Origin of the sequence: Pseudomonas palleroniana (assembly GCF_022836895.1) — a bacterium.
GTDB classification, from domain to species: Bacteria; Pseudomonadota; Gammaproteobacteria; order Pseudomonadales; family Pseudomonadaceae; genus Aquipseudomonas; species Aquipseudomonas palleroniana.
In genome coordinates this window covers 3,575,822-3,631,696 of the sequence record NZ_CP092411.1, presented here as the reverse complement: position 1 = coordinate 3,631,696, position 55,875 = coordinate 3,575,822, and the positions used below count along the sequence as shown (strand labels likewise).

The 55,875-nt window shown below is 59.2% G+C and carries 54 protein-coding genes and 4 pseudogenes (2 of these 58 only partly in view); 34 read left to right on the top strand and 24 right to left on the bottom strand.

Annotated elements, in window-relative coordinates; genetic code table 11:
• Together qatC and qatD are read left to right on the top strand one after the other, a co-directional pair.
• Positions 1-1,015 carry the 3' portion of a Qat anti-phage system QueC-like protein QatC gene (gene qatC / locus MJP36_RS16575; RefSeq protein ID WP_244383482.1) on the top strand. It extends 251 nt beyond the left edge of the window, so only the last 1,015 of its 1,266 coding nucleotides appear in the window; the start codon falls outside the window, past its left edge; it ends in the stop codon at positions 1,013-1,015.
• Entirely contained in the window at positions 1,015-1,755 is a 741-nt protein-coding gene (gene qatD / locus MJP36_RS16570; protein ID WP_244383481.1) for a Qat anti-phage system TatD family nuclease QatD, read from the top strand. Before qatC ends, qatD begins: the two co-directional genes overlap by 1 nt.
• 250 nt (positions 1,756-2,005) lie before the next feature.
• Here the strand turns inward: qatD and MJP36_RS16565 are convergent, their stop codons facing one another.
• Entirely contained in the window at positions 2,006-3,301 is a 1,296-nt protein-coding gene (locus MJP36_RS16565) for an ImmA/IrrE family metallo-endopeptidase (protein ID WP_244383480.1), read from the bottom strand.
• 279 nt (positions 3,302-3,580) lie between these two features.
• On the opposite strand from MJP36_RS16565, the gene MJP36_RS16560 reads away from it, so the two are divergent.
• Both MJP36_RS16560 and MJP36_RS16555 read left to right on the top strand, forming a co-directional pair.
• On the top strand, positions 3,581-5,185 hold the full coding sequence (locus tag MJP36_RS16560; RefSeq protein ID WP_244383479.1) for an ATP-dependent nuclease: 1,605 nt from the start codon (positions 3,581-3,583) through the stop codon (positions 5,183-5,185).
• Positions 5,178-6,245 carry a UvrD-helicase domain-containing protein gene (locus MJP36_RS16555; protein WP_244383478.1) on the top strand — a complete coding sequence of 356 codons (1,068 nt, stop codon included), beginning with the start codon at positions 5,178-5,180 and terminating at the stop codon, positions 6,243-6,245. Before MJP36_RS16560 ends, MJP36_RS16555 begins: the two co-directional genes overlap by 8 nt.
• A 328-nt stretch (positions 6,246-6,573) precedes the next feature.
• Here MJP36_RS16555 and MJP36_RS16550 read toward each other — a convergent pair whose 3' ends face one another.
• Complete coding sequence (locus tag MJP36_RS16550; protein ID WP_104993790.1) at positions 6,574-7,551, bottom strand: alpha/beta hydrolase; 978 nt, start codon at positions 7,549-7,551, stop codon at positions 6,574-6,576.
• Between the two features lie 58 nt (positions 7,552-7,609).
• Between MJP36_RS16550 and MJP36_RS16545 the strand changes: the two genes are divergently transcribed.
• A complete protein-coding gene (locus MJP36_RS16545) occupies positions 7,610-8,575 on the top strand; it encodes a LysR family transcriptional regulator (RefSeq protein ID WP_244383477.1) in 966 nt (321 codons plus the stop codon).
• Between the two features lie 60 nt (positions 8,576-8,635).
• Here MJP36_RS16545 and MJP36_RS16540 read toward each other — a convergent pair whose 3' ends face one another.
• Positions 8,636-8,788 (bottom strand): hypothetical protein, encoded by a 153-nt coding sequence (locus MJP36_RS16540; protein WP_178126855.1) that lies wholly within the window; start codon positions 8,786-8,788, stop codon positions 8,636-8,638.
• 37 nt (positions 8,789-8,825) lie between these two features.
• A complete protein-coding gene (locus tag MJP36_RS16535; RefSeq protein WP_244383476.1) occupies positions 8,826-9,965 on the bottom strand; it encodes a glutathione-independent formaldehyde dehydrogenase in 1,140 nt (379 codons plus the stop codon).
• Positions 9,966-10,187: 222 nt separating this feature from the next.
• On the opposite strand from MJP36_RS16535, the gene MJP36_RS16530 reads away from it, so the two are divergent.
• Positions 10,188-10,469: a hypothetical protein gene (locus MJP36_RS16530; protein WP_244383475.1), complete on the top strand. Its 282-nt coding sequence runs from the start codon at positions 10,188-10,190 to the stop codon at positions 10,467-10,469.
• 6 nt (positions 10,470-10,475) lie between these two features.
• On the opposite strand, the gene MJP36_RS16525 is transcribed toward MJP36_RS16530, so the two are convergent.
• On the bottom strand, positions 10,476-11,540 hold the full coding sequence (locus MJP36_RS16525) for a M28 family peptidase (RefSeq protein WP_244383474.1): 1,065 nt from the start codon (positions 11,538-11,540) through the stop codon (positions 10,476-10,478).
• Between the two features lie 189 nt (positions 11,541-11,729).
• Here MJP36_RS16525 and MJP36_RS16520 point away from each other — a divergent pair, with 189 nt between their 5' ends.
• The 4 genes from MJP36_RS16520 to MJP36_RS16505 all read left to right on the top strand — a co-directional run bounded on the left by MJP36_RS16520 (position 11,730) and on the right by MJP36_RS16505 (position 13,472).
• A complete protein-coding gene (locus MJP36_RS16520; RefSeq protein ID WP_244383473.1) occupies positions 11,730-12,497 on the top strand; it encodes an OBAP family protein in 768 nt (255 codons plus the stop codon).
• 100 nt (positions 12,498-12,597) lie between these two features.
• Entirely contained in the window at positions 12,598-12,879 is a 282-nt protein-coding gene (locus MJP36_RS16515) for a hypothetical protein (protein WP_161548052.1), read from the top strand.
• Between the two features lie 100 nt (positions 12,880-12,979).
• A complete protein-coding gene (locus MJP36_RS16510; protein ID WP_104993795.1) occupies positions 12,980-13,228 on the top strand; it encodes a DUF6555 family protein in 249 nt (82 codons plus the stop codon).
• 1 nt (position 13,229) lies between these two features.
• Positions 13,230-13,472, top strand: a complete 243-nt coding sequence (locus MJP36_RS16505) for a hypothetical protein (RefSeq protein ID WP_412046058.1) — start codon at positions 13,230-13,232, stop codon at positions 13,470-13,472.
• 85 nt (positions 13,473-13,557) lie between these two features.
• On the opposite strand, the gene MJP36_RS16500 is transcribed toward MJP36_RS16505, so the two are convergent.
• From MJP36_RS16500 to MJP36_RS16490, 3 genes and pseudogenes are all read right to left on the bottom strand, one after another.
• Entirely contained in the window at positions 13,558-14,415 is an 858-nt protein-coding gene (locus MJP36_RS16500) for an SDR family oxidoreductase (RefSeq protein ID WP_244383472.1), read from the bottom strand.
• A gap of 140 nt (positions 14,416-14,555) precedes the next feature.
• Positions 14,556-15,441: pseudogene (locus MJP36_RS16495) on the bottom strand (manganese catalase family protein).
• Positions 15,442-15,607: 166 nt separating this feature from the next.
• Positions 15,608-15,868, bottom strand: a complete 261-nt coding sequence (locus tag MJP36_RS16490) for a hypothetical protein (protein ID WP_244383471.1) — start codon at positions 15,866-15,868, stop codon at positions 15,608-15,610.
• A gap of 325 nt (positions 15,869-16,193) precedes the next feature.
• Here MJP36_RS16490 and MJP36_RS16485 point away from each other — a divergent pair, with 325 nt between their 5' ends.
• Positions 16,194-16,376 carry a con-10 family general stress protein gene (locus tag MJP36_RS16485; RefSeq protein ID WP_060753033.1) on the top strand — a complete coding sequence of 61 codons (183 nt, stop codon included), beginning with the start codon at positions 16,194-16,196 and terminating at the stop codon, positions 16,374-16,376.
• A gap of 301 nt (positions 16,377-16,677) precedes the next feature.
• Here MJP36_RS16485 and MJP36_RS16480 read toward each other — a convergent pair whose 3' ends face one another.
• The 6 genes and pseudogenes from MJP36_RS16480 to MJP36_RS16455 all read right to left on the bottom strand — a co-directional run bounded on the left by MJP36_RS16480 (position 16,678) and on the right by MJP36_RS16455 (position 21,737).
• Positions 16,678-17,796 carry a carboxylate-amine ligase gene (locus MJP36_RS16480; RefSeq protein ID WP_244383470.1) on the bottom strand — a complete coding sequence of 373 codons (1,119 nt, stop codon included), beginning with the start codon at positions 17,794-17,796 and terminating at the stop codon, positions 16,678-16,680.
• Positions 17,797-17,802: 6 nt separating this feature from the next.
• Complete coding sequence (locus MJP36_RS16475; RefSeq protein ID WP_244383469.1) at positions 17,803-18,783, bottom strand: methyltransferase; 981 nt, start codon at positions 18,781-18,783, stop codon at positions 17,803-17,805.
• Positions 18,784-18,802: 19 nt separating this feature from the next.
• Positions 18,803-20,179, bottom strand: a complete 1,377-nt coding sequence (locus MJP36_RS16470; RefSeq protein WP_244383468.1) for an iron-containing redox enzyme family protein — start codon at positions 20,177-20,179, stop codon at positions 18,803-18,805.
• A gap of 358 nt (positions 20,180-20,537) precedes the next feature.
• Positions 20,538-20,978, bottom strand: a pseudogene (locus tag MJP36_RS16465) (DUF421 domain-containing protein); the annotation flags it as partial.
• 8 nt (positions 20,979-20,986) lie between these two features.
• Entirely contained in the window at positions 20,987-21,502 is a 516-nt protein-coding gene (locus tag MJP36_RS16460) for a hypothetical protein (RefSeq protein ID WP_244383467.1), read from the bottom strand.
• A 13-nt stretch (positions 21,503-21,515) separates the two neighbouring features.
• Positions 21,516-21,737, bottom strand: a complete 222-nt coding sequence (locus tag MJP36_RS16455; protein ID WP_060753029.1) for a PLD nuclease N-terminal domain-containing protein — start codon at positions 21,735-21,737, stop codon at positions 21,516-21,518.
• 302 nt (positions 21,738-22,039) lie between these two features.
• Between MJP36_RS16455 and MJP36_RS16450 the strand changes: the two genes are divergently transcribed.
• The 3 genes from MJP36_RS16450 to MJP36_RS16440 all read left to right on the top strand — a co-directional run bounded on the left by MJP36_RS16450 (position 22,040) and on the right by MJP36_RS16440 (position 23,430).
• Complete coding sequence (locus tag MJP36_RS16450; protein WP_060753028.1) at positions 22,040-22,216, top strand: con-10 family general stress protein; 177 nt, start codon at positions 22,040-22,042, stop codon at positions 22,214-22,216.
• A gap of 297 nt (positions 22,217-22,513) precedes the next feature.
• Positions 22,514-23,065: an ATP-dependent Clp protease proteolytic subunit gene (locus MJP36_RS16445; RefSeq protein ID WP_060753027.1), complete on the top strand. Its 552-nt coding sequence runs from the start codon at positions 22,514-22,516 to the stop codon at positions 23,063-23,065.
• A 95-nt stretch (positions 23,066-23,160) separates the two neighbouring features.
• Entirely contained in the window at positions 23,161-23,430 is a 270-nt protein-coding gene (locus MJP36_RS16440; RefSeq protein ID WP_244383466.1) for a DUF6555 family protein, read from the top strand.
• A gap of 93 nt (positions 23,431-23,523) precedes the next feature.
• Here the strand turns inward: MJP36_RS16440 and MJP36_RS16435 are convergent, their stop codons facing one another.
• Positions 23,524-24,024, bottom strand: coding sequence for a CinA family protein (locus MJP36_RS16435; RefSeq protein ID WP_244383465.1), 501 nt, complete (start codon positions 24,022-24,024; stop codon positions 23,524-23,526).
• Between the two features lie 153 nt (positions 24,025-24,177).
• Between MJP36_RS16435 and ligD the strand changes: the two genes are divergently transcribed.
• A complete protein-coding gene (gene ligD, locus MJP36_RS16430) occupies positions 24,178-26,991 on the top strand; it encodes a DNA ligase D (protein WP_244383464.1) in 2,814 nt (937 codons plus the stop codon).
• Positions 26,992-27,031: 40 nt separating this feature from the next.
• Here ligD and MJP36_RS16425 read toward each other — a convergent pair whose 3' ends face one another.
• Positions 27,032-27,991: a GlxA family transcriptional regulator gene (locus MJP36_RS16425; protein ID WP_244385634.1), complete on the bottom strand. Its 960-nt coding sequence runs from the start codon at positions 27,989-27,991 to the stop codon at positions 27,032-27,034.
• 94 nt (positions 27,992-28,085) lie between these two features.
• On the opposite strand from MJP36_RS16425, the gene MJP36_RS16420 reads away from it, so the two are divergent.
• On the top strand, positions 28,086-28,559 hold the full coding sequence (locus MJP36_RS16420) for a tautomerase family protein (RefSeq protein ID WP_244383463.1): 474 nt from the start codon (positions 28,086-28,088) through the stop codon (positions 28,557-28,559).
• A gap of 57 nt (positions 28,560-28,616) precedes the next feature.
• Here MJP36_RS16420 and MJP36_RS28135 read toward each other — a convergent pair.
• Positions 28,617-29,210 (bottom strand): annotated as a pseudogene (locus MJP36_RS28135) (methyl-accepting chemotaxis protein); the annotation flags it as partial.
• Positions 29,211-29,522: 312 nt separating this feature from the next.
• A pseudogene (locus MJP36_RS28130) lies at positions 29,523-30,170 on the bottom strand (methyl-accepting chemotaxis protein); the annotation flags it as partial.
• Positions 30,171-30,366: 196 nt separating this feature from the next.
• Between MJP36_RS28130 and MJP36_RS16410 the strand changes: the two are divergent.
• Together MJP36_RS16410 and MJP36_RS16405 are read left to right on the top strand one after the other, a co-directional pair.
• Positions 30,367-31,569 carry a multidrug effflux MFS transporter gene (locus MJP36_RS16410; protein WP_205343866.1) on the top strand — a complete coding sequence of 401 codons (1,203 nt, stop codon included), beginning with the start codon at positions 30,367-30,369 and terminating at the stop codon, positions 31,567-31,569.
• A 110-nt stretch (positions 31,570-31,679) separates the two neighbouring features.
• Positions 31,680-31,943, top strand: a complete 264-nt coding sequence (locus MJP36_RS16405) for a DUF2790 domain-containing protein (RefSeq protein WP_090371046.1) — start codon at positions 31,680-31,682, stop codon at positions 31,941-31,943.
• 24 nt (positions 31,944-31,967) lie between these two features.
• Here MJP36_RS16405 and MJP36_RS16400 read toward each other — a convergent pair whose 3' ends face one another.
• Both MJP36_RS16400 and MJP36_RS16395 read right to left on the bottom strand, forming a co-directional pair.
• Positions 31,968-32,882 (bottom strand): site-specific integrase, encoded by a 915-nt coding sequence (locus MJP36_RS16400; protein WP_244383461.1) that lies wholly within the window; start codon positions 32,880-32,882, stop codon positions 31,968-31,970.
• Between the two features lie 108 nt (positions 32,883-32,990).
• On the bottom strand, positions 32,991-33,812 hold the full coding sequence (locus MJP36_RS16395) for a M949_RS01915 family surface polysaccharide biosynthesis protein (protein WP_244383460.1): 822 nt from the start codon (positions 33,810-33,812) through the stop codon (positions 32,991-32,993).
• Between the two features lie 439 nt (positions 33,813-34,251).
• Between MJP36_RS16395 and arnC the strand changes: the two genes are divergently transcribed.
• From arnC to MJP36_RS16335, 12 genes are all read left to right on the top strand, one after another.
• Positions 34,252-35,286: an undecaprenyl-phosphate 4-deoxy-4-formamido-L-arabinose transferase gene (gene arnC, locus MJP36_RS16390; protein WP_198761291.1), complete on the top strand. Its 1,035-nt coding sequence runs from the start codon at positions 34,252-34,254 to the stop codon at positions 35,284-35,286.
• Positions 35,283-37,274, top strand: coding sequence for a bifunctional UDP-4-amino-4-deoxy-L-arabinose formyltransferase/UDP-glucuronic acid oxidase ArnA (arnA, locus tag MJP36_RS16385; RefSeq protein WP_060753018.1), 1,992 nt, complete (start codon positions 35,283-35,285; stop codon positions 37,272-37,274). The genes arnC and arnA overlap by 4 nt, the downstream gene beginning before the upstream one ends.
• The gene (arnD, locus tag MJP36_RS16380) at positions 37,274-38,158 is read left to right on the top strand and encodes a 4-deoxy-4-formamido-L-arabinose-phosphoundecaprenol deformylase (protein ID WP_104993826.1); all 885 of its coding nucleotides are present in this window, start codon (positions 37,274-37,276) and stop codon (positions 38,156-38,158) included. The genes arnA and arnD overlap by 1 nt, the downstream gene beginning before the upstream one ends.
• Entirely contained in the window at positions 38,155-39,810 is a 1,656-nt protein-coding gene (arnT, locus tag MJP36_RS16375; protein WP_244383459.1) for a lipid IV(A) 4-amino-4-deoxy-L-arabinosyltransferase, read from the top strand. Before arnD ends, arnT begins: the two co-directional genes overlap by 4 nt.
• The gene (gene arnE / locus MJP36_RS16370; RefSeq protein ID WP_090371035.1) at positions 39,807-40,154 is read left to right on the top strand and encodes a 4-amino-4-deoxy-L-arabinose-phosphoundecaprenol flippase subunit ArnE; all 348 of its coding nucleotides are present in this window, start codon (positions 39,807-39,809) and stop codon (positions 40,152-40,154) included. The genes arnT and arnE overlap by 4 nt, the downstream gene beginning before the upstream one ends.
• Complete coding sequence (gene arnF, locus MJP36_RS16365) at positions 40,151-40,564, top strand: 4-amino-4-deoxy-L-arabinose-phosphoundecaprenol flippase subunit ArnF (RefSeq protein WP_104993828.1); 414 nt, start codon at positions 40,151-40,153, stop codon at positions 40,562-40,564. Before arnE ends, arnF begins: the two co-directional genes overlap by 4 nt.
• Positions 40,561-41,940 (top strand): UDP-glucose dehydrogenase family protein, encoded by a 1,380-nt coding sequence (locus MJP36_RS16360; RefSeq protein ID WP_161548038.1) that lies wholly within the window; start codon positions 40,561-40,563, stop codon positions 41,938-41,940. Before arnF ends, MJP36_RS16360 begins: the two co-directional genes overlap by 4 nt.
• Before the next feature lie 3 nt (positions 41,941-41,943).
• Positions 41,944-43,566, top strand: a complete 1,623-nt coding sequence (locus MJP36_RS16355) for an ArnT family glycosyltransferase (protein WP_161548037.1) — start codon at positions 41,944-41,946, stop codon at positions 43,564-43,566.
• Between the two features lie 327 nt (positions 43,567-43,893).
• Positions 43,894-44,070 carry a type VI secretion system contractile sheath small subunit gene (locus MJP36_RS16350; protein ID WP_161548036.1) on the top strand — a complete coding sequence of 59 codons (177 nt, stop codon included), beginning with the start codon at positions 43,894-43,896 and terminating at the stop codon, positions 44,068-44,070.
• 165 nt (positions 44,071-44,235) lie between these two features.
• Complete coding sequence (locus MJP36_RS16345; RefSeq protein WP_161548035.1) at positions 44,236-44,946, top strand: HPP family protein; 711 nt, start codon at positions 44,236-44,238, stop codon at positions 44,944-44,946.
• Positions 44,947-45,077: 131 nt separating this feature from the next.
• Positions 45,078-46,181: an enoyl-CoA hydratase/isomerase family protein gene (locus tag MJP36_RS16340; protein ID WP_244383458.1), complete on the top strand. Its 1,104-nt coding sequence runs from the start codon at positions 45,078-45,080 to the stop codon at positions 46,179-46,181.
• Positions 46,182-46,184: 3 nt separating this feature from the next.
• On the top strand, positions 46,185-47,336 hold the full coding sequence (locus MJP36_RS16335) for an acyl-CoA dehydrogenase family protein (RefSeq protein WP_060753009.1): 1,152 nt from the start codon (positions 46,185-46,187) through the stop codon (positions 47,334-47,336).
• Positions 47,337-47,454: 118 nt separating this feature from the next.
• Here MJP36_RS16335 and MJP36_RS16330 read toward each other — a convergent pair whose 3' ends face one another.
• From MJP36_RS16330 to MJP36_RS16315, 4 genes are read right to left on the bottom strand one after another with little or no spacing between them, the layout of a single operon-like run.
• Complete coding sequence (locus tag MJP36_RS16330; protein ID WP_060753008.1) at positions 47,455-48,228, bottom strand: enoyl-CoA hydratase; 774 nt, start codon at positions 48,226-48,228, stop codon at positions 47,455-47,457.
• Between the two features lie 11 nt (positions 48,229-48,239).
• Complete coding sequence (locus MJP36_RS16325) at positions 48,240-49,367, bottom strand: acyl-CoA dehydrogenase (RefSeq protein ID WP_060753007.1); 1,128 nt, start codon at positions 49,365-49,367, stop codon at positions 48,240-48,242.
• Positions 49,368-49,376: 9 nt separating this feature from the next.
• Positions 49,377-50,561 (bottom strand): acetyl-CoA C-acyltransferase, encoded by a 1,185-nt coding sequence (locus MJP36_RS16320; protein ID WP_244383457.1) that lies wholly within the window; start codon positions 50,559-50,561, stop codon positions 49,377-49,379.
• Between the two features lie 11 nt (positions 50,562-50,572).
• Complete coding sequence (locus MJP36_RS16315; RefSeq protein WP_244383456.1) at positions 50,573-51,340, bottom strand: SDR family NAD(P)-dependent oxidoreductase; 768 nt, start codon at positions 51,338-51,340, stop codon at positions 50,573-50,575.
• 203 nt (positions 51,341-51,543) lie between these two features.
• Between MJP36_RS16315 and MJP36_RS16310 the strand changes: the two genes are divergently transcribed.
• The 4 genes from MJP36_RS16310 to MJP36_RS16295 all read left to right on the top strand — a co-directional run.
• Positions 51,544-52,437, top strand: a complete 894-nt coding sequence (locus tag MJP36_RS16310; RefSeq protein ID WP_244383455.1) for a bestrophin family protein — start codon at positions 51,544-51,546, stop codon at positions 52,435-52,437.
• Positions 52,438-52,505: 68 nt separating this feature from the next.
• The gene (locus MJP36_RS16305) at positions 52,506-53,564 is read left to right on the top strand and encodes a tetratricopeptide repeat protein (protein ID WP_090371014.1); all 1,059 of its coding nucleotides are present in this window, start codon (positions 52,506-52,508) and stop codon (positions 53,562-53,564) included.
• Positions 53,565-53,707: 143 nt separating this feature from the next.
• On the top strand, positions 53,708-55,210 hold the full coding sequence (locus MJP36_RS16300; RefSeq protein WP_244383454.1) for an ATPase domain-containing protein: 1,503 nt from the start codon (positions 53,708-53,710) through the stop codon (positions 55,208-55,210).
• A protein-coding gene (locus MJP36_RS16295; protein ID WP_244383453.1) for an ATP-binding protein crosses the window boundary here: on the top strand, positions 55,207-55,875 show its 5' portion. It continues 1,014 nt past the right edge of the window; 669 of the gene's 1,683 nt are visible here — the first part of the coding sequence; it begins with the start codon at positions 55,207-55,209; the stop codon falls past the right edge of the window. The genes MJP36_RS16300 and MJP36_RS16295 overlap by 4 nt, the downstream gene beginning before the upstream one ends.

The following is a 55,875-nucleotide window of genomic DNA, read 5'->3' as shown; positions in this document are numbered from 1 at the left end:
TACAATCGAGCTGAGTGTTGGGCTTCATGAGCCATTGCGATGGGATCCGTGGAAGGTGGAGCTTGAGCAACTGCTGAGGGTGCTGACCGGGGACTATTGGACTCTGATCTTCACGGATGCAGGCCTGCCACCCCCTCAAGGACGCTTCACCGCCAAGAATCAAGATTGCGTTTCCTTGTTATCTGGTGGCCTCGACAGCCTTATCGGCGGCCTGAATCTCGTGGCCCGGGGTCGGCGGCCTCTGTTTGTTTCTCAGCTGGCTCACGAGGACTCTGAACGCCAGCGTCGCTATGCAACCCTGCTAGGTGGTGCTGATGCCCACTATCAGTGGAGTCATGGAATCAGCTTCAAAGGTCCGCGTGAACCGTCGACGCGTGGTCGTTCACTGGCGTTCTATGCCTTCGCCGTGCTGGCCGCGTCCAGGCTCGGTGCCGCGCGCCCGACAATTTACATCCCAGAAAACGGATTCATTTGCGTGAACCCTCCACTGGTTCCTGGGCGAGTATCGAGCCTGAGTACTCGCACGACTCACCCTCTGTTCATCAACAAACTGCAGCAGGTTCTCGACGGCATTGGCGTCTCGGTGCAGCTGGACTTGCCCTACCGGTTCAAGACCAAAGGGCAGATGATGAATGAGTGCCTTGATCAGCCGCGCCTACAAGCGCTAGCGTCCGACACGACCAGCTGCGGGCGATTCCGTACGTACAATCGAACTCACTGCGGTCGCTGCGTGCCTTGTATGATTCGCAGGGCTGCTTTCGGTGCCTGGACATCGGGGGCCGATGCAACCCGCTACGTATTCCCAAGGTTGGTAGGCAGCGATAAATCCAGCGGGCCAGATGATCCAATGGCTGTAGCATTGGCGGTACTTACGGCGCGTGATAGGGGCATCGACAGATTCCTGGGAGCATCACTAGCGTTTGCCCCTATTCCTGAACGACCTCAGTATCGATCTATGCTTACCAATGGCATCCATGAGCTGGAGGCACTTTTGACCGGAGACGGATTGCTTTGATGGATTTTCACTGCCATCTCGACCTCTATCCCAATGCACGGGAGGTCTTCGCGCAAGCGGTGGAGAGGAACATGTTTACCTGGCTGGTCACCACCAGCCCCCGTGCATTTTCCGCCACTAACAAAGTGCTTGGCGGTCATGAAAATGTGCTCATTACGCCGGGGCTGCATCCGGAAATCGTCCATGAGCGTTACGCGGAGCTCGACACTCTGATTGAGCAGATCAAGTACATATCTGCTGTCGGTGAGGTGGGATTGGATGGTTCCAAACGGTTCAAGCACAGCTTCGATGCTCAGCGTGAAGTGTTCACTGCTGTGGTCGCGCAATGCGCCAGCGTCGGTGGGCGCGTGCTTAGCATTCACTCGCGCCAGGCCGTGAGAGACGTGCTGGCGATTCTCGATGACCACCCGGGTTTTGGTACAGCAGTTCTTCATTGGTTTACGGGTACGCCTGCTGAGCTTAAATCCGCCTCAGATATGGGATGCTGGTTCAGCGTCGGGCCGGCAGCCTTCAACTCGGCATCTGGTAAGGCGATTGCCAAGAAGCTGCCTCGTGATCGCGTGGTTCCTGAAAGCGACGGGCCGTTCGCCCAGGTCAATGGTGCCACAGTCATGCCGTGGAGCTCAGGCCAAACGGCTGAGCTGCTGGCTCAGGTATGGGACGTGCCAGTGGGTGAGGTGGCAATGACTCTCGAATTCAATGCTAGACAACTGATCGGTCTGATACACGGGGCCGGTTGACTCTGATCGAGTCCTCACGTTTCTCGTTGATGAGTGAGGCTTCCGACCGATAAACCAGGCCTCGCACTGCACAAATGGCAGCCTCTACGTACCGTTCGAATGATTGCGAAACTGCAATGCGTTTGATCACCTTATCCACTAAGTCTGGTGCTCCCAAGGCTCAACGGTCTTTGGGCGCCACTCAGCTCAGTCGGCGACTAAGCACCTGCCGACAATGCGACATAGACTTCCATGCAGATGCAGATGCAGATCAATCTTGCCGACAAACCTCTACCAGCAATCCCAATACCCGCATGCGCAAACGGATCGCTGTCTTCGAAACGTTAAAATAATTGCTCAGGGAATTGCACACAGCATGAAACTGGATGACGTTGTCCTTCTGACTGTCTAGGTACAGAGGGCCGTGGCCGCGGTTCCGGATGCCAAGATGCTGTAGTAACAAACCGAAAGCGGTCTGGAATTCTTCTGTGGGCATCAAAAGACACGAAGCGAAAGTATTTGCTTGCCACTCCAGCCGCTCGGCTTCCCCCTTAGGAATAGTGATGAGTTGGCTCTGGTCAATGTCCTGCGCTCGGATAGCTTCTCGTGTCATGTAGCGCTTGTGATTTAGAAAGTGATGTCCCAACTCATGGGCGAGTGTGAATCGGGCCAAGTGGGATTTGCTATCTGCCCCGAAGATTTTGATCTCAAGCGGGTTGAACGTGATACTGCCGAGGGCTGAGCTCGAGCCCTCAATGAAGCTCACAGAAAGTCCACTGACATCAGCTTCCCTGGACACTAGCTTAGTAAGATCGACCTCTCCCCTGATGTATGAAATGGATTTCAAAGCCTGCTGCGCCAAGCTATCTATTCTGTTCCGTGAAATGAATGCGACTCTGGGTGTTGCAATAATCATGGGCTGACGAATCAGGCTCAGATCGCTTTCTTCAAAAGCGCTCTCAAGGTCGAGGCCTTTCCAGATGCCTTCCCAACCATCCGTAAAGCCAGCAGGAGTTACGGCATAGGCGCTATAAACGGTAGGTCGAAAATCCGTCTGGGTTAGGGCGTATTCGATCTCTGCGCGCTTACGGGCTCTAGCGCTACGCGCCCCGGTCAGCAGCGCGCGAGGAAGCTCCCATCGAAACTCAGATTGATCGAAGTAACGCAAGACACCAAAGCCTCGGTTTCGAGCTATGTTGAACGTGCCGGACTGAAAAGCACTCGCAGACGCAAAAATACCCTTAGCGTTGAAGCCGGCCACTTGGTTGATCTTTGATCCAAACTCTTCGATGTCCCCCACAGGCACTTTTCCGCTGTAATTCTTGCATTCGATGAGCACAAGCAATGATGGGGTCTCGAAGCTAGGCAGGAACACTTCGACAGAAATGTCAAAAACGATGAAATCCTCCCGGTCGCGAGAGTAGTAACCCTTCTTCCTAAAAATTTTGCAGCACTCAGGTCGGAAGACATAGAAGCGACCTTCATTGATCTCACGAGACAGAAATTCAAAGACCTGCTCCTCGAACCGGTCGCCCTTGGCATAGGTACTGAGCGCTTCAATTTCCATACGTGGGGCGGGCTCCTGGTTGCGGGGTCTGAACGTCAGTCGTAGGCGAATGGACGGTGCTTTAAAGCGGGCGGCGACATTGTTACCTCTCGGAGGGGAACAGTGGCTGATTTGTTCGCGTAGCGCATTATCGGGCGTTCTCGACTGCCCGGTAATCAAGTAGAAGCAGGTGAGCGCACTAGAATGGCTGAGTCGACAACGAACCAGTTCGCTTATAGCATCAAGCAATACGGCCATCAAAGCGCCATCTAGCGGAACCTCTGCCAAGGAACGTCGAACGTGATCACCAAAATCCGCATCCGTGGGTACCGCATCTACAAAGATTTCCTCCTGAAGCCCAACCCGGGCGTGAACATCCTGGTCGGTGACAATGACGCCGGAAAGTCCACGCTGATGGAGGCGATCTCGCTGGCGCTTAACGGACGAATCGGTGGGCGGGGGATCTTGGAGGAGCTGAACCCTCACTGGTTCAACACCGAGATGGTGGCTGAATTTCTTGCTCTCAGGAATGCGGGGAAGAAGCCTAAACTCCCGGAAATCCTGATTGAGCTTTACCTTCAAGACACACTGGAACTCCAGGTGTTGCTCGGCGCCGTTAACGCGGACGTCCCAACGAACGCCTGCCCTGGAATCGTTCTGTCTATTGCCCCCAATGAGGAGTATCAGGATGAGCTGGATGAATGGCTGAAAGCCCCATCCGTACTGCTCCCCGTCGAGTATTACACCTACGAATGGCGCTCCTTCGCTGATAGAGAACTCACACGACGGCCACGGGCGCTCTCGGCGGCCACCATCGATTCTCGCACGGTCAAATCCGCCGCCGGCGTTGATTACCATCTCCGCCAGATCCTTAGCGACCACTTGGAAACATCCGAGAAAGCACAGATCTCGCTGGACTACCGCGGCATCAAAGCATCCATGACTGATGGTGCGCTGGCACCGGTGAACAAGCGACTTTCCGGTCTGGGCGCCGCGCTACAGTCAGAGCCTATGGCGCTGGCAATGGATCAGACATCTCGTACGTCTTGGGAAAGCGTGGTTACTCCACATGTCGACGGGCTCCCGTTCGCGATGGCAGGCCAGGGGCAACAGGCTGCTATCAAGATCTCTCTCGCGATGAAGCGTCATTCCTCGAAGTCGAACATCGTGATGATCGAGGAGCCTGAAAACCATTTATCTCACACCAGCCTAACAACCCTACTCAATCGCATTGAAGATTTGGCGACGGAAGAGCAGCAGCTTTTCATTTCGACTCACAGCACCTACGTGTTGAACCGGCTCGGCCTCGATGCATTGCTGCTTCTTCACCGCAACAGTGCGTCCAAAATCACAGAACTTGATCCGGATACAGTGAGCTACTTTCAGAAGCTGCCTGGCTACGACACCCTCCGCTTAGTGCTAGCGAAAAAAGTCGTCTTGGTCGAGGGGCCATCCGACGAAATCATATTCGAACGCGTCTACAACGATTGCTTCGGCGCACGCCCGATGGCCCACGGGATAGATGTCATCAGCATGCGTGGACTGGCACTGGCGCGATGCCTTGAGCTTTGCGCAGCGATCAACAAACCTGTGGCAGTGATGCGCGACAACGACGGCGTTGACCCAATCGACCTACGTACTCCGGTTCTAAAGTGGCTTGACGTGAATCGCAGAGAGCTGTTCATCGGCACCGTCGCTGACGGCACCACGCTCGAACCCCAGCTCATCACCGCGAACGGCGAGTCTCAGTTGCGCAAGATGCTAGGTATCACCGCAGCAGTGACCCTATTGACCTGGATGGCGCGCGAGAAAACAGAAGGGGCAATTCGACTGGCTGAGTCGACTGAGGTGCTCAGCCCACCGGCCTACATGAAGGCCGCTGCGGAGTTCATCCACAATGCCTAACCTTCTGACCTTGGCTGTCGCTGGTGGTAGAAAAACTCAAGGACTGGTCGATCACTGCAAAGAGTTACCTACCGATCGGCGTGTGCTCATTGTCACGTTCACCCAGACGAATCAGCAGGAACTGATCCATCGCCTCGGCACCCAGGTCGGCGATCGCCACAACCTCGAGGTTCTGGGCTGGTACACATTCTTGCTTCGCCACTTTTTAAAACCGTTCCTGCCATTCAAATTCCCGGGGGAGCGGGTAGGGGGCTTCAACTTCGAAGGTCGCCCTAGCATGTACGCGAAGGACAAGCAGAGATTCATGGATGGTAGCAACCAGATCTACGCATGCGAACTCGGCCGCCTCGCGCGGGAGCTTATGGCGGCCACCCCAGCGTTGATACGTAGACTTGAGTGCCTCTACGACGAAATTCTGATCGACGAGGTACAAGATCTCAGTGGCTACGATTGGGAAATCGTCCATGAATTACTTGAGTCGCGGATCGACGTCCGCATGGTTGGTGACGTGCGCCAAGCGGTGCTCTCAACAAATCCTCGGGGACAGAAAAATAAACAATATGGGTATGCAGGTGCACTTGAATGGTTCCTTGCACGCGAAAAGGGAGGGCTGCTTAGCATTGAGTATGCGACCACGACTTACCGCTGCCGAACTGAGATAGCGACATTCTCTGATTCCATTTTTGATGCGTCATGGGGCTTTCCAGAAACAACGTCAGAGAACCACTTAGCGTCTGAGCATGATGGCGTGTACTTGCTGCACTCCAAGCATGTCAACCAATACGTTGAACGGTACAGGCCTCAATGCCTACGCAGCACTATAGCTTCTGGCAAAGAGTTCCCGTTGGACTTCATGAATTTCAAAGTGTCGAAAGGCGCCACATTCGAGCGTGTGCTAATCATGCCTACGGCTCCAATAAAGTCCTTCATTCAGAAACAGATCTGTTTGGAATCAACTTCAGCGGCTGCCTTTTATGTTGCAGCTACTCGGGCCAAGCAAAGCCTGGCGATCATCATCGATAAACCAGGGAGCTCGAAACTGCCGGTTTGGGCGCCGTAACTGAGAGCAGCACGGCGTCTGCGAGGGGGCAAACTTTAGTTCTAGGCAACAACCTAAAACCTTTATTTTCGGGGTTTTCAGGGAAGCGATGACTCGTTTTGTCCACGATTCGCAACGGTCCCAGGGGATAGTAGCATTGGATAGCTCGAGGGAAGTTCCGTTCGGATACAGTATTTAACATAATATACATTATGCGAACCATCGGAACATCTCACTAGGGACTCTGCTCAATGCTTTTCATCCAATACTACCACCCGCAAAACGGCATTCCGCCAACGCGCCGGATTCCCTTCCGGCACATTACGCTCGCTTCATACCATCCCAGGAATCAATGCGAGTACTCTTGAAACCAATCAACAACGTGACCCACCGTACGATCAACCACATCAGGCTGTTCGTAATATTGGAAATGATGAGTACCGTTCTCCCAGATCAGTTTTTTGTCTGCGGTGGGAATAGATTCAAAATGTCGACGTGCTGCCGCCGGGTTCATGCAGGTGTCCGAATGCACTACAAGTGCCGGCTTCTTGAGTTTGGCTACGCCTGGCACCGTGGTGTAATCGAAATGGTCCAGGTCACTCATGATTGCATAGCGGTTTTCCCAGCCTTTGAGCGTCCATGGGCCATACCAGCTCCACACTAATGGGCCTGGTAGACCTGCGTCGGATCCAAGTACCGGATCGCCCAGTTCCGCACAGACCAGCGGTTGGTAGACGACTTCACCAGTGGTTTCGTAGCGACGCTTGGCATCACGCGCACGCTCCAGTCGTGCGGCGAGCAATGCTTCCAATTGTTCGGTCGTGGGTGCAGTCGCCGGGTCAAACGGATTTTCGCTGACGCCGGCTGCAAGCATGAACAGGTCGGTTTCACGGTCGCGGTAATAACCCGTGATGGATGCAACGGCGCTTATCCGGTCGTCATAAGAGGCGATGTCCAGCATTTCGGGCCCGCCCTGGCAAATACCCAGCAGGAACACGCGTTTGCGGTCGATATCCTGTCGCGTGAGCAAGTGATCCAGCGCCGATACGACGTCTTCGTTTTTCATCTTCGGGTTTTCCAGGCGCCGCGGCATTCCTCCACTTTCACCGACGGTACGGGGGTCGAATGCGAGCGCCGCAAACCCTTCATCTGCAAGTCGAGTTGCGTATTGGGTCGGGGCCTGTTCTTTGGAAAACGAATAAGGCCCCAGGAGTACAACCACCGGATGAGGTCCCTTCCCTTTAGGCCGGTAAAGTACGCCGACGACGCTGTCGCCGTGGGAGTTGAAGGTTAGTTTTTCAGCTGTGTAGTTGCCGTGCGTGGACATATTTACGCCTCCATAGTCGTGAGCAGGTCCAGCTTATGGGATACTCACTGGTGCGAATATGGCCACAATACTTGATAAATACATGAACAACGCTCATCAACTCAAAGGCGTGGATTTCTTCACGCTGACGGTATTTCTCGCAGCGGCAAAACATCTCAACTTCCGTGCGGCGGCGTTGGAACTGGATATAACGCCGTCGGCGGTCAGCCATTCGATGAAGACACTTGAACAGCGGCTGGGTGTGCGTCTGTTCAATCGAACCACACGCAGCGTGTCGTTTACCGAGGCTGGCGAACGCCTGGCTAAAAAGCTCTCTCCGGCGATGTCTACAATCGCCGACGCCATGCAGGAAGCCGATGATAATCGTGGGGTTCCCAGTGGCACCATCAGGATCAATGCGAGTGAAGGCGCTATTCGCATGGTCTTTCGTCCGGTGCTTGCCCGCTTCCTACGCGAGCATCCGTCGATTCACCTCGATGTGGTGACTGATGGCAAACTCAGCGATATCACCGCCGATGGGTTCGATGCGGGCATCCGGCTGGCTGAAGCCGTGCCGCAAGATATGATTGCTATTCGTTTGACTGAAGACATACGTTTCGCCGCAGTAGGATCACCGGGTTACTTTGCCGCACGTGGACGCCCGCAATCGCCGCAGGATCTTCATCAGCATGACTGCATCCGGTTTCGATTCGACAGCGGCGCGATTTATCGCTGGGAATTTGAACGCCGAAGCTGCAAGGAAAGCATCAACGTCAACGGTCCGCTCACGTTGACCGATCAGCCTTTTATGGTCGAAGCGGCCATGGATGGCATAGGCATCGCGTTCGTGCCCGAGCATCTGGTACTGGACGCCCTGGCCGATGGCCGGCTTGAGCGCGTGCTGGATGATTGGTGCCCTTCAATGCCGGGACTGTGCCTCTATTATTCCGGGCACCGTCATGTGTCAGTCGCCCTTCGTGCATTGATTGACGCTCTTCGCAGGGCGGAATCTAATCCTGTGCCCTCTCCCGTCAAGAACAGCTGATTCTATAACTCAACTAAATGACTATTTAGTTGAGTTATAGAATTGCCCGAAGCCTCCCAGCTATTGCTTGCTCTCGTCTGCCTTGCCCTCCTGCATCTGCACAGAAGACTTGGTTCCACTGGAGTTTTTCTTCGTCGCATTATCGGCATTGTCAAAACACCCATGAAGCATGAATACGCTGCACAAGCCCAAACACAGATAGAGCTTTTTCATGATAGTTCTCCCGTAATCAGTGTGCCCTGCCCCCTGCTTAAGCTGCGGGTTTGAGCACAACCTTCGTCCAGCCATCGTCACGCGCGTCGAAATGCTGGTAGGCCTCTGGCCCTTCAGCGAGTGTGAGGCGATGAGAGATGATCTGCGACGGCTTTGCACGTCCGTGATAGATAAGCTCGGCCAAACGGCGATTGTAGGCTTTGACGTTGGCCTGCCCGGTCCGGATCTGCTGGCCCTTGAACCAAAATGCACCGAAATCGAAGGCCATCTTGCCCTCCTTCGCCAGCTCATTTTTTGCACCCGGGTCTTGTGGTACGAACACGCCGACGACGCCGATTCCGCCAGTCGCCTTGGTCGAGGCCACAAGATTATTCATGGTCAGGTGATTGGCTTCATGACCGTGGCGGTCGCAGCATTGATAACCGACGCACTCACAACCACGATCGGTACCTTTGCCCTGGGTCAGGTTCAATATCTGATCCACGGCTTCTTTTTCCAGCGCGTTGATCGGCGTTGCGCCCATCTGGGCCGCCAGCTTCAAGCGATCAGGTTGATTGTCGACCACGAACACCTGGGACGCGCCCTTGATCATGGCTGCGTGCGCGGCCATCAAGCCCACCGGGCCGGCGCCGTAGATGGCAATGCTTTCGCCCGGCAACAGGCCGGCTAATTCAGTGGCGTGCCAGCCTGTCGGGAAGATATCGGAGAGCATGACGTAATCTTCTTCGCGCTCTTGCGCATCTTCGGGTAACACCAGGCAGTTGAAATCGCCATACGGCACCCGCAGCAATTCTGCCTGGCCGCCCTGATAAGGCCCCATGTCGGCGAACCCATAGGCAGCGCCCGCAGTGCCCGGATTAGCCGTCAGGCAGAATCCGGTCAGGCCTTTTTCACAGTTTTCACAGAACCCGCAGCCGATATTGAAAGGCAAGCACACCCGGTCACCGACCTTGACTCGATCTACACCAGAGCCAATTTCAATGACCTCCCCCAGGTTCTCGTGGCCAAACACCCTTCCCGTTTCAAACGAAGTACGGCCTTCATACATGTGAAGATCAGATCCGCAGATATTGGTGGTGGTGACTCGCACCAGAATATCGGTGGGTTTCTCGATTTTGGCATCCGGAACATTTTGCACGCTGACGTCACGAGGGCCGTTATAAACGATGGCTTTCATTGCGTTCTCCCAGAAGCAAGACGAAAAGAAGTTTTCGTCAGCACATGTTTAATCTGTCCGGGAGAGCAATTCGTATGTTCAAGAAAATCGCATCAAGTCTGACGAGCGGTGCTCTGGATGAACGCTCAAAAAATCTGAATTATTCATCACCGAGTCTCTCTGTTCCTGTTTGGGCAGCCTTCCCTGCTTTCACCTCTGGAGCTGATAACACGAGGAACTCCTATGTCGAACGCTATGGACACGACGCAGCAGCCGATCACAATTGAATACCTGCTGGACACGCTGTTCGGGGTCAATGCACTCACTACCGAGTGCCTGGCGCAGAAGATCGACAAGGCGCCCGGCTTCCAGCTACAGCTCGCCCCGCCATGGCCGTCGCAGCTGAAACGCGCCCACAGCATTGCCTTTGAATGGCACGGCAGCGCCTGCCGTGGCGTGGTACAGCACGCCGAGCCACTGCCCGGCGGCGATCTGCTGTTGGATATCGAGCCGCAACCTCGGTAGCGCCGTTCATGGGGTGGTCAGGAACTCCACCAAGGTCGCCGCGCAGGCTTCGATTGCCCCGTCCACGATCAATTCATAGCCGTGGGTATTCTCCGTGGGAATGGCCACACAGCCGGCCTTGGCAGACGTGCCGTTACTCATGACGGCACTGGCGTCCGAGGCAAAGTCCACCAGCAACGCATATTGCGGGCTGTAGCCGCAGCGTTCTGCGGCAGCAGCCAGGCCCGTGACCACGGCCCTGGTGTAATAGCCCTTCTGGTCCCCGGTGTTAATGATCGGATCAACCCCCAAGCGTGTGCCGTATTCCTGCATGACCGGCCCCACCTCCACCGCCAGAGTGGTATCGCCTGGCAGCGTGGCAGCGGCGTACATGGCTCCGGCATTGCATTCCTCTTCGAGCGTGGTGAAGACCAGGTAGATATCGCGACTCACCGCTTGCCGGCGCGTTTGCAGGCGTTGGGCCGCGTGCAGTACGGCGGCGATGGGCGCGCGGTCATCCAGGAAGTGCGCGGCAATCGCATCTCCCACTCGGAAGGGCTCACGCCAATGACGGCTCAACACCACACGGCTACCCGGCCGAATACCCTGCGCGCGCAAGGCCTCGGCCGAACATCGAGTGATCACATGGACGTCGTTCCAGTGCACGTCGCCGGCTAACACATCAGCGCCTTGAGACGTATTGTTGGTGGCGTGCATCGAGCCGTAGGACAGCACGCCCGGCAAGCTATGCGTATCGCCCAGGATGTCCACCGGGCACACCCCGAAGTTGATCGGATTGGCCCCGCCGAGCGCCGTCACCCGCAGGGTGCCATCGGCTTCGACACGCTTGACCACCATGGCGATCTCATCCATGTGCGCCATGACTTTGACTGCCCGGCCGCGCTCACCATCGCCCTGTGCGCCCTTGATCAACCCGATCACATTGCCCGCTGCATCAACCCAGGCCTCGTCACACAGCGGCTGCAGGCTCTCCAGGCAAATGGCACGCACTTCGTCCTCCTGGCCGCCCGGCCCGCGTGCACGCAATAACCGGGTGAGTAACGCCGAGGATGGGTTTTCGCTGTTTTGCATGGGATGGCTCCCTCCTTTGCGGATACATGAGTGCGCCGTCAACGCCACGCTAAAAACGACCTTTCAAATCCCGCAGTGTTCAAGCGAAAGCGTTTTGAACGCACACGCCCACAGGTTTTCCAACGACCACAGCGTCAGATCTGGCTGCACTCCTGCAGCTTGAAATACGACAAGAGGATGGAACCTGCGATGACCCCTACCCAAGCAACCCGCATGGCCAAATCATTTTCCTGGGCCGCAACCTTCACCCTGCTCGGCGCCTGCGCGGGTAATGACTCGCCGTCGAATGTGGTGGCACCCGGCAAACCGACAATGCCCTCTACCCGCACACTGGACACCGGCGCAGCCATGCTCCAGTCGCGGCCGCCCGTGGATGCGTTGAACGCCTACCTGGACGGTTTTCACTTCTACAACGGCCACCCCGACGTACAAATGGAAGCCCACCACTACTGCGCGATCCTCAACGAAGAAGTGATCCAGTGCGTGATCTACGACGGCAATCGCAAGGATGCAAAGCTGATGGGCGTGGAATACATCATCAGTGAGCCGCTGTTCAACACCCTGCCGGCCCCTGAAAAGGCGTTGTGGCACAGCCACGTGCATGAAGTGAAGTCAGGGCAACTGGTCGCGCCGGGGATCCCCGAAGTGGCCGAGCACGCCCTCATGGAAAAACTGGTGCACACCTACGGCAAGACTTGGCACACCTGGCATACCGATCTCGATAAACGCCTGCCACTGGGCGTGCCTCAGTTGATGATGGGGTTTACCGCCGAAGGCCAGGCCGACCCGCGCATGGTTGCCGAACGCGATCAGCGTATGCGAATCGACAGCGCCGAAAAGAAGCAGGCTCGCGCCGACATCATTGCGCCTCCCATCGCCCCCGGTGCAGACGCATGGCGCCAGGGTGACGTTATCCAGATCACCGATCCGACGCTGAAGGCCCATCACCACCGATAGCACCACTCGTGCTTTTGGATGGAACGATCATCGCCGCGCCCTTCTCTACCGCAAAATCCCAACTCGGGGGCAACGGCCCCCTTACATGAGGTAATCCAGCATGTCTTACGACTTCCAAGGTACTGCCAGCGTGATAACTGCCTCGCGCCATCTGGGGACACCTTCGGATGAATGCCTGAATGAATCGGTCGAGATCCAACTGACCAGCAGTGGCAAGCCGACCGTTGCGCGATTGAATTTCGATAGCCCGTTGGAGTGGCCGGGGCACCCCAACTTTGTCACCGTCAACTTGCCCGACGGAACCTCCGTCAGCGGTGTCATCGCCGAGATCGAGCGGCCCGCAGATGCAGGCGGTTGGGTAACTTTCACAGTGGATGATTGAGCATCGAGAGGTGATCGGGTCACCTATCGAATTGTTGGACAATTCTTTTGAATTTTTTTTGACGTCAAATATCTGTACTTCATGAGCATAGGGAGGCCTCATGAAACACAACGATCTATTCACTATTGAATATCAGCTCCACGGCGAACCAAAGTCTTTCATCGTACGGGCGGCGCAAATGAACAATGCCGAGGCTTGGCATTGGGCCAGTTGCGATGCAGGGGTAGCTATCATCCCCAGATTTGGTCGGCAAGCCCTCAAGCGAGTCTCCAAACCCATGGCGGAGAAATACGGCATCAGCGACGTACGCTGGAGTACTGCGCAGCAGATTCAATGGGCGGAGGCTTGACATGATCAACAGCCAGACACTGGGTTACACCAGCACACAAGAGCGTGAGGACGAGGTCGAGCGCAACAACCAGATGTTTTTCGAAGCCGATCGACTGGATGCGCAAGCCTACCAAATCATTGAGTCGTACAGCGGTGATGCACAGACATGGGCGCGCTTCACCGAAGCCAAGCGGCTCGCGGATGCGCAGCGGACCGCGGCCTATCGAGAATGGATGCGTATCCACCGGGCGCGGCGCAAATAACCGTCAGCCCTAGCGATTTCAAGGCCCCTGATTCGGTTTTTAACACCGCCCTGGTCGAGCTCTGCCTCCCCAGGGCGGTGTTCATTCAGAGAATCGGTTTGCCCCCCGTCACGCCGTAGCGTTCGCCGGAAATATAACTGCCCTCGTCCGATGCCAGCAGTACGTAGATGGGCGCCACTTCGACCGGTTGACCGGGGCGTCCCAGCGGTGTGTTGCCGCCGAAGTTTTTCACCTGATCCTCAGTCATGGTCGACACGATCAACGGCGTCCAGATGGGTCCGGGAGCCACGCTGTTAACGCGGATACCGCGCTCGCCGAGCATTTGCGCCAGGCCCGCGGTGAAGTTGGCGATCGCGCCTTTGCTCGCGGCATACGGCAACAGCGTGGGGTTGGGCATGTCGGAATTGACCGAACTGGTGTTGATGATCGAGCTGCCTTTGGCCATGTGCGGCAGCGCGGCCTTGCATATGCGGAACATCGCGGTGACGTTGACGTTGAAGGTTTTCAGCCAGTCCTCGTCGGGAATGTCTTCCAGCGATTGGTAGGTCATCTGGAAGGCTGCATTGTTGACCAGCACATCGATACGCCCGAACTTCTCCACGGTATCGTTGACGATCGCCGTGCACTGCTGCGCGTTGCCCAAGTCGCCGGGCAACAGCAGGCATTGCCGCCCCGCCGCCTCGACCCAGCGTGCGGTCTCCTTGGCGTCTTCATGCTCGTCCAGGTAAGAAACCGCCACATCCGCGCCTTCACGGGCGAACGCGATGGCCACCGCACGGCCAATGCCGCTGTCCGCGCCCGTGACCAAGGCGATTTTGTTGGCAAGCCGGCCTGAGCCTTTGTAGGTCTGTTCACCACAATCGGGCATCGGGTCCATCTTGCGCTGTTCACCGGGCACCGGCTGTTGCTGGGTGTTGAACGGTGGTTTTGGATAGTGATTCATCGTGTTTTCTCCAGTCGTGATTAATGTTGCGAGGGTGCGTCGGGAGGGGAAGTTCAGATGGATGTGCGGTTAATCGGATAACCGTGCCGCACGATAGCAACCCGTGGCGAGGGGCTGGTTCCCTCGCCACGGGGCTTGGGTCAGAACTCGGGCTTGGGCTGCAACCCCATGCCCAGGTCGGCGCCGGTGATCGGATCGCTGAGGGGGGTCTGACACCGTGCGGATTTTCATCGCAGCCAGCACGGCTTCGTCTGCCTCGTCCAGCTGCACACTGGCCGTTCCATCGCCACCGTCGACCGCCGGTTGAGGGGACTCGACGAATTCCCAATCGTCGCCCTGGTTCCATGGGCCGCGCACACTTTCCGCACCTTGCGACATGTTGTAATAGACCTGTGCGAACTCAGGCTTGCCGGGTAACTTGCCTTGGGGAAAGTTCGGCTGGATCGCATGCAAGGCCTTTTCAAAGGAAATCTGGTGGGCGATTTCGCGCGTCATCAAAAAGCCCAGCGCATCCTTGACGCCTGGGTCGTCGGTAACGTTCATCAATCGCTCGTAGACGATCTTGGCGCGGGCTTCCGCGGCGATATTGGAGCGCATGTCGGCAGTGGGCTCGCCGATGGTGTCAACGTAGGCGGCGCTCCATGGCACCCCGGCGCTGTTGATCAGCGGCGCACCGGCACCGTACAAGAGGCTGGTGATGTGGGAATCATTGCCGGCACCGTTCAGCGAGCGGTACAACTCACCCTCCTCCTCCACGCCTTCCGCAAGGCGACCTTTGGCGCCCTTGTTGAGCATGACGATGATCGAGCCGACGATTTCCAGGTGGCTGAGTTCTTCAGTGGCGATGTCCATCAACAAGTCTTTACGCCCTGGGTCGTCTTCCGACAGGGCTTGGGTGAAATAGCGGGAGGCCGCTGCCAACTCGCCTTGGGCGCCGCCAAACTGCTCGAGTAAAAGGTTCGCCAGGCCCGGGTTGGGCTCGGCGACGCGTACGGTGTATTGAAGTCGCTTGTTATGTAGAAACATGAACAAATCTCCTCAGCTCAGGAAGGGGGCGGCGCCCGTTGCGGACACTCGCCCTACCTTCATGTGAAGCAACCGCCGGTTGAATAATTTCAAAATAAACCCCGGTGCTGCGACCAGCGGTCAAGCGCCGAGCTTCAAGCGAAGCGGCGTTCTAGAGCGCTCGCGTTCAATCGGCGCGGTGCTTTTGCGGCGCAGGCACGGTGTCGATCCCAGGCGTGCCATTGGGCGGCAACGCGGCCTCGCGGGCCTTGCCGGAGTTGGGCGGCTGTTGGGCATCTTCAGCGCAGGTGTCGTCGGGATGGTCCCAGTCAGTCGTGGCGTTGGGATCTTCGTTGCGCCCCGCCGTTCCCAGGACGCAACCGTCCTCATTCGGTGCAGGCGATTCTTCAAACGGTTGGTCTTGGCCATTGGATGAGTCGTGGTTCATGGCAAGCGTCTCCTGTGTGCGCGTATGAACTCATTTGGAATCTTGCGAAAGTTTCAAGTGCCACGCGAAGGACGAACGGCCGTAAGTTATCGATAGGCTGCAATGATTAAGTAGCCATTACCGGTAACACCTCTGTTTCGTCCCTGCAAAACTTATACGAAGCGGCAAGCGAAGATCATTTTTGTATAAGTTTTCAGTATTAATCGCCGTTCGTCGCCACATCCCGAAATTTGTAAAACGTTTTTCCATCGCCCGATATCGGAGTAAATGTCCGTTGCGAAACGGGCAACTAACGAAGCGCCAACTTAGTGACTGGAGAATTATCATGACTACAGGTAATAAAAACTCGGGTAACTTTGCCAATGACCGCGAAAAGGCTTCCGAAGCCGGGAAAAAAGGCGGCCAATCGTCAGGTGGCAATTTTGCCAATGATCGCGAAAAAGCCTCTGAAGCCGGGCGCAAGGGCGGCCAACAGAGCCACGGCGGTGGCCGTAAATCGGGTTCTTGAGTGACCGTGCATGGGGGCGGCTTTGCCGCCCCTTCGGTTTCGGTCTGGCATAGTCTTCACCGAGGCCTCACGCTATATTGCGCAAGGCATAAGCGGCTTGGGCACCTTACTGCTATTTAAATGATCGACATGCTGATTTGTTTTTATAATTGGTTTTAGTGCATTCATTTAGTTCGGTGGGCAGCACGCTTGAGTGACTGTGCTCGCGCTTGTGTTTCAACTTTAAATATCGCGACCTAAGACTGGTTATTGCATATTTCCGTGTGCTTTGTGCCGATAAGTAACCTGATCAATTTTCGTCTTATAAGCGCTGGCAACTTTCTTCCAACAACAGATCAACCACCGCTTGCCCGCGTTGCAAGGCAGACGCGCCCGGCGCATCGAAGGCACGTAGCTGACGCTCGGCACTGGTGCCGTCGCGCAGCATTTGCCGTATCTGCTCGAACACGCCCTCCTCGCCCACCGCACGAGCGGTATCGCCCCATTCTTGCTGCGCCAGCACCAGCCATTGTTCAAGCGATACGGGCTCTGTGTCCGGCGCCAGTACAAAGCGCGCATGGCGTCCCCAGCGTCGCGCTTGAATGCGGTTTTCCTTGAGCAACCAATGCTGCTCCAGGCTGTACTGGCTGCCGGGGGCCGGTAGCTGGCAGGCGTGTTTGATCATCACCCGGAACAGCCCGGCCAAGGCCAGCGCATCGCTCAAGCGCGGGCACGCATCGGTCATGCGCAACTCCAGCGTCGGGTAGCTCGACGAGGGTCGGCAACCCCACCACACATTCGCGTCATCGGCCAACACCCCGCTACGCTTCAACATATTCAGGTAGCGCTCGAAGCTCGGCTCATCCGGCAGATATTCAGGAATGCCCATGCGTGGCCATTCATCGCAGACCACCTGCCGATAACTGCAATAGCCGTTGGGCTGGCCCTGCCACAACGGCGACGAAACGCTGAGGGCCAAGAGCATCGGCAACTCAGGAAGCACCTCGTTCAACACGGCGATGCGGTCCACCCCCACCGGGATCTCGGCGTGGACATGCAGCCCACTGAGCACGCTGCGCTGCGCGACGCTCTGGAACTCCTCGAACAAGCGCTGGAAATGCGCCTGGGGCGTAGCGCGTTGCGCCTGCCAATCGGCCAACGGGTGCGCGCCGCTGCATATGAAGCCCAGCCCATGCTCGGCCAGTGCCTGGCTCAACTCGCGGCGCACCCGGCCAAGGTAAGCCGCAGCCTCTGCGGCGTCGGTAAACACCGGCGATGCGACCTCGACCTGGCCCTGGAACATCTCATAGGAAAAGCCCTCGCCAATCGCCTCGCGGCACACCGCGAGCACTTCGGCTGACGGTTCGGCGAGCATGCGCCGGCTGTGCAAATCGGTGATGAAATATTCTTCTTCGATGCCGAAGCGCTGTACGTGATCCATGGGCACTCAGCTCAGCCGAGTCACAGTGAGCGCCACCGCAGCGATGCGGTCGACACGCTCATAGCCTGGTTGCTCCAGCTCTTCGCCGAACACATCGGGGTCAAGCTCCTCGTAGGTCCAGCCAAACTCATCGCCGGTCAGCATGGCGCGAGCGGCTTCAAGAAACACATCACGACTCTCCACCATTGCCACGCCGGTGTAGAGCAGCAAAGTGCCGTCGCGCTCCAGGCGGGGCAAGGCTTCACGCAGGATGCGCAGCGACAGCGCTTCACCCAGCTCACCGCCGCCATGGCGATAGGCGCGCTGCTGGCTGTCCTTCATATAGGGTGGGTTGGCGAGGATCAGATCAAAGCGGCCGTCGACGCTGTCGAGTACATCACTGTGGTACACGCTGACGTTCGGCACCTCGGCCAATTCGGCGTTGACCGCACTCAGGCGCAGCGCCTTCGGGTTGATGTCCACCGCGAACACTTCTGCCTCAGGACGGGCACGCGCCACCAGCAAGGCAGCGGCGCCTGAACCGCAGCCGATGTCCACGGCCCGGCGAATCGGCGCGAAGCGTTGGCGCAGGCAGGCTTCAATCACACGGGCAAAACGGTAAGTGTCGGGGCCGAAAAACACCGAATCGGCCTCCTCGGTCGGAAACGCCGAATGCGCCAGCAACAAAGGCCCCAGGCTCGACCAACGCACCGTACTGTGCCAACGGCTGTGCGCCTTGACGATAATCCCCGCCTGTTGCAGCTCCTGCAGCTCGGCTGCCTCGAACACCTGCGTATCGAATGGCCGTGACCAACCGAAAATCCCGCGCAGGTCGCTGGCCGGTGCGTTGTCCCACCGCGCAATGACGCGCTGGTGAGTCAGAGGCGTGGGCGTGATGAAGTGATAGTCCTCGGCCTGCAAACGGCGGCCCAGGCGCAACAGCGCCCGGTCAGCCTGCGCTTGAGCCGATGACACAGGGGGTGTTGAACACAACAGCGAGTCGACCATGGTCAGGCTTCCTTGTCGATCAGCGCAGGCTCGCGCGCAATTCAATAAAGCGCCGGGTCGCATACAAACCGGCGGGACGATGATGGCGGTGAGGCGCCAGCCACGGTAACAACAGGTCCAACTGCCGCTCGCCGTTGTGCCGCGCCAGGGCCTGGCGCAAGGCGCAGGTTTCCGGGTCATCCGGCGTAGGCTCGTGGGTGCCTGACGACACCGGCCGCACCGGGCGTGGGCGTGCAATCGCGCTGGCGTCGTGCCAATCTCCGGCGATCCAGTCACGCAGCAGTTGTTTTTCATAGCCGCTGAAGACGCCGAACATCGCAGCGCCCGCGCCCTCGATCAACTGCCAGAAACGACTGTCTTCGGGAGCCTGGTTTCGCTTGATCCAACCCTTGTTCTCAAGGGCCTGCAAGAACCCGCGCACTTGGCCGGGCTGGGCCAGCCATTGGTTGACGGTCTTGCCTTCAAAGCGGCAGTAGTCCGAATGCATGTGCTGGGCAAACGGCCGCTTGCGTTCAAGCATTGCCACCAGCTCGTGTTCGAGGTCGAACGCCTGGATCACCGCGGTAGTGCCCAGCCCCAGATCGTTCAACTGATAACCACGGCGTACCCGCTGCCAGTATTCGGTTGCATCCATGCCGTTCGGCATCAACCCCAGCACTGCCTGCACGGCGCGTCGGGCATGACCGCTGCTGGCGTTGTCGATGGTGACATGGAGGCTGAAATAATAGGGGTCGATGCCCAGTTCCTTGAGCTCATAAGCGCAGATCAACAGGTGCAACGGCAGCTGCTCATAACCCAGGTTGTAGCCCAGGATCTCCGGCATGTGCGATGCGGCGCTCTGCCCCAGGGCCAACTGAATGGCGCCTTGGTGAAAGTGCTGATCCTGCCAGCCGAAATCGCCGTCACAGCCTTGCTCGGCCAACAGGCGTTGGTAAATCGACACATGGTTTTGCGTCGGTTCCCCATCGCCGAGCTCTTCCAGGTAGGTGGTCACAAGCCCGTCATAGCGGTAATCCTGCCAGTGGGTGAGTACCCCGTAGAGCCAGGCACCATCGACTTGTTTAGTCGGCGCCACGCACTGCAGGAAGTACAGGGCATGGGCTTTGTTCTGGAAATACCTGCGGCCGCCGCCTTGCTGCCGCTCTTGCAAATACTGCGCATATTGCTCGGCCACAGCGGTGCAATTGAGTTCGACCCAACTCATCAGTTGCTCGGGCGACGCGGGCAATGAAGTGTCTTCAGTGGTGCTGACCTGAGCCAGCTGCGCCTGCAGAAAATCTGCCGCCGATTGCGCGGCCCCCGTGTCCCAATCGGTGAGCAGGCGTTGGTACTCACTGCGCAACGGGCCTTCATGCTGCCACTGAGATGCACTTTGCAGGGTTTGAAAGACAGTCATAAGTGGTCCATCCACAATTTTTTATTCCGGTCTCGGCGGATGCCAATACCTGGTACGCGACGCTTTTTGGCGCTTCTATAAGGAGAGAGCCGCCCCCTGCTCAATAATTCCATCGGTGTGCGCCAAGGTCTGACCAAGGGCGCGGGGGTCAAGGCTTCAAGCGTTTTTCGTCTTCCGGGCCCGGTGTCACCCGTGCGCCGTCACCGTTTGAATCCGCGTTGCCCTCGCCTTCCCTGGACACGCGTTCGTCATCGGTGAGCCCCTGGCCGATGTCTTTTTCCGGCAGTTGTTCAGGAGTGTCGGTCCCGGCTTGAGTGGGAGTGGATTGCGTCTGCATCGGCGTGGCCTCCTCGGCTGGCTCATAGGGAATGATTGAAATTTTTCCATTGCGCTCAAGGATCGCGAATTTGATCTGGCTGATGTCGACAATGCCCTGAGCGGAGCGGGAGGCTTCAAGAATGTCGTCTGCGTCCAGTCGCGCCTGCTTCAGGCGCTTATGCAGCACGCGTCCCTGTTCGACCAACACCGTCGGCCCGCCATCGAGCAGGCGCGAGAACGAGCGGGAACGCTGCTTGAGCAATGAGAAGCCGATATCGATTGCGATCAACGTGACGATCACCAGCACAGCATTGGTCAACGAAAAATCGTCGCCCAACAACGCCTGCTGGGTCGCCTCGCCAATCACCATCAATAACACCAGGTCGAAGGTGGTGAGTTCCGCCAGGGAACGCCGGCCCGCGATCTTGAACAGGACCATCAGCACCAGGTAGATCGCGACAGCACGCAAGACCGAATCCATCGTTGCCCCTAGGGATAAATGAATTGTGAGAGGTGTACCGAGGCCCCCGTTGCACGGGACACCCTGGTTTCAAAACTGCCCACGCCGTCACTGCGCACGGTCAAGTGCAGCGTCGCCTGGCCTTTGTCATCACTGAGCACCCACAGCTTCACGCCCTCGCCGGCAGTGCTGGCCTTGAGCGGTTGCGGCTGCAGCATTTCAATATTGAAACCGCGTAACAGTTCGCCGCTGATTTCAACTTCCAGGGTTTCGCGTGCCTGGCCTTGCAGATGAATCACCAGCCCGTCGGAGGAGCCGTTGCGCAGGAACCGTTGGTACTCCACGTGCAGCTGCCCATCCGCGCTACGCGCCTGGCCGGTACTCAACGGGCCTTTTGAAAACAGCCCGGCCAAGGTCAGCCCCATCAGCAACACCAGCGCATACCAACCCACCCGTTCGAAGCGCCAGACCTTGCGCTGCAAGGTCATGTCTTCCTCCACGGGATAGGTACGGCTCTGCCAGTCGTCAGGTGCAGGGGTTTTCATAGGCAGCCTGCATTCAGCCCTTGCTGTGTTCGGGCGAGGACGGCCCCTTGGTGACGCCGCGCGGGCCGGCAATGGCCCATATTGCCGCGCCTAAAAACGGCAAAAGCACCACTATCGCGGTCCAGCCTGCCTTGCGCCCAGAGGGGTCGTCACTGCGCCAGACGCTGTTGATGATCCACAAATCGAGGAGTATGAGAACAACGGCCAAGCCTATCCAAAAGTAAGTGGTTTGCATGGGACACCTCCGGGTTATGCAGCGTTAGGTCATGCATAAACTGGCAGGGTTCATTATTTTTAAACGCCGTCGTTCACACTAAGCGAAGCGGCAACATGCTACTAGTTTAATATCGCGCGCTTGAAAAAGTTATACGAAGCGGTGTGAGTTAAATCGTTTTGTATAAGTTTTAAGCCGCTCTTTACCGTTTATCGGCATTTCCATAAATTATCAAAACGATTGCCAGCGCAGGCTTATCCGAATAGATGTTCGCTGCATCAAGGTGCAACTAGCGAAACGACAACTCATTGTGGAGATCTATCATGACTACCAGCAATAAGAATCCTGGAAATTTCGCCAACGATCATGCAAAGGCTGCCGAAGCCGGCAAAAAAGGCGGCCAGGCCTCTGGCGGCAACTTTGCCAATGATCGTGAAAAAGCCTCTGAGGCTGGCCGTAAAGGTGGCCAGAACAGCCATGGCGGCGGGCGCAAGTCGTAAGTGACCCAAACGGGGGGCGGCCTGGGCTGCCCCTTCATTTCAAGCTGGAGAACACACCATGCATGCGGCACCCGAACCTCAGCGACACGCCCCTCAACCAGCGACCGCCCGTGAAACGCGAGCGGTAGACGCCGCCAAGACACTGCCGACCCCCCCGAATTGTTATGAGCGGATGGAAACTGTCGAGCATGCGGAAGCCACTGTCCGCTCCTCACAGACACCTCCCATCTGTGAACGAACTCCGTAGCAGTGCTGGTTATTCATCAACGGTAGCCATCCCTGACTCAGAGGTGCCTTATGCCTTTGCATATCATCAACTTCACAGGCCCGGTCAACGCGTCGACCTGCAGCCAACTCATCGAAAAATCGTCATTGGCTGTCCAGCAGAACGCGACCGGCTTGATCGTGAACATCGCGACCATGGGCGGTGAGTGCAGTTATGGCTTCACGATGTACAACTTTTTACTGGCCCTGCCGATTCCGGTGCATACGCACAACCTGGGCACCGTGGAATCCATGGGCAATATCATTTTCCTGGCGGGCGAACGCAGAACGGCGTGCGAGCACAGCAAGTTCCTGTTCCATCCGTTTCACTGGCATGTACAGGGCGCTGTGGATCATTCGCGCATGTCGGAGTACGCCATGAGCCTGGACTACGACTTGCAGTTGTATGCGCGCATTGTTGCGCAGCGAACCGCGCAGGCCATTGAAAAGCTGGACACCGAAAACTACTTGATCGCCGCCCCGCGCATTCTTGATCCACATCAGGCGCTGGCCAGCGGCCTCATCCATGCAATCGAATTGCCCGTCATCCCGGCGGAATGTGTATGCAGCTTCATTCATTCCTAGCCAGGCAACGAGGCCCCTATCAAGAAACGCGAAGGAAAGCCGCTTCGAACTCAGAACACTTTCTGACTTGATGACAACATTCAGAAGGAGCTCACATGAAAAACACGTTATATATTATCGAGTATGAACTTCATCACGCCCCTAAATCTTTCATAATAAGAAGTGAAGCCATGACCAATGAAGAGGCGTGGCACTGGGCATGTTGCGATGCCGGGATAGGTATCATCCCCAAGTCGCGCAACGATAAGATCAAACGCATAAGCAAACCGCTCGCTGAACGTTATGGGCTTGAAAATGTGAGATGGCGTCCCTCAGGGAATATTCCATTTGTCGCACAACCCTATACGCCGCCTCCGCCCGAATAAACATGGCGTTCTAATACTGATATCAAGTCCATAAAAACAGCCCGCACTCAGTGCGGGCCAATCACGCTCGATGTTTACCCAAAGTTGTGCCCTTCACCCCCTCTCCCCGGCCCACGCACGATCGTAGAAATAAGGCAGGCATTTGAGTGCGTACTCCGCAGCGTACATCTGCACCTGCTCGCGCGAGCCGATAAAACGCTCCTTTCGACTGAACAGGCACAAACCCTGCGGGGCCCGATAAGCCCAGGCAAAGCAGATCGTTCCGGCCGGGATGCCATCGACGTCATCCGGGCCCAGGATGCCAGTCGTTGCAACGGCCACGTCAGCGGCGCTATCGCACAACGCACCTTGGGCCATTTCCCTGGCCACCTCGCAACTGGTCAAGTTGAACGTTTCGATGGTGTACGGGCGCACCTTCAACAGCCGCTGTTTTGCTTCGGGCGAATAGACAATGTAGCCGCTGTCTATGAACGATCCGCTCCCTTCAATCTGCGAAAGCAGCGTGATGATCTTGCCGGCGGTGCAGGATTCAGCGGTGGTGATCACTAAACCCTTGGATTCCAGGAACTCGACAGTTGAAGTGGCGATGCTCATTCCGGCCCCTCTGCCTATGGACTGTGTCGTACATAAAAATGACTGGGCCGTCGGGGCAGTTGTTCCAAATTTCTCTGCGGGAGCGATTATGAACTCACGTCACTTCGCGGCACTCGGATTAAAAGCCATGTGAATAAAGGGAGGATGGACGCAATGCGCAACCTCAAGATCGCCACGTTCAACGTCAACGGCATAGGGACGCGACTGCCCAACCTCCTGCAGTGGCTTGAAAAAGAACGCCCCGACATTGTGTGCCTGCAGGAACTGAAGGCCCAGGACAAGGCTTTCCCGGCAAGCGATCTGGAGGCGGCGGGCTATGGCTCATTGCATCATGGTCAAGCTGCGTGGAACGGCGTGGCCATTCTGGCGCGCGACTCCGAGCCCCTGTTGATTCATAAAGGCTTGCCCGGCGCGCAGGACGACTCGCAGTCTCGCTATCTTGAAGCGGCTGTACATAGGGTTGTCGTCGGGTGCCTGTACCTGCCCAACGGAAACCCGCAGCCAGGTCCCAAATTCGATTACAAGCTCAAGTGGTTCGAGCATCTGATTGCGCATGCCGAAACGCTGCAAGCCAGCGAACACCCGGTGGTGCTGGCGGGCGACTACAACGTCGTCCCCACCGACCTGGATATCTACAACCCCCGCTCCTGGCTCAAGGATGCACTCCTTCAACCAGAAAGCCGCGAATGCTTTCAAAGGCTGCTGAGCCAGGGTTGGATCGACTCGCTGAGACACTTGTACCCGCAAGAGCGTGTGTACACGTTCTGGGATTATTTCCGCCAGCATTGGCAGAAGAACTCCGGTTTGCGCATCGACCACCTGCTGCTGAACCCGGTGCTTGCCCCTCACCTCAAGAACGCCGGCGTGGACGCCTGGGTCCGGGGTGAAGAGCACCCCAGCGACCACGCGCCGACCTGGATCGAGATCTCAGCCGGCGTACAGCAGCGCCGCACCGTCGCGCAAAAGAAGCGCGCAGCTAAACCGGCAGCGTCCAAACCCGTCGAGAAATCGTCTACGTCACCGGCCAAACCGGGACAACCAGAGTTGGCCAATGCGCGGCCCAGCGCTCTCCCGGAAAGTCTGAAACCGGAACTGGCCACGCTGGTGGATTCAGCCCCTGAGGGGGATTGGCGCTATGAAGTCAAATTCGACGGTTACCGCATCATGGCGCGGGTGGACAAGGGCAAGGTGCGGTTGTTTACCCGCAACGGCCATGACTGGACGCACAAGCTGCCTCGCCAGGCCGAAGCCATTGCCGGCCTGGCCTTGAAGTCCGCGTGGCTGGATGGCGAAATCGTGGTTGCCAACGCGCAAGGCGTTCCCGATTTCCAGGCCCTGCAAAATGCCTTTGAGCTGGGCCGCGACGGCAATATTGTCTACTACCTCTTCGACATGCCCTTTCTCGACGGCATGGACTTGCGCGAGGTGCCCGTCGAACAGCGCCGGGAAGCCTTGTCCGGGATACTGGCGCGCAATGAAGATGAGGCCCTCAGGTATTCGCAAGACTTCGCCGAAACACCGCAGGCACTGCTGGACAGCGCATGCGAGATGCAAATGGAGGGTGTTATCGGCAAACGTGTTGGCAGTGCCTACGTATCACGCCGCAGCGGCGACTGGATCAAGCTCAAATGCAAACGCCGGCAGGAATTTGTGGTTGTCGGCTACACCGAGCCGAAAGGCTCGCGCAGTAAATTCGGGGCGCTACTGCTGGGGCTGCACGACATCGATAGCGGTGAGCTCAAATACGCAGGAAAGGTTGGCACCGGCTTCAACCAGACCACACTGAATACGATCTACGCACAATTAACCCCCCTAGAAGTCAAGCAGCCGGCAGTCGTCAACCCTCCCAAGGGCTTTGAAGCCAAGGACGTGCACTGGCTGAAGCCTGCGCTGCTGGCCGAGGTCACCTTTGCCGAGATCACCCAGGAAGGTTCCGTACGCCAAGCCGTGTTCCAGGGCCTGCGCAACGATAAACCCGCGCAGTCGATCATCGAAGAGCGCCCGGCCCATGCCGCTGAAGTGGAGAAAAAGCCGACCCGAAAACAGGCAATCGCGGCGAAAGCCAAAGGTAAAGCCGGCGACGATGCATCAACCACCATTCGGCTCACCCATCCGCAACGAGTGATTGACCCCAGCAGCGGCGCAACCAAACGTGACCTGGTGGACTACTGCATCGCCGTCTCTGACTGGCTTCTACCGCAGTTACTCAATCGCCCCGTCGCGCTGGTGCGCGCGCCGGACGGCATCGGCGCAGAGCTGTTTTTCCAGAAAAACCCGCAGCGTCTGGCAATCCCCGGCATCGAAATCATCGGCAAGGCAGAGACCGGCCACCCTGTCATGTTGATCAACAACCTGGAAGCGCTGATCGGCGCCGTGCAGATGAGCACGATTGAACTGCATACCTGGAACGCGGTTTCCAAAGATCTGCATCGCCCTGACCGATTTATTCTCGACCTTGACCCCGATCCGGCGCTGCCATGGAAAAGCATGGTCGAGGCCACCCAGCTGACATTAACGGTACTGGACGAGCTGGGGCTCAAATCGTTCCTGAAAACCAGCGGCGGCAAGGGTATGCACATTGTCGTGCCGTTGACGCCAAAAGCCGACTGGGATGCGGTCAAAAGCTTTAGCCATGCGATTGTCAAACATATCGCCAACCTGCTTCCCGATCGGTTCTCGGCAGTTTCCGGGCCGAAGAACCGGGTGGGACGGATTTTCATCGACTACCTGCGCAATGGCCTGGGTGCGACCACGATAAGCGCCTATTCACCGCGTAGCCGCGAGGGCTTGCCGGTGTCGGTGCCGATTTTCAGAGAGGAACTCAAAGAGATCAAAGGCGCCAACGCGTGGAACATCCACAACCTCCCTCAACGCCTGGAGGCACTCAAGGTTGATCCGTGGGCGGATATGCCGGGAACCCGACAGACCATCACAGCCCTGATGCGTAAACGCATCGGGCTCAAGTAGCCCCTGCCTGATGACCTGGCTAGCCGTTGCCCAAAGCGGCCTACCTCAGTTGCCTCGGAGTGGCATTCAGGTATTTCTTCAAGAGGCGGCGCAAAGCGGTTGGGTCGCTGAACCCCACTTGCCCGGCCACAGACTCCACCGAACAGCGACTACTCTCCAGGAGCGCTCGCGCCCTATTCAACTGGACCGTTCGAATCAAGTGCAACGGCCCCCGTCCTGTCGCCTTGGATACCTGCCTGGAGAGCGTTCGTGTGCTCATTCGCATCGTTTGTGCCAGAGCATCCACACTCATCGGAGTTGGCAGCGACGCCTCGATATGAGCGATCAACTCAGCAACCAGTTCACCTTGGGCCATCAACGCCGGCACCATGAAGGGTGATTGCAGTTGGCGCTGATTTAAAAGCAAAGCCCTGGCCACCGCCGCGACCAGTTCCGGCCCGAAACGTTGGCCGATCAAGTGCATCAATAAATCGGTGTGCCCCAACGCGGCTCCCGCAGTCACCAGCGGGGCGTCCTCAATCACCATCCGGTCCGGGTCGACATTGCAGCGACCTGCAACCCTTTGCCGCAATGTGGCGGCCAGCCACCAGGTGGTCGTCAGAGTCTTGCCGTCTGTCAGCCCCGCTGCGTGCAAAAGAAATACGGCAGAACATGACGCTGCAACCGTCCCGCCAGCGGCCACATGCTGACTCAAGGCGGTCAGTATCGGCGCCATCTCGGGCTGCAATAAGCTCGACTTCAGCGCGACCGGATCATCAACATCCAATCCAGGCAGAATCCAACAGGCTCGCCCATCAGACGGGAGTACCAAACGCTGCGTGAGCAGGCTCAGACCTGCCCCTAATGAAACGCGCCCTCCTGCCGTCGAGCAGACCATCCAGCGTGGCGCCGGCAGACCCAACCGGGGTGCCAACTTTCCGGCAGTGGAAAGTATGTCCAGGGTCAAGGTGACACTGGAGGCAAACGCGCCAGGGGGGACAACAACAATAAAATCGTGCATTGGCCGATTTTGCACGAAAGATGTCTGATCGGCCAATTTCATCTCAAGGTGCATAACGTTTCAATGGCGTCCCTCTCATTCGGAACATCTCTGTATGCCAAATATCACGATTAAGTTGCCCGCCAATGCGTTGAGTGCAAACACCCTTCAACAGCTTCTGGCCGCTGTTGACTGCGCAGCGGTAGAAGCCACCGGGCTCGGCAGTGACCCTCGTCAGCGGCTGCTGTGCTGGGTCATGCTTGATGAGGTGCCTGCTGCACACTGGCTATGCGGTGGCCAGAGCAACTTCGACCAAGTTGTGCCCTGCCACATACAGGTACTGGCTCCTGCCGGAGAATTGGATGCGGGACGCCGGGCTCACTACGCCGCAGCCCTGCATAAGGCAATTGCCGGCTGCCTGGGCGCGCAAGATCCTGTGCTGATGACATCCATCGTGATAAGTGACGTGATGGATGGAACCTGGGCCGCTAACGGCGATATCTGGCATCTGGCGGATTTCATCAGGGTAGCCGGGTATGCACGCCAGGAGGTTGTGGCAGACGCCGCCGGCACGCTGTTACCCAACTGAGCAGGCAAGAAAACGCCCGGCGATGCCGGGCGTTTTCCTTGAAGAACCGGGCCTGCCTTACAGCTGGAACCGGTCCACCGACTGCGACAGCTTGCCCGCAAGGCTCGACAACTCGTCTGTCGTCGAAGCGGTTTCGCCGATGACCCGGCTGTTGTTTTGCGACATACCCGCGATCATCTCCACCTGATGAGCAATTTCATTGCTGGCCAGGCTCTGTTCACTGATGGTGCGGGAAATATCCGTCACCAATTCAGTGGTGTTCAGCGTCGCCTGCAGGATCTCTCGGATCGCCCGTTCCACATCGGCGGTCACGGCCATGCCTTTATCCACCTGGGCAACCCCCTCCTCCATGCTCATCACCGCTTCGCGGGTGCTTTGCTGGATTCGCCCGACCATGCTGGCAATTTCCTGGGTGGACGCGCTGGTGCGCCCGGCGAGGCTGCGCACTTCATCGGCGACCACCGCAAAACCACGCCCTTGCTCTCCCGCACGGGCGGCTTCAATGGCGGCGTTCAGGGCCAGCAGGTTGGTTTGGTCGGCAATACCCTTGATCACTTGGATGATGCTGTAGATCGCTTCGGACTCTTTATCCAGCGTACGGATCACTTGCGCCGACTGCTGTGCGGAGCGTGCAATACCGTCCATGTCAGTCACCACCTGGTGAATCACCTGCCCGCCGTCCTTGGCCAGGCTCTGCGCCTGATTGGCCATGCTCAAGGCACGCTCGGAGTGCCGGGTGATTTCCTCGATGCTGGCGGTCATTTCACTCGCAGCGGCCGCCATGGTGCTGGCGGCGGAGCTTTGTTGCTGGCTGCTGTCGGCCACTTCATGGCAGCCCTGGCTCAGTTGCTCGCTCATACCGTTGACGCCGTGAGCGTTGCTGCGCACCACTTCGATCATGCCGCGCAAGTCGCGCTGCATGATCGCCAGGCTGCGGATCAATGAGCTGGCTTCGTCCTTGCGCTGGGGTTCGACGATCGGTTCGCTCAAGTTGCCTTGAGCAATGCTTGCGGCAATGCGGCTGGCAGCGCGCAAGGGCGCCATGATACTCAACGCGACCCAGCGGCCCTGGGCCAATAACAGCAACAGACTGGCGATCAGCACGACCGCCAGGGTGAGGTTGGCGTTATGGATGGTCTGCTGCGTGCCGACGCTGGTTTGCTGGGTGTTGGTTTCAATCTGCTCGCTCAGCGTCGCCATCTGATCTTCAAGCTGGCTGAAGATGCTATTGAAGGTCGCCAGTTCCCCGCGTGCGGCCTCGGGGTTGTCCAAGGCCAGCGCCACTATGCGCTCTCCTGCGCTGATGTAGGTGTCCAGGCTGGGTTTGATTTTTTCCAGACTTGCCTTCAGCGCATCGTCCAGCGGCAACTTCAGGTTGTCGCCCAACACTTGCCGAAAGTGTTCGGCATGTTCCTTGAGCGAGGCATTGACTTCGGCCGCGGTGCTGGTGCTTTTCCCCAGGCCCACCAGCATGGCCGACAACACGTCGGCGCGCAGGGCGTCGTGCATCATGTCGGCTTCCATGTGGTTACGCAGCACCGTCATGCTCATCTCGTTGTCCTGCACGGCCGCGGCCATCCGGGTATTCCCCAGGTAACTGGTCAGGCTCATGATCAACGCAGTGAGCAGTCCGGTCGCAATCAATAGCACCAAGCGCAATTTGATCGTCATGCAGATATCCCCATACCCAACGGTTTTAACATCGCTAACCACGTTATCGGCAGCCTTTGTCGTCAGTGAAGACCAAGTTTGCGGATCTGCACGAATCCCTTAAGCTGACCGGCCTTTGCTTCGCCTGGAATTGCACATGTCCCGTAGTATTGCCCGCCTCGCCGTGTTGCTGGGGTTGATCACGGCCATCGGCCCGTTCGCTATCGACAGCTACCTGCCGGCGCTGCCGACACTGGGTGCCAGCCTGCATGCCTCGCCAGCGGCGGTGCAGATGAGCCTGACCGTATTCTTCGTCATCATCGGCGTGTGCCAGTTGTTCTACGGGCCGATCAGCGATGTATTCGGGCGCAAGCCGCCGATTTATGCAGGGCTGGCGATTTTTGCCGTGGCCAGTGTCGGCTGTGCGCTGGCCCCCACTATCGAAGTGCTGATTGGCTTTCGTGCGCTGCAAGCCTTCGGCGCGTGCGCCGGGATGGTGATTCCCCGGGCGATTGTGCGTGACCTGTATACCGGCCATGAAGCCGCACGCTTGATGGCGTTGTTGATGCTGGTCATGAGTGTTTCGCCGATCCTGGCGCCACTGGCCGGCAGCCTGGTGATCTCGATCTGGAGCTGGCGCGAGGTATTTGCCGTGCTGGCCGTCGTGTCGGTGTTGTGCCTGGTGATGACGCGGCTGCAACTGCCCGAAACCCATCCGGCCGAACGCCGCCTGGGCAAGACGCTGGGCAATGCCATCGGCAGCTACGGGGCGTTATTGCGCGATCCGGTGTTCATCGGGTTATCGCTAGTCAGTGGCTTTGGCTTGGCCACCTTCTTCGTGTTCATCGGCAGTGCACCGTTCGTGTACATCGAGTATTTCGGCCTGACACCCACCCAATTCAGCCTGTGCTTTGCGCTCAATGCCGCGTCGTTCTTTACCATGAGCCAACTCACCGCGCGCCTGAGTGCCCGTTATGGGCTGGCGCGGCTGATTCGCGGGTCAGTGATCGCCGTCGCCAGTGTGTTGGGTTTGCTCGCGGTAACCACGGCATGGAGCAGTCATCTGGCCGTGATGATGAGCCTGCTGTTTATCGGCTTCGGTTTCCTCGGCCTGTTGTTGCCGGCGGCCGGCGTACTGTCCCTTGAGGATCATGGCGCGGTAGCGGGCTCCGCGTCAGCCTTGCTGGGCGCCATCCAGATGATCACCGGGGCGGTGTGCATGGCCCTGGTCGGTGTGTTTGCCGATCACACGCCTGCGCCGATGTTGGTGGGCATCGCACTGTGCGCACTGGCTGCGCTGCTCGTCACCCTGTGGACCTTGCGCCGTCTGCCGCCGCACCTGGTGACTGCGCGGTCCTGACATCGTTTTCACTGATAACCGCTATTGGCCGGAATCCGTTCAGCCCCTGCGGCCGGGCTTTATAGAATGGCAACCTCGTCAAACCACTCCCGCTGGGGTTGGAGGTTGCCATGCGTTACTTGCTGATTGCCGTGCTGAGCCTGTTCAGCACCCTCGCCGCCGCCCAGGGTGACCCCGGCCCGGGCGTCAATACGCCGGTCAACCAGGCCGACGATTACGCGCAAGACCTAGATATCGCCAAGGCCGTGCGCAGCACCCGCGCAGCGGCCACCGCCTGCGGGCCGGTCAAGGGGCATGTGATCTACGTCGATAGCCAGGGTGTGCGGCATGAACTGGACTACATCCGTGTCGGTGACGCCTGCCCCCACAGCTGAGCTCTTCTACAGATCTGAGCTCATCTACAGATCGAAACGATCCACCGCGCGCCGCCGCTCATTGTCGTCGCGCACGTCATAACTGGCCGTGGTCTGGATATTGGTGTGGTGCGCCAGTTTCTGGGCAATCGACAGGTCATGTTCTTCAATCACACGGGTGATGAATGAACGCCTGAAATCATGGGGCATGATCTTCACGCCCACCTGCTCGCCGCGCTGACGAGCGATGTAATAGATCGCATGCTTGGTAATACGCTCCCGGGTGATATGGCTGCCCCGGCGGATGCGGTTGAATAAAAATGTATCGTCCTCTTCCCCCTCTTTGAGTTGCTCGCGACGAAACGCCAGCCACGCCTGCAACTTGGCGAAGGCCCACTGCGGCGCGTACTTGAGGAGTTCTTTATGACCCTTGCCGGTCACGCGCAAACTGCGTTCCTCGAAGTTGACCTGCGCCAGATCCAGGTTGACCGATTCCGACTTGCGCATGCCTGAGCCATACAGAATGCCGATGACGGCGGCGTCGCGCAGGCCCTGAGGGCGCGGGTCGGCGGCGCAGACCTCCATGAGTTCGCGGATCAACGTGCGGCGCAGGTTGCGCCCCTGCGCCAGGCGTGTGCCGGAGGCGGCCTTGACTGAACGCATCTTGAGCAGATGATCCTGGCTGATCAGGCTCATGCGCCAGGCTTCGTTCATCACGCCACGCACGGCGTTCACATACAGCGAAGAGGTATTCGGCGCATAGCCGTCCTCGCGCAAGGCTGCAATCAGGGCGATCACGTGTTCCGGTTGCAGCAGGTGCCAGTCGATCTCTTCGAGGTTGATGTCTTCGAAACCGAGGCGGTCGGCGGCATCCTGCAGCACGTAACGCATGGTCAATTGGCTGGAGGGCGCCAGGCGGGTGAGGTAGAGGGTCAGCGGGTTGCGGATAGTCTCAGTCAAAACAGTTTAGCCTTTGGATTAAATACACCTATCAACTCGTTGATTAATAGGTGTATTTAGTGAATTGGCGAAGGCCGAGTCTAACGCAGGACCGGCCCTGGCACAAAATCACGGCGATTGATCGTCCTCCACCGGGTCTTGGGCCTGGGACTGTGACTGGCTCCAATCGGCATCCTGCGCCTGCATCAGGGCAAACCAATGCTGGCGCATGAACGCCAGGTAGCTGTCCGGCGCCTTGGCGAAGTCCTTCTCATCGCCATAACAGCCCGGCAGCGGCAGTTCGGTGCCCTGCTCCTGGTACTGACTCACCAGCGCCTGTTGCGCGGCGACGCTGCAATCCTTGGGCAACGGCATGCCACGCAACGCACCGGCTTCCTCGTCCCACCAGCTTGCGCCCACACGATCAACGCCGCGCAGGCGGTATTTCTGCGCTTTCCCCACATGCATGATCAGCTTGAATTCACGCGGGCTGACGTCGCTGGTGCAGGTGCGCGAGTAACCCACCGTGGCCTGGGTGATGCCATCTCCCGCCAGGTCGGTGACTTTGGTGGCGGCCCGGTCAAAACGTAGCGCGGCATCGAACTCGCAATGCTGTACATCGTCATAGAGCATCCAGACACGTTTGGGATGATTGCCATCCAGCAAATACTGGGCAGCGTAGACAAAGGCCGACTGGGTGCCATCGTCGTCCCGCTCGCTGACCTGCTCGGCGAGTACCAGCAGGTTCTTGCCCTGGCGGTCGTCCCAGGTATAGGCCGCGACCTGTTTGCCGCGCACCTCGACGCCTTCCGGCACCTGGTCGATCGTGGTGAGCGTTACACCGTCGTCGGCACACACGGTTGTAGGGCCGGCCACGCTGAGCAATAACCCCATCAACGACCCTATCAAGGCTGGCCGCAACTGGCCGCGAAAAAGCTGCACGCTGTTCATCCGAGTATCCAGGCAAGAGATGGCTTACTTTACCGGCACTTGAGGGCTAATGCAGAGAAGATTGTTGAATGTGGGGTTAAATCGCCAGGCGACTGCGTAGGGAATCTATCCCTTGGCGCGTCAGCTACTTAGCTGAACCCTGGCTGTCTATTTGTGAAAAAAACGAGTTTTTCATATGCCTTTCATATTCGTTGAACATTTTTCCGCTTAACCTTGGGTGTATGACTTCAGAACGAACCGCGTTTTTCCTAACTAACCCGTTGATCTTTCCTATATTTCATCTTTACTCTGCTGGCCCATGGAAGAAACTCGCGCCCGTCCTCAGGAATGTCAAATGAATGCCGCAACCCCACGCTACGTTTAGTCCGCCAGCTGTCCATCAGCCCGGATTACTGCTGTTTTCACGCTTCAATTGCTCTAGCCCCGAGGTCTTGAATCTTTGAAACCCTACCCTATTGGTCTCGTGTCGATCGTTATCCCGGTCTACAACGAAGAAGACAGCCTGCCTGAATTGCTGCGTCGTACGACGGCAGCTTGCAAGCAACTGGCCTACAAATACGAAATCATCCTGGTGGATGACGGTAGCCGTGACAGTTCGGCCCAGTTGCTGGAAGACGCCGCCGCCGAAGACGGCAGCAACGTAGTGGCGGTGATCCTCAACCGTAACTACGGCCAGCATGCCGCGATCATGGCCGGTTTTGAGCAGTGCCGTGGTGACGTAGTGATCACCCTCGACGCCGACCTGCAGAACCCGCCGGAAGAAATCCCGCGTTTGGTGGAGCAGGCCGCCCTCGGCTACGACGTGGTTGCGACCGTGCGCAACAACCGCCAGGACTCGGCCTTCCGCCGCTGGCCTTCGCGCCTGATCAACCTGGCCGTGCAGCGCTCCACCGGCGTGGCCATGACCGACTACGGCTGCATGCTGCGCGCCTATCGCCGCACCATCGTCGACGCGATGCTGGCCTGCCGCGAACGCAGCACCTTCATCCCGATCCTGGCCAACGGCTTTGCCCGCCACACCACGGAAATCCTGGTGCACCACGCCGAACGTGAGCACGGCGAGTCGAAATACAGCGCCATGCGCTTGATCAGCCTGATGTTCGACCTGCTGACCTGCATGACCACCACCCCGCTGCGCCTGCTGTCCATCGTCGGCTTCAGCCTGGCGGCACTGGGCATGCTGTTTGCCTTTGCGTTGATCTTCCTGCGCCTGGTCTTCGGTGCCGAATGGGCCGGTTCAGGCATGTTCGTGCTGTTTGCCGTGCTGTTCGTGTTCACCGGCGGTCAATTCATCGGCATGGGCCTCTTGGGTGAGTACTTGGGTCGCATGTACAGTGACGTGCGTGCCCGTCCACGCTTCTTTATCGAAAAGGTGTTGCGCAACCAGCCCGCAGCACCGGCTCCGGTCGTCGTGGTCGACGGCCTGGCAACTTCTCACACTTCCACTTCTCCTTCCGATCAGGTTTCGTCATGAATTCAAAAGCTGTTGTCTTTGCTTATCACGATATTGGCTGTGCAGGCATTGAAGCCCTGCTGGCCGCCGGCTACGACATTGCTGCCGTGTTCACCCATGCCGATGATCCCAAGGAAAACAACTTCTACGGTTCCGTCGCCCAGCTCTGCGCGCGCAATGGCATCCCGGTACATGCGCCGGAAGACGCCAACCACCCGCTGTGGATCGAGCGCATCGCCAAGCTGAACCCGGATTTCATCTTTTCCTTCTACTACCGCAACCTGCTGAGCGAAGCCCTGCTGGCCACCGCCAAAAAAGGTGCGTTCAACCTGCACGGCTCCCTGCTGCCTAAATATCGTGGCCGCGCCCCGGCGAACTGGGTGCTGGTAAACGGCGAAACCGAAACCGGCGTGACCCTGCACCGCATGGTCAAGCGTGCCGATGCCGGCGCGATCCTGGCCCAGCAGAAAGTCATCATCGACCGCACAGATACTGGCCTGACCCTGCACGCCAAGCTGCGTGACGCCGCTTCCAACCTGCTGCGTGATGCGCTGCCGCAACTGGCTCAAGGCAAGCTGGCTGAAACCGCCCAGGACGAAAGCCAAGCCACCTACTTCGGCCGCCGTACCGCCGCCGATGGCAAGTTGGACTGGAAAAAACCGGCTGAAGAGCTGTTCAACCTGGTTCGCGCCGTCACTCAACCTTACCCGGGGGCTTTCTGCGCCGTGGGCGAGCACAAACTGATCGTTTGGCAAGCCGAAGTGGTCAAGGGCAACGAAGGCCTGGCACCTGGCCGCGTGATCAGCGTCAACCCGCTGCGCATCGCCTGCGGTGAAGACTCCCTGGTGGTCGAGTTCGGTCAGCGTAACGCCGACGGCCTGTTCCTGGCCGGCCCTGCCCTGGCGGATGTACTGGGCTTGGTGGACGGTTCCGTTCTGCGCGGCGCCGAGTCCGGTCGCAAGCCACGCCGTACCCGCGTACTGATCCTGGGTGTGAACGGTTTCATCGGTAACCACCTGTCCGAGCGCCTGCTGCGTGACGACCGTTACGAAATCTACGGCCTGGATATCGGCTCCGACGCCATCGAGCGCCTGCGCAGCCACCCGAACTTCCACTACGTGGAAGGCGATATCAGCATCCACACCGAGTGGATCGAGTACCACATCAAGAAGTGCGACGTGGTCCTGCCGCTGGTGGCCATCGCCACGCCAATCGAATACACCCGCAACCCGCTGCGCGTATTCGAACTGGACTTCGAAGAGAACCTGAAACTGGTTCGCTACTGCGTCAAGTACAACAAGCGCGTGATCTTCCCGTCGACCTCCGAAGTCTATGGCATGTGCCAGGACCAGTACTTCGACGAAGACACCTCCAACCTGGTGGTGGGCCCTGTCAACAAGCAGCGCTGGATCTACTCGGTCTCCAAGCAACTGCTGGACCGCGTGATCTGGGCCTACGGCGACAAAGGCCTGAAATTCACCCTGTTCCGTCCGTTCAACTGGATGGGCCCGCGCCTGGACCGTCTGGATTCGGCCCGTATCGGCAGCTCCCGTGCCATCACCCAGCTGATCCTGAACCTGGTGGAAGGTACTCCAATCCGCCTGTTCGACGGTGGCGAGCAGAAGCGTTGCTTCACTGACATCGCCGACGGTATCGAAGCCCTGGCACGCATCATTGATAACGAAAACGGTGTATGCGACGGCCAGATCGTCAACATCGGCAACCCGGAAAACGAAGCCAGCATCCGTCAGCTGGGCGAAGAGCTGCTGCGTCAGTTCGAAGCTCACCCGCTGCGCAGCAACTTCCCTCCGTTCGCCGGTTTCCGCGACGTGGAGAGCAAGGCGTTCTACGGCACTGGTTACCAGGACGTGGCGCACCGCAAGCCAAGCATCGAAAACGCCAAGCGCCTGCTGAACTGGGAGCCGACCGTAGAGATGAGCGAAACCATCGGCAACACCCTGGACTTCTTCTTGAAAGAAGCCATGCTCGAAATCGCGGACAAGAAGTAATGCAGGCAGGTCTTCGCATTGACGTCGACACCTACCGTGGCACCCGTGAAGGTGTGCCGCGGTTGCTCGAGTCCCTGGATGAAGCCGGGATAAAAGCGACGTTCTTCTTCAGCGTTGGGCCGGACAACATGGGGCGCCACTTGTGGCGCCTCATCCGTCCGCAATTCCTGTGGAAGATGCTGCGTTCCAATGCGGCCGGGCTGTACGGCTGGGATATCTTGCTCGCCGGCACCGCCTGGCCGGGCAAGCCGATCGGGCGTGACCTGGGGCACTTGATGCGCCAGGCCAAGGCCGCCGGCCATGAAGTCGGCCTGCACGCGTGGGATCACCACGGCTGGCAGGCCAACACCGGGCGTTGGAGCGATGCACAGCTGGTCGAACAGATCCGCCGTGGCGTCGATACCCTGAGCGACATCCTGGGCGAGCGCGTCGATTGTTCAGCGGCCGCCGGCTGGCGTGCCGATGAACGCGTGGTGCAGGCCAAACAAGCTTTCAATTTCCGCTACAACAGTGATTGCCGGGGCACCAGCCTGTTTCGACCGACGTTGGCCGATGGCAGCGCGGGCACCCCACAAATTCCGGTAGATCTGCCGACCTTCGACGAAGTCGTCGGGCCGGTAGTGGCTGCCAAAGACTTCAACAACTTCATTCTCGACAGGTTTTCCTCGTCGAAACTGAACGTCTACACGATCCACGCAGAAGTAGAAGGGATTCTGATGGCTGATGATTTCCGCCAGTTGCTCGCCCAAGCCGGGCAGCGCGGCATCGACTTCAAACCCCTGGGCGACCTGTTGCCTGCGGATGTGACCACCCTGCCCCAGCAACAGCTGGTGCGTGGTGCGTTGAGCGGCCGAGAAGGCTGGCTCGGAGTGCAGCAGGCATGATCCGGCGCTGGGCATTGCCCCTGCTCCTGTTGGCGTTTGGCGTGTTTTACCTGCTACCGCTGGCCACTCACGGCCTGTGGATTCCCGATGAAACCCGCTATGCGCAGATCAGCCAGGAAATGTTGCTGACCGGCAAATGGGCCTCGCCGCATTTCATGGGCATTCGCTACTTCGAAAAACCTGCAGCCGGTTACTGGATGATCGCGCTGGGCCAGGCGATTTTCGGGCAGAACCTGTTCGGCGTGCGCTTTGCCTCGGCCTTGAGCACCGGGCTGAGCATCCTGCTGGTGTACCTGGTCTCTCGCCGGCTGTGGAACGACCCGCAAAAGAGCCTGATCAGCAGCGTGCTGTACATGAGCTTTGTCAGCGTGGCGCTGCTCGGCGGTTATGCCAACCTGGACCCGCAGTTCACCTTCTGGGTCAACCTGACAGGCGTTGCCCTCTGGTTCTGCTTCGACAGCACCACACGCCGTGGCCGTTTGTGGTCCTGGGCCCTGCTCGGTTTTGCCTGCGGCATGGGTTTCATGACCAAGGGTTTCCTGGCATGGCTGCTGCCGGTGCTGATCGCCCTGCCCTACGCCATCTGGCAAAAACGCCTGGGTGAACTGGTGGGTTACGGTATCGTCGCCGTGGTCGTGGCGATCGCCGTCAGCGTGCCGTGGGCCCTGGCCGTGCACCTGCAAGAGCCGGACTACTGGAACTTCTTTTTCTGGCACGAACACATCCAGCGGTTTGCCGGTGAAGATGCGCAGCATGCCGAACCTTTCTGGTACTACCTGCCGTTGATGGTGGCGTTCTCGCTGCCGTGGGTCGCGCTGCTGCCCTCTACCGTCAAGCAGGCCTGGGTGGATAAGCGCCTGCCGAAAACCGCGTTCCTGTTGCTGTGGCTGTTGATGCCCCTGGCATTCTTCAGCCTGGCCAAGGGCAAGCTGCCGTCCTACATCATGCCGTGCCTGTTGCCGCTGGCCCTGCTGATGGGCTCGACCCTGAGCGACAAGCTCAGCCAGGGCAAGGCGCGTGCATTGCGCATCAACGGTGGGTTGAACCTGGTGATCGGCGTGCTCGCCTTGCTGGCGATCAGCTGGTTCCAGTTGAAGAAGCCGATCTACGAACCCGGGCAGGAAACCCTCAGCCTGGTGCTGGTGTTTACCTTCCTGTTCGGTTGGATCGTCGCCAACCTGCTGCAAGCTGCACGGCCGTTGACGCTGTGGGCGGCGCCCGTCGTCGGCAGTTGGCTGCTGGTGGCCCTGGTCCCGGCCGCGTTGCCGCATTCAGTGGTGTATAACAAGACGCCGGACCAGTTCATCATCGATCACTTGCAGGAACTGCAACCAACCACCGCGTTGCTGAGCAATGACCTGGGCGCCGCGTCGGCCTTGTCCTGGCGCGTGTCACGCCCGGAAATCACCCTTTACAACACCGTGGGTGAAGTGAAGTACGGCCTTGCCTACCCGGACACGGCCTACCGCAAGATCGACCCCACCCAAGTCCAGCAATGGATGAGCGATGCGCGCAAGCAAGGCGCCGTGGGGGTGGTGATGCGGGTCAAGGGTGAAGACGAAGTCGCTGAAGTCGAGTTGCTGCCCAAAGACGGCAAGCGCTACGAGCAAGGCAACATCGTGATCATGATCTTCCCTCAGGTCACGCAATGATCACGTTGCTGCTATTGCTGAGCGCCTGCCTGCTCACCTGCATGGGCCAGGTCTCGCAAAAGTTTGCCGTCGAAAGCTGGCGCGACCAGCCGCAGGGCTGGGCACCGAAACTGCGTTCAGCATGGTTGTGGTCGGCGCTGTTTTGCCTGGGCCTGGGCCTGCTGGTGTGGCTGTTGGTGCTGCAACGCCTGGAGGTCGGGATTGCCTACCCCATGCTCAGCCTGAACTTCGTACTGGTTACGCTGATGGCGCACTTTGTCTTTCACGAACATATCGATGGCCGCCACTGGCTGGGTGTCGCCTTGGTCATCGCCGGCGTGGTGTTGCTGGGGCGTCAGGTATGAGCCAGGCGCGCGGTTTTGCCCTGGCCCTGGGCAGTGTCGGCCTGGTCAGCGCCGCCCAATTGGGCATGCGCTGGAGCATGACACGCCTGCCGCTGCCCGCCGAATGGCTGACGGCCTTCAACCAGAATGCTATCGATCTTGGCGCCTTGGGCGTGGTGATCCTGGCGATCATTGCCTATGCGCTGTCGATGCTCTGTTGGCTGGGGGCACTCAAAGACCTGCCCCTGGGCCGCGCCTATTCGTTGCTCAGCATCAGCTATGCGCTGGTGTACCTGTTGGCCGCCAGCCTGCCGGTGTTCAACGAACATTTTTCGCTTTCAAAAACCCTGGGGGTGGCGCTGGTCATCCTCGGTGTACTGGTTATTAACTCTCGTCGTGCTAGCAGTATTAGTCCCAGGAATGCCCCATGAAAATCAGTGTATTTGGTAGTGGTTACGTCGGTCTGGTGCAAGCCACCGTGTTGGCCGAAGTCGGTCACGATGTCATCTGCATGGACGTTGACAAGAGCAAGGTCGAATCACTCCAGAAAGGTCACGTGACGATCTTTGAACCGGGCCTGGCGGCCATGGTCAAGGAAAACCTGGAAAGCGGACGCCTGCACTTTACCTATGATGAAAAGCTCGCCGTTGAACACGGTGAAGTGCTGTTTATCGCGGTAGGCACGCCTTCGGACGAAGACGGTTCCGCCGACCTGAAATACGTACTGTCGGTCGGTGATGCGGTGTCCCGCCACCGGGTGGAGCCGGTGATCCTGGTGGAAAAGTCCACCGTTCCCGTCGGCACCGGTGACACGCTGCGCGCCCATATCGAGAAAAACCTGCAGGCTGCCGGCCGCAACCTGGCGTTCGATATCGTCTCCAACCCGGAATTCCTCAAGGAAGGTACCGCTGTTGCCGACTGCCGCCGCCCGGACCGCATCATCATCGGCTGCGAGCGAGAGGAAGTGCGTGAAGTGATGCGCGATCTGTACGCGCCGTTCAACCGCAACCACGACCGCATCATCTTCATGGACCTGCGCAGCGCCGAACTGACCAAGTACGCCGCCAACTGCATGCTGGCCACCAAAATCAGCTTCATCAACCAGATCGCCGAACTGGCCGAACACCTGGGTGCCGACATCGAAGCGGTGCGCCTGGGCATTGGTGCCGACTCGCGCATTGGTTACCACTTCATCTACCCGGGCTGCGGCTACGGCGGCTCGTGCTTCCCCAAAGATATGCGCGCCCTGATCCACAGCGCCAAGGAAGCCAACTGCTCCAGCGACCTGCTCGAAGCCGTGGAAGCCATCAACCAGCGCCAGAAGAGCAAGCTGTTCGAGCGTATCAACGCTTTCTTCAAGGGCGAGCTGAAAGGCAAGACCTTCGCGTTGTGGGGCCTGGCGTTCAAGCCCAACACCGACGACATGCGTGATGCGCCAAGCCGCGTACTGATGGAAGCACTGTGGGCCGCCGGCGCCAATGTCCGTGCGTTCGACCCGGAAGCCATGCAGGAAACCCAGCGTATTTATGGCGACGAGCCACGCCTGGCCCTGCTGGGTACTCCGGAATCGGCCTTGAGCGGCGCCGACGCGCTGATCGTCTGCACCGAGTGGCAGCAGTTCAAGGCGCCGGACTTCGAACTGATCCAGCAGCGCCTGAAAAACCCGGTGATTTTCGACGGTCGCAACCTCTACGACGGTGAGCGCCTGGCGCGCAAAGGCTTCAAATACTTCCCGATGGGCCGGGGCGACTCCTGCGAATTGCCGATCCCCCAGCAAAACTGGGTGCAACTGGCCAAGGAAGGCTGATACGTGAACAAAGCTCAGCCGCCCCTGCAGAATGCAACGATCCGTTATCAGTCGCTGGGGCTTGGGCTCCTGGCCCTGGTGCTGTTCATCGTCGGCAATTGGCACCAGGCGATCATCGGGTTTGACTCGCGCTTTGTGCTGTTTGCCCAGGAGATGCTGCGCCATGGGCCGAGCTTTTTCCCCACGACGTACGGCCAGCCCTATGCCGACTACCTGGCGACCTCGACCCTGCTGACCTGGCTGTTGTCCGTGCCGCTGGGCCAGGTCAACAGCTTCACCGCGTGGTTGCCGACGGCGGTCGCCTCAGCCTTTATCGTCATCCTGGTGTTTCGCCTGACAGCGCCCTACTCCCCGCGCTGGGGTGTGCTGAGCATTGCGATGTTGCTGCTCAGCAGTACGTTTATCAGCGAAACCCGTGCGGTCTCCCTGGACCAGATGCTCGCCGCCGTCGCACTGGCGGTGTTCTACCTGGGCTATGCGCATGATCATTTCGGCGCGGCGAAACGCCTGCACTGGCTGTTTCCATTGCTGATTCTCGGTTTTGCCATCCGCGGGCCGATCGGCCTGGTGATCCCGACCGGCGTGCTGTGCAGCTATTACCTGATCAACCGCCAGTGGCGGCAACTGTTCAGCTTTGGCTTGTTGGCACTGGCACTGCTGGGCGCCTGTGTGGGGCTGCTGTTGCTGCTGGCCAAGCTCAGTGGCGGCGAAGTGTTCATGCAAGATGTCATTCGCATGCAGTTCCTTGGCCGCATGGATGGCACCGAAGGCTCCAGCGGTGTGCTGTATTACTTCACCAGTTCCATGGGCAACTACGCCTTGGCCTACCCGGTGGCGCTCTTGGTGCTGTTGGCCATCGCGGCCGGTGGCCGTCGCACTCCGGATCCGGCGCTGAAACTGGTGCTGTACTGCGCGGCGGCAGGTTTGCTGGTGATGCTGGGGCTGTCGGTGCCTCAAGCCAAAAAAGCACGCTACATCCTGCCGATGTTGCCGATGGCTGCCATTATCGCTGCGTACCCGTTCCAAGTGACTCAAGGGCGACTTTTCGCCTGGTTACGCGGTTTGATGTTGGGCATCTGGACGCTGTTGCCGACACTGTTGATCATTGGCCTGGTGGCTGCGCGCAAGCGTTACCCGGCGGAGCTGGAGAGCCTGGGCGCGATGTTTGCGCTGCTGGGCGTGCTCCAGGTGTTGGCACTACTAGCGTTGGCCAAGGCTCGTCTGCGAGCGTTCGGCCCGGCGCTGGCGGCGGTGCTGGCCATTTGGGCGACCTACATTGTGGTGGTCGAACCCTTGGAACGCTCGCTTTACGACACGCGGACCTTCAGCGTGGCGGTCAAGACCCGGATCTTGCAGCAACCCGCCCCGGTGGTACTGCATGGCCTGGGCAAAGACGCCAAAGCCATCAAGTTCATGGTCAACTTCGATTGCGACAAGGTGCCGTTGTTTACCCAGTCGCCTGCCGAGCTGGCCCTGATCCAGGCCCCAGCCTGGCTGGTGATGAGCCAGGCAGACTTCGAAAGTTTGACGGAGCCACGCCTGCGCTCCATCACGCCGACCCTCACCGGGGCGTTCGACAAGAACCCCTATGTGCTGCTGCACCTGGAGAAAATGTCGTCGCCTTAATGACGTTTCCATAGGCCCCGTAAGAAACAACGCCCACTCCATGACGAGTGGGCGTTTTTCATCATGCCCACCAAGAAAACACCTACGGTGCTTTGCGTAACGGCTGCGGCACCGTCCCTTCCGGCGGCTGGATCCCCTATGTAGACTCGCTTGCCAAGTGCGTTAACTATCTACCACCCCTGCCGTGCAGGCATATGGGTTGGAGCACCCCTGCATAACAACAAGGACGCTGTAGGCCACCCAACAGACGGTTGGCTACTTCATTGAGAGGACAATGCCGTGCGAGAGAATCTACTGCCTATACCGGTGCCGAGGCTGGACCGATTGATGGAGCTGCGCGACGCGTTGGTGGCGTTGAAAGGACCGTTGGCCAATGACCTGGCGCTACGGGAGGGCCTGCAAAAGCGCTTGTTCAACGAAGAGACCTACTGCCGCGTGCTGGGTGACGCCACTACCTCTGTGGCACACACATCGCGCTCGATTCGATACGACGAGGGGCTATAACTGCATTTTTTCTGCATTCAACCCTCATTAATATGCATTGGCATCATTGCATCAAGCTGGGCACACTGCACCGGTTCCTCCCCCAGATGTTGGAACGTTACAAAGGCTTTTCCGGGAAACCCGGCAGGCCTTTTTTTTTCGCCCGCTGTTTACGGACCTTTTTAAATGCTCGCTCGTTGGTTACCTGCTGCAATCCATACCCGTCCCGCTGAATGGAGCCGTGCCGCCATCGGCATGGCCTTGGGCACAATGCTCAGTGTCTGGGTGTGCGCCCAGGTCTTCGGCATGGAAGTCGCCCTGCATCTGCTAGGCCCGCTGGGGGCCTCCGCGGTGCTATTGTTTGCGGTGTCTTCGGGGGCGCTGGCCCAGCCATGGTCAATTATCGGCAGTTACTTGTGCGCCGCGGTCGTGGCGCTGCTGGTGGCTCGCGTGTTGGGACGTACGTTGGGCAGCGCCTGCCTTGCCGCAGGCATGACCGTTATCCTGATCTGCTGGCTGCGCTGCCTGCACCCGCCCGCCGGTGGCCTGGCAATGACCCTGGTTCTGGCCGACCCGGCCTCCATCGCCTTGGGCTGGCAGGCGTTGGCGCCGGTCATGCTCGGCGCGGGCGCACTGTTGACTTCGGCATTGGTCTACAACAACGCCACCCGTACGCGTTATCCCAAGGGGCTGGTCGAATCCCCCATAGTGCCGGTGAGCAGCCCTGCCCCCGTTGTCGATCCGATGATCACCGCGGCGGATTTGAAACTGGCCCTGGCCGAAATGGAGCAGTTTTACGATGTGGAACCGAGCGAGCTTGAACAACTGATCCATGCGGCGCAGAGCCATGCACGCCGGCGCAGTATCGGTGAAGTGCTTGCTCATCGCGCGGAGTGATCGCCCCTGCATAAATGCAAAAACGACCTGCACGATTCCGGGTTGTACTGGGCAAATTTGCACTGGTACGATCGCGAGACAGTTCGCCCGCGAATGTCGTGATAAAGAACAATAAAAGCAGGGAGTTAGAGATGACTGCTCAGGTTTCATCCCAAGCATGCAGCGCCGAGGACCTCCAGGATGAGGTATTGGCCGAAGTTCGCAACCATATCGGTCACCTTACGCTCAATCGCCCCGCAGGCTTGAACGCGATTACCCTCAACATGGTGCGGCGCCTGAAGGCGCAGTTGCAGGCCTGGGCCGATGACCCGCAGGTGTTTGCCGTCGTACTGCGTGGGGCCGGCGAGAAAGCCTTCTGCGCCGGGGGCGATATCCGCTCGCTGTATGACAGCTTCAAGAATGGCGACACCTTGCACCAAGACTTCTTCGTCGAGGAATACGCCCTCGACCTGGCTGTCCACCATTACCGTAAACCCGTACTCGCGCTGATGGATGGCTTTGTTCTGGGCGGCGGCATGGGCCTGGTGCAAGGCGCGGATCTGCGCGTGGTCACCGAGCGCAGCCGTCTGGCGATGCCCGAAGTGGCCATCGGTTACTTCCCTGACGTAGGCGGTAGCTATTTCCTGTCGCGCATTCCCGGTGAACTGGGGATTTACCTCGGCGTCACCGGGGTCCAGATTCGGGCGGCCGACGCCCTGTATTGCGGCTTGGCCGACTGGCACCTCGACAGCGCCCATCTGGCCGAACTCGACCAGAAGCTCGATCATCTGCAATGGCATGACTCCCCGCTCAAAGACCTGCAAGGCGTACTCGCCAGACTCGCGGTGCAACAATTGCCCGACCCGCCCTTGGCGGCCTTGCGCCCCGCCATTGACCATTTCTTCGCGTTGCCGGACGTGCCCAGCATGGTCGAGCAACTGCAGGCCGTGACCGTCGCCAATAGCCGCGAGTGGGCACTGACCACGGCCAACCTGATGCAAACCCGTTCGCCCCTGGCCATGGCCGTCACCCTGCAGATGCTGCGCCGTGGCCGTCACCTGCCGCTGGAACAGTGCTTTGCGCTGGAGCTGCACCTGGACCGGCAGTGGTTCGAGCGAGGCGACCTGATCGAAGGCGTGCGCGCCCTGATCATCGATAAAGACAAGGCGCCTCGCTGGAATCCGCCAACGCTCGACGACCTGGACAGCCGCCAGGTCGAGAGCTTCTTCCACCACTTTGCGCAGGTTGCGAAATAAGCCATGCAAGATCTTGAATACACAGAAGAACAAGTAATGATCCGAGACATGGCGCGTGACTTTGCCCGGGGCGAAATCGCCCCTCACGCCCAGGCATGGGAGAAAGCCGGCTGGATCGACGACGCGCTCGTGGCGAAAATGGGCGAACTGGGCCTGCTGGGCATGGTGGTCCCGGAAGAATGGGGCGGCACCTATGTGGACTACGTCGCCTACGCCTTGGCCGTGGAGGAAATCTCCGCCGGCGATGGCGCCACGGGCGCACTGATGAGTATCCATAATTCAGTGGGTTGCGGGCCAATCCTCAACTTCGGTACACCAGCGCAAAAAGAAACCTGGCTGCCGGCCCTGGCCAGCGGCCAGGCGATTGGCTGCTTCTGCCTGACCGAACCCCAAGCCGGTTCCGAAGCCCATAACCTGCGCACCCGTGCCGAACTGCGGGACGGCCAATGGGTGATCAGCGGCGCCAAGCAGTTCGTCAGCAACGGCAAGCGCGCCCAGTTGGCCATTGTGTTTGCCGTCACCGATCCGGAGCTGGGCAAGAAAGGTATTTCCGCATTCCTGGTGCCCACCGACACCGCCGGCTTTGTAGTCGACCGCACCGAACACAAGATGGGCATTCGCGCCTCGGACACCTGCGCCGTGACGCTCAACCAGTGCAGCGTGCCCGAGGCCAACCTGCTGGGTGAGCGCGGCAAGGGCCTGGCCATTGCCCTGTCCAACCTCGAAGGCGGGCGCATCGGCATTGCCGCTCAAGCCCTGGGCATCGCCCGTGCCGCGTTTGAGGCGGCGCTGGCCTACGCCCGCGATCGGGTGCAATTCAACCAGGCGATCATCGAGCACCAGAGCGTGGCCAACCTGTTGGCGGATATGCAGACCCAACTCAATGCCGCGCGCTTGCTGATCCTGCACGCTGCGCGTCTGCGCAGTGCCGGCAAGCCGTGCCTGTCGGAAGCTTCACAAGCCAAACTGTTCGCCTCGGAAATGGCCGAAAAGGTCTGCTCCTCGGCCATGCAGATACATGGCGGGTATGGCTACCTGGAGGATTACCCGGTGGAACGTTACTACCGGGATGCGCGGATCACGCAGATTTATGAAGGCACCAGTGAGATTCAGCGCATGGTCATTGCGCGTGAACTCAAGCACTACCCGTTCTGAATGACAACAGGGTAACGAAATGTGGGAGGGGCTTGCTCCCGATTGCAATGTCTCAGTCGAAATATCTGTGACTGATGCACTGCAATCGGGAGCAAGCCCCCTCCCACACTTTAGCGTGTTACTGGTCTTTGAACTCTGGAGTGCGTTTGCCGACGAACGCGGCCATGCCTTCCTTCTGATCCTGCGTCGCGAACGCCGCATGGAACACCCGGCGCTCGAAGCGCACGCCTTCGGACAGGCTCACTTCAAACGCACGGTTCACACTTTCCTTGACCATCATGCTGATCGGCACGGATTTGCCGGCAATCAGCGTGGCGACTTTCAGTGCTTCATCCAGCAGTTCATCGGCCGGTACGATACGCGCCACGATCCCGCAACGCTCCGCTTCCACCGCATCGATAAAGCGCCCGGTCAGGCACATTTCCATGGCCTTGGCCTTACCCACGGCCCGCGTCAGGCGCTGGGTGCCGCCCATGCCGGGCAGTACGCCGAGGTTGATTTCCGGCTGGCCGAACTTGGCGCCGTCACCGGCGAGGATAAAGTCGCACATCAACGCCAGCTCACAGCCTCCGCCGAGGGCGAAGCCGTTGACCGCAGCGATGATCGGCTTACGGCGGTTGGCCACGCGGTCACTGTCGCTGAACAGATCGTCCAGGTAGATCTGCGGGTAGGTCAGTTCGGCCATTTCCTTGATGTCGGCGCCGGCGGCAAAGGCTTTTTTCGAGCCGGTCAACACGATGCAACCGATCTGCGGGTCGGCTTCCAGGCGGTCCAGCGCGTGGTTCAGTTCGCTGACCAGTTGCGCATTCAAGGCATTCAGGGCTTGTGGGCGATTGAGGGTAATCAGCCCGACGCGGCCCTGGATTTCGAGCAAGACGGTTTCGTAAGTCATGTATCGGCTCCTTAAAGATTGCGTGAGATGACCATGCGTTGAATATCGCTGGTGCCTTCGTAAATCTGGCAGACCCGCACATCGCGGTAGATCCGCTCCAGGGGGAAGTCGTTCAGGTAACCGTAACCGCCCAAGGTTTGCAAGGCGGCCGAGCAGACTTTTTCGGCCATTTCCGAGGCGAACAGCTTGGCCATGGAGGCTTCCACCAGCGCTGGCTTGCCGCTGTCGCGCAGGGCGGCGGCGTAATGCACCATCTGCCGGGCCACGGCGATTTGCGTGGCCATATCGGCCAGGCGGAACGCCACGGCCTGATGCTCGATCAGCGCTTTGCCAAAGCTTTCACGTTCACGCGCATAGTCGCGGGCCGCCTCAAACGCGGCGCGTGCCATGCCCACCGATTGCGAGGCGATACCCACGCGGCCACCTTCGAGGTTGGCCAGGGCGATCTTGTAGCCCTCGCCCTCCTCACCCAGGCGATTGCCCACCGGCACCTTCACGTCTTCGAACAGGATCTGGCAGGTGTCGGAGGCATGCTGGCCGAGTTTGTCTTCGACCCGCGCCACCGTGTAGCCCGGTGAGTCGGTCGGCACGATGAACGCGCTGATCCCGCGCTTGCCGGCGGCCGGGTCGGTGACCGCAAACACGATCACGATGCCGGCGTTCTGCCCGGAGGTGATGAACTGCTTGCAACCGTTCAGCACATAGTGATCGCCTTCAAGGCGGGCACGGGTTTTCAGGCTGCTGGCGTCGGAGCCGGCCTGGGGCTCGGTCAATGCGAAGGCACCCAGCATCGCACCACTGGCCAGGGGCTTGAGGAACTGCTCTTTCTGCTGGTCATTGCCGAACTTGAGGATCGGCACGCACCCCACCGAGTTGTGCACGCTCATGATGGTCGAGCAGGCACCGTCACCGGCGGCGATTTCTTCCAAGGCCATGGCATAGGCCAGGTAGCCGGTGTCGCAACCGCCCCACTGCTCCGGCACCAGCATGCCGAAAAAGCCCAGCTCGGCCATTTCGCCGATGGCCTCCTTGGGAAAGCGGTGGTCGCGGTCCCACTCGGCGGCAAACGGCTTCAAGCGCTCCTGGGCAAATTGCCGGGCCGCGTCACTGATTTGCACGTGTTCTTCATTGGGCAGCATATAGCGTCCTTAATCCAGGCATTCGACGGCCATGGCCGTGGCTTCACCACCGCCGATGCAGATGGCGGCAACACCGCGCTTGAGCCCGTTCTGGCGCAAGGCCGAGAGCAGGGTCACCAGGATCCGCGCACCGGAGGCACCGATCGGATGGCCCAGGGCGCAGGCGCCGCCGTGGATGTTGACCTTGCTGTGGGGGATTTCCAGTTTGGCCATGGTGACCAGGCTGACCACCGCAAAAGCTTCGTTGATCTCGAACAGGTCGACATCATTCAGGCTCCAACCGGTCTTGCTCATCAGCTTGCGGATTGCCCCCACCGGCGCGACCGGGAACAGACCCGGCTCATCGGCGAACGCCGCATGCCCGTGAATCACCGCCAGTGGCTTGAGACCACGCTTGCGCGCTTCGGATTGGCGCATCATCAGCAAGGCTGCCGCGCCGTCGGAAATCGAGCTGGAGTTGGCCGCCGTCACCGTGCCGCCGTCGCGAAACGCCGGTTTCAAGCTGGTGATCTTGTCCAGCTTGGCTTTGGGCGGTTGTTCATCGTGCAGGACGGTTTTCTGTTCTTTGCCTACGGTGACCTGCACCGGCACGATCTCGGCGCTGAAACTGCCCCGGGTGATCGCGTCCTGGGCACGCGTCAGCGAGGCGATGGCGAAGGCGTCCTGGGCTTCACGGGTAAAGCCGTTGTGCTCGGCGCAATCCTCGGCAAAGGTGCCCATCAGGCGGCCTTTGTCATACGCGTCTTCGAGGCCGTCGAGGAACATGTGGTCGAGTACCTTGCCATGCCCCATGCGGTAGCCACTGCGCGCACGGTCCAGCAGATACGGCGCGTTGGACATGCTTTCCATACCGCCGGCGATCACCACATCGACGCTGCCGGCCACCAGCGCATCGTGGGCGAGAATGGCGGCCTCCATCCCCGAACCGCACATTTTGTTGAGGGTCGTGCAGCGGGTGGCCTTGTCCAACCCCGCGCCCAGCGCGGCCTGGCGTGCGGGTGCCTGGCCGAGGCCGGCCGGCAGCACACAGCCGAACAGCACTTCATCCACTGCATCGCCGGCAAGACCGGCACGTTCGACGGCGGCACGAATGGCGGCGCTGCCCAGTTGCGGCGCGGTCAGGCCCTTGAGGTCGCCCTGGAAACCGCCCATGGGCGTGCGTACGGCGCTGACGATGACGATCGGATCAGTCATGGAAATACTCCTTACTTGGCAGCCATGCGCAAAGCGCCGTCGAGACGGATCACCTCGCCATTGAGCATGCTGTTTTCAATGATGTGACGTACCAGCGCCGCATACTCGACCGGTTTGCCCAGGCGCGGCGGGAATGGCACGCCGGCGGCCAGGGAGTCGCGAACTTCCGGGGTCATGCCGGCCATCATCGGGGTTTCGAAAATGCCCGGGGCAATGGTCATGACCCGAATGCCGAAGCGCGCCAACTCGCGGGCGGCGGGCAAGGTCAGGCTGGCGATGGCACCCTTGGAGGCGGCATACGCCGCCTGGCCGATCTGCCCGTCAAAGGCGGCCACCGAGGCCGTGTTGATGATCACGCCACGCTCACCGTCGGCGTTCGCCTCGGTTTCAGCAATGGCCGCAGCCGCCAGGCGCAACAGGTTGAAGCTGCCGATCAGGTTGACGTTGATCACCTGGGCGAAGCTGGCCAAACCATGGGGGCCGTGCTTGCCGAGGATTTTCTCGCCACGCACTACACCGGCGCAGTTCACCAGCCCATGCAAGCCGCCAAACGCTGCGACCGTGGCTTCCACGGCGGCCTGGGCAGCGGCCTCCTGGCTGATGTCGGCCACCGCGCAACGCGCGTTATCACCCAATTGGCCGGCCTTGGCCCCAACGGCCTCGGCGTTCAGGTCGACCAGCATCACCTTGGCGCCGGCCGCGACCAGCATGTCAGCGGTCGCCGCACCGAGCCCCGAAGCACCGCCACTGACCAGGAATATCTTGTTTTCAATCTGCATTATTGTTTCCTTCAAAGTGGATCAAGCGACCCTGGAAATAGTCACTCCAGAGCCGCTCGGCAGCAATGGTCAAAGCCATCAACCTGGCTGACTGGTTTGGCCATGATTGATCGCGCTGATCGACCGGTCGGCCCAAGTGATTGGACGTCGGCGTGCGCGACTTCTACTCTGGGGGCCTGCTCCTGCGAAGAAGTCTTGCCGCAATGATCGTGCGTTCCAAACCCAATCTGCTGGGCATCCTGTTTTCCCTCAAAGGCTCGATTGCCAAGCGCATTGCCTTGCGCAGCCTGTTGGTCACCCTGCTGGCCTCGGTGATCGTGCTGGTGGAAACCCTGCACCCCGCGTACTTCTCCAGGGTCAATGCGACGCCGTTCACGTTGCTGGGGTTGTCGCTGTCGATCTTCATGAGTTTTCGCAACAACGCCTGCTATGACCGTTGGTGGGAAGGCCGCAAACAGTTGGGGCAGATGATCATTGAGGTGCGCTCGCTGATTCGTGAAACCCAGGTGCTGGGTGACAGCCGCGAGCGCAGCGACCTGTTGCGGGGTGTCTGTGGCTTTGCCCATGGGCTGATTGCGCGTTTGCGCCATGAAGATGAAGCGCGGGCGATAGCGCCATGGATGGCCGTGGACGGCAACCATCCCAACCCGCCCGACAGCCTGCTGCAAACCCTGGGGGCACGCTTTAGCGAGTTGGCCCAGCGCGGTGTGATCAGCGACTGGCGCTACACCCAATTGGAAACCCGCCTGGTCGGCTTGAGCCAGGTCCAGGCGGCCTGCGAGCGGATCAAGCACACACCGCTGCCCTTCCCCTACACGTTGCTGTTGCACCGCACCATCTACCTGTTCTGCATTCTGCTGCCGTTCGCCATGGCCGAGCCGCTGGGGTGGCTCACCCCCGTGTTCACGGCCATCGTCAGCTATACGTTCTTCGGCCTCGACGAAATCGGTGATGACCTCGAAGACCCCTTTGGCTTCGACGAAAACGACCTGCCGTGCAATGCGCTGCTGCGCACCCTGGAGCGTGAAGTCCTCGCCGCGCTGGGCGAAACCGATTTACCGCCGGCCCTGCAACCGATCGACTATGTGCTGAGCTGATACGGGTTTGACACCTGCCGTGCTCTGGCCGAAGCTGATGGCTTTGCGATAGCTGCCCGGACACCTGCATGTCAAAGTCACGCCGTTACTCCATCATCGGCCTGTGCGCCCTGTTGTTGATTGTGTCGATCACCTGGTATTTCTCCCGAACCGCTCAGGTCGCCGTGCCGCCGGCGATTGCCCATGGCTATGGCAAAGCGCTGAAGCAGGCGCATAACGGTGAGCCAGGCGCCGCACGCGTGTTGTACCAACAGCTGGGGCGGCCGGACCTCTCGCCGGAACGTCGTGCCGCCCTGCATGCGGAACTGCCCAACTACCCCAGCCCGCAAGCGCTGAAGCTCGCCGACAAGGACTTGGCCAATGAGTCGCCACTGGTACGCGAGGCGGCGATCCACAGCATCGTCGGCCTGGTGCCGACCGGCCAGCGCACTTTGCTGCTGGGCCCGGTACTTGAAGATCCCGAACAGAGTGTGCGCTTTGCCGCCGCGAACGCCTTGCTCGGCCTCTCACCCGACACCCTGGGCCTTTATTTCGGCCCGCTGCAGCAAGTGCTCGACGAATTTGTGAAATATCTCAAGGCCCAGCCCGAGACGGCCGAAGGCTGGATCCAGTTGGCGCGCCTGTACATTCACAGCGCCCTGCTGCCGGACGCGCAACATGCCCTGGAACAGGCGATGCGCCTGCAGCCGGATAACCTGCAAACCGTGGTGGCGCAAATCGAGCTGCTGGACAAGCAAGGCAAAACCGATGAGTCCCGCCAGTTGCTGGCGCGACAACTGGCCGAACACCCGGAGTCGGCCTACTTGCAACACGCCCTGGGCCTGTGGCTGTTGCACCACGGTGAGCGCCAATATGCCCTGCTCGGCTTGTCCAAGGCGGTGGAGCTGGAGCCGGACAATCAGGATTACCGCTACGACCTGGCCACCACCCTGCACGCCCAGGAGGAATTGGAGGCGGCCCAGCGCCAGCTGGAAGAGATCATTCAACGCCACCCCGCCAACCGCAAGGCGCGGGTGCTGCTGGTCAACTACTGGAAGGAAAGTGGCCAATTGCAAAACGTCCAGGTGTTGCTGGCTCAGCTTGAACAGCAAAACCCGGACGATCCTGCGTTACAGCAAGGTCTCTGACCTGACAATACAAAATTGTAAAAACAGCGACTGGCTGCACAAAAAACGCAAAACGTTGAACCGCCACGGGGCCGCTACGGTCAAGTAAATATGGCGCGCTCAAAGCGGCGCGCACCTACTTGTACGTGACCTGAGGGCACTTCTTGTCTACATCCAAAGCGCAGTTCAGTGAAAAGGCGGCCACCGGCATCGAAGGTCTTGATGACATTCTTGTCGGCGGGCTTTCGCGTAGCCACTTGTTCCTGCTGGAAGGCGAACCCGGCACCGGCAAGACCACCGTTGCCCTGCAATTCCTGCAGGCCGGTGCGAAAAACGGCGAGCGTTCGCTGTACATCACCCTTTCCGAAACCGAGCACGAATTACGCCAGGGCGCCCAATCCCATGGTTGGCAACTGGATGACAATATCCATATTTTCGAACTGACCCCACCCGAAAACCTGCTCAATGCCGAGCACCAACAGAGCCTGCTGTATTCCTCTGACTTGGAACTGGGTGAAGCCACCCGGCAGATCTTCGAGGTGGTCGAGCGTGTCAAACCGAGCCGTGTGGTGATCGACAGCCTGTCGGAGATCCGCCTACTGGCGCAAAGCTCGTTGCGTTATCGCCGGCAGATCCTGGCGATCAAGCATTACTTCGTGCGCTATGACGCCACAGTCCTGCTGCTCGACGACCTGACCACCGAGGCGCTGGACAAGACCGTGCACAGCGTGGCCCATGGGGTGATCCGCCTGGAAGAACTGACCCCGAACTATGGCGCCGAACGTCGGCGCGTGCGCGTGATGAAGTACCGTGGCCAGAAGTATCGCGGCGGTTTTCATGATTTCACCATCATGGAAGGAGGTGTGCATGTGTTTCCCCGATTGGTGGCTGCCGAGCACCGCGCCGGCTACGTGCGCGAGACCTTGACCAGCGGCATCCAGGAACTCGATGCCTTGCTCGGCGGCGGTATTGAAACCGGCTCCAGCAGCCTGATTCTCGGCCCCGCCGGTACCGGTAAGTCGCTGATCTCGTTTATTTTCGCGACAGCAGCGGTGGCCCGCGGTGAGAAGGCTGCGCTGTTTATTTTCGATGAAGAGCTGGGGCTGCTGTTCGAACGCATGCGCCAACTGAACATCGACCTGGATGCACTGCAAGCCACCGGCAACCTGATGATCGAACAGGTAGACGCCGCTGAGCTTACGCCCGGTGAGTTCTCCCACCGTGTACGGCGCTGTGTGGACGAGCATGGCATCAAGACGGTGGTGATCGACAGCCTGAACGGCTATCAGGCGGCTATGCCGGAAGAGAACGCGCTGATCCTGCACATGCATGAATTGTTGCTGTACCTCAATCGCCGAGGCGCGGCGACCTTCATGACCATCGCCCAACATGGCCTGGTTGGGGACATGCAGGCGCCAGTGGACATTACCTACCTGGCCGACACCGTTATTTTGCTGCGTTACTTCGAAGCGCTGGGCGAGGTGCGTCGGGCTATCTCGGTCATCAAGAAAAGGACCGGCACCCATGAGACGACCATTCGTGAGTACCGCATCAGCAAACAGGGCATGACCATTGGTGCCCCGCTGAACAACTTCCAAGGCGTGCTGCGCGGTATTCCCACGTATGTGGGCAGCGCCGCTCCGCTGCTGGAGGATGAGGAGCAGTGACAGGCCTTTCACCGGTCTCCGAGCGCGCGATCATTCTGGCGCCGCTGGGCCGCGACAGTACATTGGCGTTGCAGATGCTCAACGAGGCGCACTACGACGGGATTGTTGCCCACAGTCTGGGTGCCCTGTGCGAGGCGCTGGAACAAGGCGCCGGGCTGTTGATCATCGCCGCCGAAGCGCTGCGCGGAGTCGAACTGGCACCCTTGCTGGACTACCTCGCCCGGCAACCGGCGTGGTCTGACTTGCCGATTGTGCTGATGACCCACCATGGCGGTCATCAACGCAACGGCTCAGCGCACCTGGGTGAGTTGCTGGGCAACGTTACCTTCCTGGAGCGCCCCTTTCATCCGGTGACCTTGATCAGTTTGGTCAGCGCCGCCCTGCGCGGCCGGCGACGGCAGTATGAGGCGCGTGACCGGCTGATCGAGCTGAGTGCCAGCCAGCAGCGACTGCAAACGACCCTGGAGTCCCTCGAACAGCAGGTCGAAGAACGCACCGCGCAGTTACGCCATAACGAAGATGCCTTGCGGCAATCGCAGAAAATGGAAGCCGTGGGCCAATTGACGGGCGGTATCGCCCATGACTTCAACAACATGCTCACCGGCATCATCGGCAGCCTGGAGATGCTGCGCAGGCGGGTTGCGCGGGGCAAGCTGGACGACCTC

Excerpts from the sequence above, each read along its gene's own strand:
- MJP36_RS16395 (WP_244383460.1), bottom strand. The coding sequence starts at position 33,812 with ATGAACAGCGTGCAGCTTTTTCGCGGCCAGTTGCGGCCAGCCTTGATA.
- ligD (WP_244383464.1), top strand. The coding sequence starts at position 24,178 with ATGCGCAACCTCAAGATCGCCACGTTCAACGTCAACGGCATAGGGACG.
- MJP36_RS16460 (WP_244383467.1), bottom strand. The coding sequence starts at position 21,502 with ATGAAAACCCCTGCACCTGACGACTGGCAGAGCCGTACCTATCCCGTG.
- MJP36_RS16330 (WP_060753008.1), bottom strand. The coding sequence starts at position 48,228 with ATGACTTACGAAACCGTCTTGCTCGAAATCCAGGGCCGCGTCGGGCTG.
- MJP36_RS16525 (WP_244383474.1), bottom strand. The coding sequence starts at position 11,540 with ATGCAAAACAGCGAAAACCCATCCTCGGCGTTACTCACCCGGTTATTG.
- MJP36_RS16540 (WP_178126855.1), bottom strand. The coding sequence starts at position 8,788 with ATGAAAAAGCTCTATCTGTGTTTGGGCTTGTGCAGCGTATTCATGCTT.
- MJP36_RS16490 (WP_244383471.1), bottom strand. The coding sequence starts at position 15,868 with ATGAACCACGACTCATCCAATGGCCAAGACCAACCGTTTGAAGAATCG.
- MJP36_RS16455 (WP_060753029.1), bottom strand. The coding sequence starts at position 21,737 with ATGCAAACCACTTACTTTTGGATAGGCTTGGCCGTTGTTCTCATACTC.
- arnF (WP_104993828.1), top strand. The coding sequence starts at position 40,151 with ATGAGCCAGGCGCGCGGTTTTGCCCTGGCCCTGGGCAGTGTCGGCCTG.
- MJP36_RS16480 (WP_244383470.1), bottom strand. The coding sequence starts at position 17,796 with ATGGATCACGTACAGCGCTTCGGCATCGAAGAAGAATATTTCATCACC.
- MJP36_RS16420 (WP_244383463.1), top strand. The coding sequence starts at position 28,086 with ATGCCAAATATCACGATTAAGTTGCCCGCCAATGCGTTGAGTGCAAAC.
- MJP36_RS16345 (WP_161548035.1), top strand. The coding sequence starts at position 44,236 with ATGCTCGCTCGTTGGTTACCTGCTGCAATCCATACCCGTCCCGCTGAA.
- MJP36_RS16505 (WP_412046058.1), top strand. The coding sequence starts at position 13,230 with ATGATCAACAGCCAGACACTGGGTTACACCAGCACACAAGAGCGTGAG.
- MJP36_RS16565 (WP_244383480.1), bottom strand. The coding sequence starts at position 3,301 with ATGGAAATTGAAGCGCTCAGTACCTATGCCAAGGGCGACCGGTTCGAG.
- MJP36_RS16470 (WP_244383468.1), bottom strand. The coding sequence starts at position 20,179 with ATGACTGTCTTTCAAACCCTGCAAAGTGCATCTCAGTGGCAGCATGAA.
- MJP36_RS16545 (WP_244383477.1), top strand. The coding sequence starts at position 7,610 with ATGGCCACAATACTTGATAAATACATGAACAACGCTCATCAACTCAAA.
- MJP36_RS16550 (WP_104993790.1), bottom strand. The coding sequence starts at position 7,551 with ATGTCCACGCACGGCAACTACACAGCTGAAAAACTAACCTTCAACTCC.
- MJP36_RS16510 (WP_104993795.1), top strand. The coding sequence starts at position 12,980 with ATGAAACACAACGATCTATTCACTATTGAATATCAGCTCCACGGCGAA.
- arnE (WP_090371035.1), top strand. The coding sequence starts at position 39,807 with ATGATCACGTTGCTGCTATTGCTGAGCGCCTGCCTGCTCACCTGCATG.
- MJP36_RS16445 (WP_060753027.1), top strand. The coding sequence starts at position 22,514 with ATGCCTTTGCATATCATCAACTTCACAGGCCCGGTCAACGCGTCGACC.
- MJP36_RS16485 (WP_060753033.1), top strand. The coding sequence starts at position 16,194 with ATGACTACAGGTAATAAAAACTCGGGTAACTTTGCCAATGACCGCGAA.
- MJP36_RS16435 (WP_244383465.1), bottom strand. The coding sequence starts at position 24,024 with ATGAGCATCGCCACTTCAACTGTCGAGTTCCTGGAATCCAAGGGTTTA.
- MJP36_RS16320 (WP_244383457.1), bottom strand. The coding sequence starts at position 50,561 with ATGACTGATCCGATCGTCATCGTCAGCGCCGTACGCACGCCCATGGGC.
- MJP36_RS16535 (WP_244383476.1), bottom strand. The coding sequence starts at position 9,965 with ATGAAAGCCATCGTTTATAACGGCCCTCGTGACGTCAGCGTGCAAAAT.
- MJP36_RS16335 (WP_060753009.1), top strand. The coding sequence starts at position 46,185 with ATGCAAGATCTTGAATACACAGAAGAACAAGTAATGATCCGAGACATG.
- arnT (WP_244383459.1), top strand. The coding sequence starts at position 38,155 with ATGATCCGGCGCTGGGCATTGCCCCTGCTCCTGTTGGCGTTTGGCGTG.
- MJP36_RS16350 (WP_161548036.1), top strand. The coding sequence starts at position 43,894 with ATGGAGCTGCGCGACGCGTTGGTGGCGTTGAAAGGACCGTTGGCCAAT.
- MJP36_RS16360 (WP_161548038.1), top strand. The coding sequence starts at position 40,561 with ATGAAAATCAGTGTATTTGGTAGTGGTTACGTCGGTCTGGTGCAAGCC.
- MJP36_RS16500 (WP_244383472.1), bottom strand. The coding sequence starts at position 14,415 with ATGAATCACTATCCAAAACCACCGTTCAACACCCAGCAACAGCCGGTG.
- MJP36_RS16530 (WP_244383475.1), top strand. The coding sequence starts at position 10,188 with ATGTCGAACGCTATGGACACGACGCAGCAGCCGATCACAATTGAATAC.
- MJP36_RS16340 (WP_244383458.1), top strand. The coding sequence starts at position 45,078 with ATGACTGCTCAGGTTTCATCCCAAGCATGCAGCGCCGAGGACCTCCAG.
- arnA (WP_060753018.1), top strand. The coding sequence starts at position 35,283 with ATGAATTCAAAAGCTGTTGTCTTTGCTTATCACGATATTGGCTGTGCA.
- MJP36_RS16310 (WP_244383455.1), top strand. The coding sequence starts at position 51,544 with ATGATCGTGCGTTCCAAACCCAATCTGCTGGGCATCCTGTTTTCCCTC.
- MJP36_RS16515 (WP_161548052.1), top strand. The coding sequence starts at position 12,598 with ATGTCTTACGACTTCCAAGGTACTGCCAGCGTGATAACTGCCTCGCGC.
- MJP36_RS16305 (WP_090371014.1), top strand. The coding sequence starts at position 52,506 with ATGTCAAAGTCACGCCGTTACTCCATCATCGGCCTGTGCGCCCTGTTG.
- MJP36_RS16475 (WP_244383469.1), bottom strand. The coding sequence starts at position 18,783 with ATGGTCGACTCGCTGTTGTGTTCAACACCCCCTGTGTCATCGGCTCAA.
- MJP36_RS16555 (WP_244383478.1), top strand. The coding sequence starts at position 5,178 with ATGCCTAACCTTCTGACCTTGGCTGTCGCTGGTGGTAGAAAAACTCAA.
- MJP36_RS16410 (WP_205343866.1), top strand. The coding sequence starts at position 30,367 with ATGTCCCGTAGTATTGCCCGCCTCGCCGTGTTGCTGGGGTTGATCACG.
- MJP36_RS16440 (WP_244383466.1), top strand. The coding sequence starts at position 23,161 with ATGAAAAACACGTTATATATTATCGAGTATGAACTTCATCACGCCCCT.
- MJP36_RS16315 (WP_244383456.1), bottom strand. The coding sequence starts at position 51,340 with ATGCAGATTGAAAACAAGATATTCCTGGTCAGTGGCGGTGCTTCGGGG.
- MJP36_RS16520 (WP_244383473.1), top strand. The coding sequence starts at position 11,730 with ATGACCCCTACCCAAGCAACCCGCATGGCCAAATCATTTTCCTGGGCC.
- MJP36_RS16450 (WP_060753028.1), top strand. The coding sequence starts at position 22,040 with ATGACTACCAGCAATAAGAATCCTGGAAATTTCGCCAACGATCATGCA.
- MJP36_RS16425 (WP_244385634.1), bottom strand. The coding sequence starts at position 27,991 with ATGCACGATTTTATTGTTGTTGTCCCCCCTGGCGCGTTTGCCTCCAGT.
- qatD (WP_244383481.1), top strand. The coding sequence starts at position 1,015 with ATGGATTTTCACTGCCATCTCGACCTCTATCCCAATGCACGGGAGGTC.
- MJP36_RS16325 (WP_060753007.1), bottom strand. The coding sequence starts at position 49,367 with ATGCTGCCCAATGAAGAACACGTGCAAATCAGTGACGCGGCCCGGCAA.
- MJP36_RS16405 (WP_090371046.1), top strand. The coding sequence starts at position 31,680 with ATGCGTTACTTGCTGATTGCCGTGCTGAGCCTGTTCAGCACCCTCGCC.
- arnD (WP_104993826.1), top strand. The coding sequence starts at position 37,274 with ATGCAGGCAGGTCTTCGCATTGACGTCGACACCTACCGTGGCACCCGT.